Source organism: Haematospirillum sp. H4485 (assembly GCF_012102745.1).
GTDB lineage: Bacteria > Pseudomonadota > Alphaproteobacteria > Rhodospirillales > Rhodospirillaceae > Haematospirillum.
This window is the reverse complement of the sequence record NZ_JAAVSY010000009.1, coordinates 57672-104850: the sequence shown is the minus strand read 5'-3', so window position 1 is coordinate 104850 and position 47179 is coordinate 57672. Positions and strand designations below refer to the sequence as shown.

The 47179-nt window shown below is 57.0% G+C and carries 44 protein-coding genes; 26 read left to right on the top strand and 18 right to left on the bottom strand.

Going from position 1 to position 47179, the window contains the following annotated elements:
* From HEQ61_RS08085 to HEQ61_RS08075, 3 genes are all read right to left on the bottom strand, one after another.
* Nucleotides 1-297: D-Ala-D-Ala carboxypeptidase family metallohydrolase (locus HEQ61_RS08085; protein WP_168084779.1), on the bottom strand; the 297-nt coding region annotated here is incomplete at its 3' end.
* A 2-nt stretch (nucleotides 298-299) separates the two neighbouring features.
* Nucleotides 300-611 carry a hypothetical protein gene (locus tag HEQ61_RS08080; protein ID WP_168020212.1) on the bottom strand — a complete coding sequence of 104 codons (312 nt, stop codon included), beginning with the start codon at nucleotides 609-611 and terminating at the stop codon, nucleotides 300-302.
* A gap of 56 nt (nucleotides 612-667) precedes the next feature.
* Nucleotides 668-1066, bottom strand: a complete 399-nt coding sequence (locus HEQ61_RS08075) for a hypothetical protein (RefSeq protein ID WP_167812183.1) — start codon at nucleotides 1064-1066, stop codon at nucleotides 668-670.
* 39 nt (nucleotides 1067-1105) lie between these two features.
* Between HEQ61_RS08075 and HEQ61_RS08070 the strand changes: the two genes are divergently transcribed.
* Nucleotides 1106-1378: a recombinase family protein gene (locus tag HEQ61_RS08070; protein WP_167805021.1), complete on the top strand. Its 273-nt coding sequence runs from the start codon at nucleotides 1106-1108 to the stop codon at nucleotides 1376-1378.
* Nucleotides 1379-1680: 302 nt separating this feature from the next.
* Here the strand turns inward: HEQ61_RS08070 and HEQ61_RS08065 are convergent, their stop codons facing one another.
* The 7 genes from HEQ61_RS08065 to HEQ61_RS08035 form a co-directional block, all read right to left on the bottom strand.
* Complete coding sequence (locus HEQ61_RS08065) at nucleotides 1681-2589, bottom strand: DMT family transporter (RefSeq protein WP_168020504.1); 909 nt, start codon at nucleotides 2587-2589, stop codon at nucleotides 1681-1683.
* Between the two features lie 88 nt (nucleotides 2590-2677).
* Nucleotides 2678-3496 (bottom strand): heme ABC transporter ATP-binding protein, encoded by an 819-nt coding sequence (locus HEQ61_RS08060; RefSeq protein ID WP_168020502.1) that lies wholly within the window; start codon nucleotides 3494-3496, stop codon nucleotides 2678-2680.
* Nucleotides 3493-4524: a FecCD family ABC transporter permease gene (locus HEQ61_RS08055; RefSeq protein WP_209315670.1), complete on the bottom strand. Its 1032-nt coding sequence runs from the start codon at nucleotides 4522-4524 to the stop codon at nucleotides 3493-3495. Before HEQ61_RS08055 ends, HEQ61_RS08060 begins: the two co-directional genes overlap by 4 nt.
* Nucleotides 4525-4541: 17 nt before the next feature.
* On the bottom strand, nucleotides 4542-5426 hold the full coding sequence (locus tag HEQ61_RS08050) for a heme/hemin ABC transporter substrate-binding protein (protein WP_168020498.1): 885 nt from the start codon (nucleotides 5424-5426) through the stop codon (nucleotides 4542-4544).
* Nucleotides 5423-6490: a hemin-degrading factor gene (locus tag HEQ61_RS08045; RefSeq protein ID WP_168020496.1), complete on the bottom strand. Its 1068-nt coding sequence runs from the start codon at nucleotides 6488-6490 to the stop codon at nucleotides 5423-5425. The genes HEQ61_RS08050 and HEQ61_RS08045 overlap by 4 nt, the downstream gene beginning before the upstream one ends.
* Nucleotides 6491-6580: 90 nt before the next feature.
* On the bottom strand, nucleotides 6581-8590 hold the full coding sequence (locus HEQ61_RS08040; protein WP_168020494.1) for a TonB-dependent hemoglobin/transferrin/lactoferrin family receptor: 2010 nt from the start codon (nucleotides 8588-8590) through the stop codon (nucleotides 6581-6583).
* Between the two features lie 501 nt (nucleotides 8591-9091).
* The gene (locus tag HEQ61_RS08035) at nucleotides 9092-10162 is read right to left on the bottom strand and encodes a Glu/Leu/Phe/Val dehydrogenase (RefSeq protein WP_168020492.1); all 1071 of its coding nucleotides are present in this window, start codon (nucleotides 10160-10162) and stop codon (nucleotides 9092-9094) included.
* Nucleotides 10163-10454: 292 nt separating this feature from the next.
* Between HEQ61_RS08035 and HEQ61_RS08030 the strand changes: the two genes are divergently transcribed.
* The 8 genes from HEQ61_RS08030 (at nucleotide 10455) to lpdA (ending at nucleotide 22184) form a co-directional block, all read left to right on the top strand.
* Nucleotides 10455-11387 carry an exopolyphosphatase gene (locus HEQ61_RS08030; protein ID WP_168020490.1) on the top strand — a complete coding sequence of 311 codons (933 nt, stop codon included), beginning with the start codon at nucleotides 10455-10457 and terminating at the stop codon, nucleotides 11385-11387.
* Nucleotides 11388-11490: 103 nt separating this feature from the next.
* Nucleotides 11491-12615 (top strand): cell division protein ZapE, encoded by a 1125-nt coding sequence (gene zapE / locus HEQ61_RS08025; protein WP_168020488.1) that lies wholly within the window; start codon nucleotides 11491-11493, stop codon nucleotides 12613-12615.
* Between the two features lie 584 nt (nucleotides 12616-13199).
* On the top strand, nucleotides 13200-14159 hold the full coding sequence (mdh, locus tag HEQ61_RS08020) for a malate dehydrogenase (RefSeq protein WP_168020486.1): 960 nt from the start codon (nucleotides 13200-13202) through the stop codon (nucleotides 14157-14159).
* Nucleotides 14160-14207: 48 nt separating this feature from the next.
* Nucleotides 14208-15407, top strand: a complete 1200-nt coding sequence (gene sucC, locus HEQ61_RS08015) for an ADP-forming succinate--CoA ligase subunit beta (RefSeq protein WP_168020484.1) — start codon at nucleotides 14208-14210, stop codon at nucleotides 15405-15407.
* Between the two features lies 1 nt (nucleotide 15408).
* On the top strand, nucleotides 15409-16284 hold the full coding sequence (gene sucD, locus HEQ61_RS08010) for a succinate--CoA ligase subunit alpha (protein WP_168020482.1): 876 nt from the start codon (nucleotides 15409-15411) through the stop codon (nucleotides 16282-16284).
* Between the two features lie 161 nt (nucleotides 16285-16445).
* Nucleotides 16446-19367 (top strand): 2-oxoglutarate dehydrogenase E1 component, encoded by a 2922-nt coding sequence (locus HEQ61_RS08005; protein WP_168020481.1) that lies wholly within the window; start codon nucleotides 16446-16448, stop codon nucleotides 19365-19367.
* A gap of 46 nt (nucleotides 19368-19413) precedes the next feature.
* Nucleotides 19414-20685 (top strand): 2-oxoglutarate dehydrogenase complex dihydrolipoyllysine-residue succinyltransferase, encoded by a 1272-nt coding sequence (gene odhB / locus HEQ61_RS08000; RefSeq protein WP_168020479.1) that lies wholly within the window; start codon nucleotides 19414-19416, stop codon nucleotides 20683-20685.
* Nucleotides 20686-20783: 98 nt separating this feature from the next.
* The gene (gene lpdA, locus HEQ61_RS07995; protein ID WP_168020477.1) at nucleotides 20784-22184 is read left to right on the top strand and encodes a dihydrolipoyl dehydrogenase; all 1401 of its coding nucleotides are present in this window, start codon (nucleotides 20784-20786) and stop codon (nucleotides 22182-22184) included.
* A gap of 62 nt (nucleotides 22185-22246) precedes the next feature.
* Here lpdA and HEQ61_RS07990 read toward each other — a convergent pair whose 3' ends face one another.
* Nucleotides 22247-23557: an MFS transporter gene (locus HEQ61_RS07990; protein ID WP_209315669.1), complete on the bottom strand. Its 1311-nt coding sequence runs from the start codon at nucleotides 23555-23557 to the stop codon at nucleotides 22247-22249.
* Between the two features lie 284 nt (nucleotides 23558-23841).
* On the opposite strand from HEQ61_RS07990, the gene HEQ61_RS07985 reads away from it, so the two are divergent.
* Nucleotides 23842-24339, top strand: a complete 498-nt coding sequence (locus HEQ61_RS07985) for a Dps family protein (protein ID WP_168020475.1) — start codon at nucleotides 23842-23844, stop codon at nucleotides 24337-24339.
* Nucleotides 24340-24350: 11 nt separating this feature from the next.
* Here HEQ61_RS07985 and HEQ61_RS07980 read toward each other — a convergent pair whose 3' ends face one another.
* The 3 genes from HEQ61_RS07980 to fsa are packed head-to-tail and all read right to left on the bottom strand — an operon-like array spanning nucleotide 24351 to nucleotide 26632.
* On the bottom strand, nucleotides 24351-25283 hold the full coding sequence (locus HEQ61_RS07980; protein ID WP_168020473.1) for a tyrosine recombinase XerC: 933 nt from the start codon (nucleotides 25281-25283) through the stop codon (nucleotides 24351-24353).
* On the bottom strand, nucleotides 25276-25965 hold the full coding sequence (locus tag HEQ61_RS07975) for a DUF484 family protein (protein WP_168020471.1): 690 nt from the start codon (nucleotides 25963-25965) through the stop codon (nucleotides 25276-25278). Before HEQ61_RS07975 ends, HEQ61_RS07980 begins: the two co-directional genes overlap by 8 nt.
* A 4-nt stretch (nucleotides 25966-25969) precedes the next feature.
* Entirely contained in the window at nucleotides 25970-26632 is a 663-nt protein-coding gene (gene fsa / locus HEQ61_RS07970) for a fructose-6-phosphate aldolase (RefSeq protein WP_168020469.1), read from the bottom strand.
* Nucleotides 26633-26725: 93 nt separating this feature from the next.
* On the opposite strand from fsa, the gene HEQ61_RS07965 reads away from it, so the two are divergent.
* The 6 genes from HEQ61_RS07965 (at nucleotide 26726) to atpC (ending at nucleotide 34289) form a co-directional block, all read left to right on the top strand.
* Nucleotides 26726-29011 (top strand): primosomal protein N', encoded by a 2286-nt coding sequence (locus tag HEQ61_RS07965; protein WP_168020467.1) that lies wholly within the window; start codon nucleotides 26726-26728, stop codon nucleotides 29009-29011.
* 187 nt (nucleotides 29012-29198) lie between these two features.
* Nucleotides 29199-29759: a F0F1 ATP synthase subunit delta gene (locus HEQ61_RS07960; RefSeq protein WP_168020465.1), complete on the top strand. Its 561-nt coding sequence runs from the start codon at nucleotides 29199-29201 to the stop codon at nucleotides 29757-29759.
* Nucleotides 29759-31294: a F0F1 ATP synthase subunit alpha gene (atpA, locus tag HEQ61_RS07955; RefSeq protein WP_168020463.1), complete on the top strand. Its 1536-nt coding sequence runs from the start codon at nucleotides 29759-29761 to the stop codon at nucleotides 31292-31294. Before HEQ61_RS07960 ends, atpA begins: the two co-directional genes overlap by 1 nt.
* 114 nt (nucleotides 31295-31408) lie before the next feature.
* Nucleotides 31409-32302, top strand: a complete 894-nt coding sequence (locus HEQ61_RS07950) for a F0F1 ATP synthase subunit gamma (RefSeq protein ID WP_168020461.1) — start codon at nucleotides 31409-31411, stop codon at nucleotides 32300-32302.
* A gap of 97 nt (nucleotides 32303-32399) precedes the next feature.
* The gene (gene atpD / locus HEQ61_RS07945; RefSeq protein WP_168020459.1) at nucleotides 32400-33821 is read left to right on the top strand and encodes a F0F1 ATP synthase subunit beta; all 1422 of its coding nucleotides are present in this window, start codon (nucleotides 32400-32402) and stop codon (nucleotides 33819-33821) included.
* Between the two features lie 66 nt (nucleotides 33822-33887).
* A complete protein-coding gene (atpC, locus tag HEQ61_RS07940) occupies nucleotides 33888-34289 on the top strand; it encodes an ATP synthase F1 subunit epsilon (protein ID WP_168020457.1) in 402 nt (133 codons plus the stop codon).
* Nucleotides 34290-34456: 167 nt separating this feature from the next.
* Here atpC and HEQ61_RS07935 read toward each other — a convergent pair whose 3' ends face one another.
* The 4 genes from HEQ61_RS07935 to HEQ61_RS07920 all read right to left on the bottom strand — a co-directional run bounded on the left by HEQ61_RS07935 (nucleotide 34457) and on the right by HEQ61_RS07920 (nucleotide 37125).
* Complete coding sequence (locus HEQ61_RS07935; RefSeq protein WP_168020455.1) at nucleotides 34457-34948, bottom strand: phasin family protein; 492 nt, start codon at nucleotides 34946-34948, stop codon at nucleotides 34457-34459.
* Between the two features lie 157 nt (nucleotides 34949-35105).
* Nucleotides 35106-35975 (bottom strand): pyrroline-5-carboxylate reductase, encoded by an 870-nt coding sequence (gene proC / locus HEQ61_RS07930; protein WP_322099228.1) that lies wholly within the window; start codon nucleotides 35973-35975, stop codon nucleotides 35106-35108.
* Between the two features lie 82 nt (nucleotides 35976-36057).
* Nucleotides 36058-36567 carry a YbjN domain-containing protein gene (locus HEQ61_RS07925; RefSeq protein ID WP_168020453.1) on the bottom strand — a complete coding sequence of 170 codons (510 nt, stop codon included), beginning with the start codon at nucleotides 36565-36567 and terminating at the stop codon, nucleotides 36058-36060.
* A gap of 183 nt (nucleotides 36568-36750) precedes the next feature.
* On the bottom strand, nucleotides 36751-37125 hold the full coding sequence (locus HEQ61_RS07920) for an accessory factor UbiK family protein (RefSeq protein WP_245183198.1): 375 nt from the start codon (nucleotides 37123-37125) through the stop codon (nucleotides 36751-36753).
* A 212-nt stretch (nucleotides 37126-37337) separates the two neighbouring features.
* Here HEQ61_RS07920 and rfaD point away from each other — a divergent pair, with 212 nt between their 5' ends.
* The 10 genes from rfaD to ychF all read left to right on the top strand — a co-directional run bounded on the left by rfaD (nucleotide 37338) and on the right by ychF (nucleotide 47111).
* Nucleotides 37338-38324 carry an ADP-glyceromanno-heptose 6-epimerase gene (gene rfaD / locus HEQ61_RS07915; RefSeq protein WP_066134149.1) on the top strand — a complete coding sequence of 329 codons (987 nt, stop codon included), beginning with the start codon at nucleotides 37338-37340 and terminating at the stop codon, nucleotides 38322-38324.
* A gap of 46 nt (nucleotides 38325-38370) precedes the next feature.
* Nucleotides 38371-39192, top strand: a complete 822-nt coding sequence (gene lgt, locus HEQ61_RS07910) for a prolipoprotein diacylglyceryl transferase (RefSeq protein ID WP_168020451.1) — start codon at nucleotides 38371-38373, stop codon at nucleotides 39190-39192.
* Nucleotides 39189-40262 carry a class I SAM-dependent methyltransferase gene (locus HEQ61_RS07905; protein ID WP_322099227.1) on the top strand — a complete coding sequence of 358 codons (1074 nt, stop codon included), beginning with the start codon at nucleotides 39189-39191 and terminating at the stop codon, nucleotides 40260-40262. The genes lgt and HEQ61_RS07905 overlap by 4 nt, the downstream gene beginning before the upstream one ends.
* Nucleotides 40262-41035: a peptidoglycan editing factor PgeF gene (pgeF, locus tag HEQ61_RS07900; RefSeq protein WP_168020448.1), complete on the top strand. Its 774-nt coding sequence runs from the start codon at nucleotides 40262-40264 to the stop codon at nucleotides 41033-41035. Before HEQ61_RS07905 ends, pgeF begins: the two co-directional genes overlap by 1 nt.
* Before the next feature lie 2 nt (nucleotides 41036-41037).
* Nucleotides 41038-41931 carry a hypothetical protein gene (locus tag HEQ61_RS07895; protein ID WP_168020446.1) on the top strand — a complete coding sequence of 298 codons (894 nt, stop codon included), beginning with the start codon at nucleotides 41038-41040 and terminating at the stop codon, nucleotides 41929-41931.
* A 128-nt stretch (nucleotides 41932-42059) separates the two neighbouring features.
* Nucleotides 42060-42992 carry a ribose-phosphate pyrophosphokinase gene (locus HEQ61_RS07890; protein ID WP_168020444.1) on the top strand — a complete coding sequence of 311 codons (933 nt, stop codon included), beginning with the start codon at nucleotides 42060-42062 and terminating at the stop codon, nucleotides 42990-42992.
* Between the two features lie 250 nt (nucleotides 42993-43242).
* The gene (locus HEQ61_RS07885) at nucleotides 43243-44571 is read left to right on the top strand and encodes a sodium-dependent transporter (protein ID WP_168020442.1); all 1329 of its coding nucleotides are present in this window, start codon (nucleotides 43243-43245) and stop codon (nucleotides 44569-44571) included.
* A gap of 131 nt (nucleotides 44572-44702) precedes the next feature.
* The gene (locus HEQ61_RS07880) at nucleotides 44703-45314 is read left to right on the top strand and encodes a 50S ribosomal protein L25/general stress protein Ctc (protein WP_168020440.1); all 612 of its coding nucleotides are present in this window, start codon (nucleotides 44703-44705) and stop codon (nucleotides 45312-45314) included.
* 48 nt (nucleotides 45315-45362) lie between these two features.
* A complete protein-coding gene (pth, locus tag HEQ61_RS07875; protein WP_168020438.1) occupies nucleotides 45363-46007 on the top strand; it encodes an aminoacyl-tRNA hydrolase in 645 nt (214 codons plus the stop codon).
* Nucleotides 46008-47111 (top strand): redox-regulated ATPase YchF, encoded by a 1104-nt coding sequence (gene ychF / locus HEQ61_RS07870; protein ID WP_168020436.1) that lies wholly within the window; start codon nucleotides 46008-46010, stop codon nucleotides 47109-47111.
* Nucleotides 47112-47179: the final 68 nt, after the last annotated feature.

The following is a 47179-nucleotide window of genomic DNA, read 5'->3' as shown; positions in this document are numbered from 1 at the left end:
GTAAAGCCCCAGACCGAGCCGGAACGGGTACTGCTTGCACAGCCACACATAAACCGCGTGCAGTGGGCTGACGGTAATGATGTCGGCTGCACGCCCCAGAAGGTGCATGGATTGCGGGCGCCCGCCGTTTTCACGGTTCCAGCCCGCACATCTGCACCCCGATGTAATCGTTACCGGCGCCTTGAAATGATCCCGCACGCCCTGGAGAACTGTCAGCAGTTCAGCGTCCACGGTGTCAAAGCCGCACCCACAGCGGCAGGCGAATTCATGGCGGTGAAAGTGGGTCGAGATCTGCATGGTTAAAGCCTCACATGCTGCATCAACCATATGATATAGGCGACGGCTCCTGTCAGGCACGAGGAGCCGATACAGGCGGCAATGCGGGCTTCGGCCTGAATCCGGGTCAGCGATGATTCCGCTGCGGAAATCTTCTCCCACATCCGGACGGACTCCTGGCCGAGCCGGTCCAGCGCAACTTCCTGGACGGTCAGCGCGGTCAGGGTCCGAGATATCTCACGCTGGGTAAGGGCGACTTCGGCCAGGGTCCGGTCTGTACTATCAAGCCGCGCTTCAACCGCCGCCAGTCGCGGCACAATCTGATCCACCTGCATTCGCTCCACACCATGGCATCGGTCATCAACTGTCAGGCAGCGTGGCAGACAGGCCCCTATACGTCCTGTGGCGCTTTTTCCTGCCGCTTCAGAATGTCCCTGACCCGACGCGGCGTGAGAGCGAACCCCGCCGCGATATCTGTCGTCGGCACGCCGTTACGGGCCATGTCGCAGATGCGGCGATCCCGCAGGGGGCGGGAGAGACTGTTCCCATTCGCGGGCTGAAGGATCAGCCCGGCAAACGCGCGGGAGATGCGGGCGGCATCCTCATAGCCAAGGATTTCGACGATTTTCGAGGACATTTTCAGGTTACGGGGGTGGGGAACGTAGAGAATGCGCCTCCACCTGCGCTTTCCGGACGGCGCAAGGCTGCCGACAAGATAAAGCGCCCGGTCGCGGCCAATAACGCTGGCTATTTCCTGAATACTGTCAGGGAGTTCGGCAACCTGTTCCATGGTTGCATTTTATAACCGGGCACGCGGGAAGGCAAGCTTTTGCCGGAGCGGACGGCACCCGGCCACCGCCGTTATGCCCTGTCCCGGCTTCAGCCCGGTCACGACGGCGAGGCAGCGGCGCAGAAGCGTACCATTGCCTATGCGCGTGTTTCCAGTCATGATCAGAAAGCGGACCTTGAACGCCAGAAGAAGATACTGGAACTGTACTGTGCCCGGCAAGGCTGGACCCATGGGGTTATAGCCGACCTCGCGGCGACAGGCGACGACTGCCGGAAGAAACTTAACCAGATCAAGGCGCTATATGGACCCTAAGCACAAAAGCGGAATTTAGGGGATTGGCTGTTGCGTGCCCCCGCAACCAAAAATATAGACTCATCCAAAAAATATGCGCTTTTTATGGAGACGAAAAAGTTACATTGAGATTGCCATTCAATGGCTGTCCTGATTGATGGATCGTCTGGATATTTTTTCGTACGCAAAAGACAGATGAGCTATTCTTCAGTTAACCTTTTCATCTACGGTACCTTTACGTTTATTTCACAAAATTATAGCATGATTTTTCTTGGTGCGGTTGGGGGGCAGCATTGATCTGATTCTGGATCTATACAGCCATCTTACTTTTTTAGCCCAGAACCAAGATTGAACCTGAATTTATCCAGCTTTGGTATCATGGATAGAATGTGCGTTCCGGCAAAGTCTCTTGTTCTCGTTTCAGGGTGAGAAGAAGACTTGTCATTGTACATGAGCGCCCCAAGCCAGTCGGCCACACCAAGACTCTCCCCAAAGAACACAATGGCAAAAAGGGTCGCAAACAGGGGGGCACTGCTTTCAATAATCTGGACGCTGCTTGCATTGCCGTGTTGTATCGCTTTTGTGGTGAAGTAGAAGCCTCCAATCGTCGGGAATATGACAAGCCCGAGGATGGCAATGGCAACAGGTGGGCTTGGTATTGAAAATCCCTTCATGGCATAAGGTATTGTCAGATACAGGCTTCCAAATCCGAACAGCCATACGAGATGGGCAAGTCCAGATCCGATTTTTAGCAACTTTGAGGCAAAGATAAATAGCGCGCATCCCAGCCCACCAAGAAGGGCCAGTATAATGCCAGTCATGCTTCCCGATATGCCGACTTCATGGGCAATAATAAAATAGACGCTTGGTAGAATGGCGGCAAAGGCCAGCATTTTCATCAGGCCGATTTTCTCTTTTAGAAAAACAGATGACAGGATACCACCTGCAGCATAGGTCAGGAATGAGACAAGTGGGATATGAGCTTCTTTAGAAGCCCATGTTTCAAAGAAGTAGAGACAAAATATTCCCAAGAAAGACGAGATCATGAATTTCGGGGCTAATGTCTGCAAGGATACGAGTTCTGACTGGATTTTTTGTGATGAGCAGAAGTTCAGAAGAGTCAGAGCTGCAGAAAAAAAATTGAGAAATGAGATCGGGTGATGCGATTTTCTCTCTATAAAGCCAACGTGATTGAATGAGCCTCTCATTCCATTGAGAGCCGCCGCGACCAACGCATGGAACTCTGGTCTTGATCTACAGATCCTTTTGTTCGTGCGTGTCGTATACTCTTTTATGTACTGGATCACACCCCCCTAAGCCTTATAGACAGTCACTCTTCTTGCTGTCGTTTTCAGCACATGAAGGCAGGTACGGAATGATAATCCGTGCCCCATTATCGTCGAGGATGCGTGTTCGGATAGTAAAGACCTGCTCTATGATATCCGGCACGAGAACATCATCCGGGTGACCCGTGGCTGTAATCTTCCCGTCAGCCAGAAGGATGATGTGGTCTGCCCACGCAGCAGCTAGATTAAGATCATGCAAGACAGCAACAACCCCGTTTCCCTGGCGAGCGAGCGCCTTGGCCTGCGCCAGGATTTGGTGCTGGTGGGCTGGGTCCAGGCTCGACGTTGGCTCATCCAGAAGCAGGTATCCCGGTTTTTCGTTTTTGCCATCGGCCAGTTGTGCCAGAACTCTGGCAAAGTGCGTACGCTGTTGTTCTCCACCCGACAGGTTCAGGTAATTACGTGCCCCCAGGTGATGAATGTCGGCTTTCTGAAGAGCCTGATCTACAAGGCAGGCATCATGACGGGATGTGCTTGCCTGATGCGGGCTTAGTCCGAGTTGCACAACCTCGGTGACTGAGAACCCGAACTGAAGAGATGGGTTTTGCGGCAGAACAGCCCGACGTCGTGCCAATGCCTTGAGCGGCCATGCCTCCAGAGGGGTGTTGTCCAATTGTATCTGACCGGAATCGGGCTTGCGTTCGCCAGCCATGACAGACAGCAAGGTCGATTTTCCCGATCCATTGGGACCGAGAATAATGGTCATGGTCCCCGGATGTACAGACAGGCTGATGTCAGACAGGATAACGTGGTTACCGAGCTGAACATGAATGCGGGATAAATCCAGGCTCATGATGCTGTGCTTCTCCGGGTGTGACCAAACAGTAACCAGACCAGGCACGGCGCACCAATCAGGCTGCATAAAAGACCGATAGGCATTTCTGCCGGCTCAGCAAGGGTTCGTGCGGCTGTGTCGGATAGTGTCATCAGGATTGCCCCGGCCAGTGCTGCTCCGGGAAGGAGGAGACGGTGATCGGCTCCGATCGCCAAGCGAACCAGATGAGGCACAATCAAGCCAACAAAGCCGATAATGCCGGAGACCGAAACGGCTGCGCCCACGCCCAGGCTGACCAGAACGGTACTCCACCGTATGAAGCGTGGAACATCCATGCCCAAGTGCCCTGCTTCCCTCTCCCCCAGGACGAGGATGTTCAGCTGGTTCGATTGCCGGACGAGAAGAAACACGGTTAAAAACATGATCAGTGATGCGGGTACAATCTGGCTCCAGTCACTGTTGCTCAGGCTTCCCATGGTCCAGAACAGGAACTGGCGCATCTGAAGATCATCGCCCAGATAGACAAGCAGGCCAATACCGGTTGCGCATAGCGCATTGACCGCAATACCGGCCAGAAGCATGGTGGCCGGGTTGACCCGCCCGTTGATGGCAGCCAGAAGGTGAACGACAGAAACGGCTGCCATGCCACCGACAAAGGCGGCTATTGGCAGAAACCATGGCTCCCCGGCCAGTGTTGTTCCAAAGACAACGGCCCCGGCCGCTGCCAGCGCGCAGCCACTGGAAATGCCAACAAGTCCGGGATCAGCCAGCGGATTGCGGAAAATGGCCTGCAAGCTGGCCCCGGAGACAGCCAAGGTTGCGCCAACCAGCGTGCCGAGAAAGATCCGGGGCAGGCGGATGCTGCCCAGAACAGCCTCATGCTGCCAGGGGATTCCTGCATCAGTCAGTCCGGTATGGGATGCCATGTATTGCAAAACATGGACTGCGGGAATGGAAACACTGCCGGTACAGGCTGCTGTCACAACCGTGATAACCAGAAGGATGACCAGCCCGGGCACAACAATGTGCCTGCCTTCTCTTGTCATGGACGTGTTTCCTTGGTTCAGTGGGCAGGCCATGGTCCATCCCCTGCTGTGCCAAAGGATCGGGCGAGATCCATGATAGCCTGCGGTGTGCGTGGCCCCAGCCCCATCAGCAGCGTGCTGTCGATGACCACAACCCGTTTATTCTGTGCCGCAGGTGTTGGCGCAATCTGGGGCATCCGGATAAGCGCATCGGTGTTCTTGTCAGGGCCAAGGGTGTGATCACCGACCAGAAGGATATCCGGGGCCATCATCATGGCACCTTCACCGGACAGCGGTTTGAAGCCTTCCGTCTGACTGGAGACATTGCGCCCCCCGGCCTGCCGGATCAAGTAGTCCACCACCGTCTTGCGGCCGGCAGCAATCGGCGGGCCGGCCCCGGCTGACAACAAGCACAGGACACCGGGTGCACTGGATTCTGCAGGGCGTTGTATGGCGCTCAGGGTTGCCATCAGATCCTTGGCCAGATCATCGGCTTCCTGTGGTCTGTGAACCCAGTTCCCGATGTGGTGAATGTTGCTGCGTAGTGTGTCCAGGGTCATTGCGGCAGGCAGGGTCTCCACTCGCACACCGGCCTGCCGTATCTGCGACAGGACATGGGGTGGTCCGGCATCTGCCGGCACCAGAAGCAGGTCAGGCTCCAGCGACAGGATGCCTTCTGCGGCCAGGGTCCGCATATAGCCAACCTTGGGGCGCTGTGCTGCGGCTTCGGGATACTGGCTGGTAGTATCCACGGCGACAACACGATCCCCGGCACCCAGGGCAAACACAATCTCTGTGATCGGGGCGCTGACGGAAACAATCCGCTGTGGTGTCTGACCGCTGTAAACTGGACATACAGGCAGGATTGCCAGTGTCAGGGCCGCAAGTATGGCGACCCTGACAAAACAACGCTGTGGTTTCATGCGACAGCGGCGTGGCGATCATGACCGGGCAGGGATTTGACAATTGCCCGCCAGTCTTCGCGCTCGGGCTCCTGCCCGTGCCTTTTCCCGCACAGGATGGCGACGTTCCGCCCCTGTGTGTCATACAGTTCCAGGGTCGTGATAATGCCGTTTATGCTGGGCTTGCGAACCACCCAGGTGCCGGCAATCTCTTCGCTGCGGACGTGAAGATTGAAATCCGGATCCATGATGTTCAGCCATCCATCCTTTTCCATAACCCGCTGTATGGTCCCGGTGTGGATCTGGATGCAGCCGGCACTGCCGACAAAGACCATCAGCGGGGCTTTCTGGTTGACAGCCATGTCCAGGGTGCGACGCAGGGCATCGGTACTGGTTTGGAGGGCAAGATCCGGGCCGACCAGACGCATGGCCTGCAGGCGGTCAACCCCGAATTCCCTCAGCATGTCGTGGAAGTGATGGACATCGCGCAGGGCAGACCAGTGCGCCCGCAACCCTTCCACGTCAATCTGGTCGTCGGGGCGCTCGACAGGGGTGCGGGCTGGAACAACATTCAGCTCGGTTGACTGGTTATCAGAACGATATTGCTCTGTCAGGCGGGCCCAAGCATCAACGTTACCATCAGCGGTCAGGAAGACCTTGTGTACCGCCGTTCCGTCAAGATCAAAGAATTGTAGTGAACGCCGAATTCCGCGCTGATTCTCGGTCTTGACAGAGAACCCGTGGTGCCAGCGCCCCAGGAACAGGCGCAGGTCAATGCCGCCGTTGTACACAACGCCGCTGCCGCCGCTGATGTTGATGTTGCCAAAGGCGCCGGTTTTCTCGTGAACAACGGCATTGTTACGGGTGATGACCTTGACCGGACCCAGGGCGGGAAGCGCCTGTATCAGTTCAGCCCAGTCGGCGTCCAGGCGCACAACATCGTGCCCGCAGCCGGCCGCGACCAGCTGGGCTTCGGTTGAGCCAAGGTCGGCAGCCAGATCGCGGGCATAGCGGCGGGCTGTTCCCGATGCAAGAGATGCCCAGGCGTGTTGCAGGTCGGTGGTGGCGGGTGATTGAGAAGTCATGACAGGTGTCTCCTTCGGGAAAAAGGCCGGCGGGGCGGGGTGCGACCGCTGTTCCGCCGGCAGATGCACAAAGCCGGTTGAAACGGTTGCCTAGAACTGGATCACAGCACTCAGGCGGATATCACGACCGGCGGCGTAGATTGCTGACTCGTGGGGTTTGTAATACCGGTCAAACAGGTTGTCGGCTGTCAGGTTTACGCGCAGGGCATCGTTGAACTGTTCCGGTGCCCAGCTGACAAAGACATCGTGGATCGCGTAACCACCACTTTTCTTGTCGGCTTTGGCGCGGTTCTGGGCCGCCACCATGTGGGTGCGCCAGCCGGCTTCTAGATCCGTGCCGGGAATGCGGGTGCCGATGGTGGTCACAGCCTTGGCGGCGGGGATGCTTTCCAGCGGGGTATGGCTGCTGCGGTTGTCTCCGCGCAGTTTTGAAGCCCCCAGGCTGGCAAACACGATCCCGGCGTCATAGGCGGCTTCCAGCTCCACCCCACGGATCCGCGCGTTGGGAACGTTGCTGGTGGTGGTTGTGGTTGCCCCCACTGTTTGTTCTATGTAGTCCTTGATCCGGTTTTCAAACCCCGACACCTTCAGGCGCAGGCTGTCCCGTTCCAGAGCCAGGTTCTGGAACCGGAAGCTGGCACCAAGTTCGGCGTTGCGGGCTTTTTCCGGGCGCAGGTTCGGGTTGGGAACGAAGGTGTTATTTGCAAACGGCCCCATCGGGAAATGTACGCCTTGATTGTACAAGCCTTTCAGGCTCGGGGCCCGGAAGGCTTCGGCATAGGACACATAGGGCATGAACCACGGGGTTACCCGCCACGACAGCGCCGCCTTGGGCGAGGTGGCGCTGCCGTCGCGCCCGGCCCGGTCGGTGGGCGACAGGTCAAAGCGGTCGTGGCGGACACCGGCGGTCAGGGTCCAGTCGGTGAACAGGGTGATTTCATCCTGTATAAACACACCCGTCGTTTTCATGGTGGCATCGGGGTAGAAGCCCGCGGTGGGGATGCCATCACGCCGGCCTTCCTGTTTCTCCTCCATATACTCGACGCCATAGGTCAGGCGGTTATGGGCAGAATCGCCGAACGAAAAGCGGCTGGTATTGGCCACGTCCACACCGTTGACGGTTTGCTTGCGGGTATCGTGGCGCACGCTTGCCCGGGTTTTCTCGTTGATATCGGCCTGGTTCCGGTACACGGTAGCCTGAACGTCAAATAGTTTGTCTGCCGGGTTCTTGTAGTTCCACGACAGGGTGTAGGTGTCCTGCTTGGTTTCACGGTCAACGGCGAGATTTCGCGAACCTACCAAGTCTTCAGCGCTTGCACCCGCCTTCTCGTCGCCGTCATAGCGCAGGGCCGACAAGGTGATGCGGTGGAAGGTATCGGGATTGATGCCAACCTTGAACAGGGCGGAACGATTCCGCTCTGCCGAATAGGGCAGGTGGGTGTCGTTGCCGTGGCGCAGGTCGGCCTGGGTATGGGCACTGCCGCCAACCAGGAAATCCAGTGTTTCCATCGGGCGGGCATAGGCCATCAGGCTGCCGCGCTTTTTGTCGCTGGCGCTGGCATAGCCCGCCGAAACCCGCCCCCCCATCATCTGTCCCGGTTTCAGGAAGTCGGTGGCGTCAACGGTGGTCATGTTCATGACCCCGCCCAGGGCACCGGATCCGAACAGGGTTGATCCCGGCCCGCGCAGCACGTCTACCTGGCGCAGGAATTCGGGTTCGACGAAAATACGTCCCTTGTGTTCGGCGTTGAAGTTCTGGCGCGCATTGTCCAGCCGTACCACCACGCGTTCCCCGCCCAGACCGCGAATGGTCGGGCGTACAGCGGTGCCGCGCGGCCCGCCGGAGAAGCTTGCCCCTGGAATGTCGCGCAGCAGTTCCACCACGGACCCGGGTTGGCGTTTCTCGATGTCTTCACGCCGGACGACGCTGACAGCTTCCGGGGTATCGATGGCGGTTTGTTCCGTCCGTGTGGCCGAAACGGTGACGGCATCCAGCCGCGTGGTTGTTGGCGCAGGCTGTGTCTGGGCCTGGGCCACGCCGGCTATCAAGGGAAGGAGGATACCGGCCCCGAACAGTGGGGCCCCGAAATGTTTGGGCATGTCTTGCTCACCTCGTTTGATTGTTTTTTTGTGCGGGACCGGCAAGCCGGCAGATTTCCGGGCGGGAATTCATGAAAAAAGGACAGGACAGGAGAAGGCGCGTTGTTCTTGCGTGCAGGCGACAGCCGGGTTGAACGCCGTACCGTTATGGTTTTGTATCCGCTTGTGAAGCAGGAGTGTCGCTGTATCGGATATGTGCAAAGCGGTGCGCACATGGGGCAGGATGGCGATCTGTTTCCCGTGCCGGGCAGATGTCAGGATACATGGCTCCCTCTGCATGTAATAATCATTATCACACGCACTATGCACGGAGATTCCCAAAGGTCAAGCGCAGATCGTTTCAGACGATCATCTTTGGGTTGTTTTTCTTTTCTTCGCAGAATCTTCCGCGCGGAAACGCCCATGACCTATCGATAGGTCACGAAGGAACAAGTGCGGTGCATCAGCGTTTGCCGCACGAAGCACCACACCCGTTTTTTCTGTTTATTTTTTCCTGGTTTCTCAGGCGGCGACGGACCGTTGACGATCAGACTTTATTGCATACAAACGTTCGCGAGCGATGGTATCGGCAATGTCTGCAGTTGTCTGACCACTCAAGCGGGCTCTCTGGTAGATTCCGGTCAGGGTTTCCGCAATGGCGGCCGCTTTCTTCCGCAGCCCTTCGGTCGTGAAGGTCCCGTCTATATCCGACGCGATGGCTATGACCCCGCCAGCGTTGATCACATAGTCCGGGGCATAAAGAATGCTGCGCTTTTGCAGCTCCATTGCCATGTCCGGTGTTGCAAGCTGGTTGTTGGCAGCCCCGGCGACAGCCTTGGCCTTGATATCAGGAATGGTGACCGGGTTCAGCGAAGCGCCAAGGGCGCAGGGAGCAAAAATATCGCACTCCACAGCATGGATATGATCTGGATCAACGGCGACGACGCCATATTCACGAACGATATAATCAACTCTGGCAGGATCAATATCCGATACGATCAGCCTGGCTCCGGCTGTGGCAAGATGGCTGCATACATAGTGCCCGACATGTCCCAGACCCTGTACGGCGATGGTCCGGCCTTGAAGGTCCGGGGTTCCGAACAGTTCGGTTGCGGTTGCCCGGATGCCATGGAAAACGCCCCATGCCGTGAAGGGGGATGGATCACCCAGCCCGTTGTTGCGTCCGGTTCCGGCAACGTGCTGCGTTTCAGTGGCAATGATGTCCATGTCTGCCGGTGAGGTACCAACATCTTCGGCAGCGATATAGCGACCACCCAAGGCTTCGACCTTGCGGCCAAAGGCCCGGAGCAGGGCTTCGGACTTGTGCCGCGTCGGATCCCCGATGATGACCGACTTTCCGCCACCAAGGGGTAGCCCGGCCATGATGTTCTTGTAGGTCATTCCGCGCGAGAGTCGCAGGACATCGATGACGGCTTCCTGGTGTGAGGCATAGGGCCACATGCGGGTCCCACCGCACGCCGGGCCGGGAATTGTTGAATGAACGGCAATAACAGCTTTCAGTCCGGAGTCGACGTCTGTAGCCAGTACAACGAGCTCGTGGTCATCGAAATCACGCAGTTCCACGATATTCATGGTGTTTTGTCTCCCTTGCTCTCCGGACATTCCTTGGTGTTCCGGCAGAGTTCTTATTATTCGTTATAATGTGAACGTAAGATTATATTTATGCAATTCTCTTTCTCGCAAATGTTCTGAAAACAGGGCGATCCGGTGCTTGTCGGTGTGTCAGTTATTTTTCCGGCTTGCGTATCTGGACATGGTTATGCAGGCACGTGTTGCCTGATGGCGGGGGGGAAGGTATCGTGTTGCCTGTTGTATCGTGGCCGGGGTTGACCGGCTGTCCGGCGATGATCAGGGGAGTGTGCGGATGTCGGAAACCAAGTTCCGTCTTGTGACCCGCAGTGACTTTGATGGTCTGGTCTGTGCCATGATCCTCAAAGAGCTTGATATGATTGATGATATCAAGTTCGTCCATCCCAAGGACATGCAGGATGGCAAGGTCGAGGTGTCAAAGCGTGATATCACAACCAACCTGCCGTATGTACCGGGTGTTCATCTGGCTTTTGACCACCACCTGTCAGAAACCATAAGGATCGGTGGCAAGCCCGAGAATCATATCATTGACCCGGATGCGCCCTCGGCGGCGCGCGTGGTCTATAAGTACTATGGTGCTGAAAAGGTCATCAAGAAAGTAACGGCAGATATGATGCTGGCCGTTGACAAGGGTGACTCCGCCAATTTCACCCGCGAAGAGGTTCTGAAGCCGGAAGGCTGGAACCTGATGAACTTCCTTATGGATGCCCGGACCGGGCTTGGGCGGTTCAAGGAATTCCGGGTTTCAAATTACCAGCTGATGATGAACCTGATCGATTACTGTCTGGATCATACCATTCAGGATGTTCTTACCCTGCCCGATGTCCGCGAACGAATCGACCTTTACTTCGAGCAGCAGGAAAAGTTCACGGTCCAGATGCGCCGTTGCACAACGGTCAAGGGCAAGGTGGCCATTATTGATCTCAGGGAAGAGGACCCGATTTATGTCGGCAACCGTTTCCTTGTGTATGCGCTGTATCCGGATGCAAATGTCTCCATCCATGTCATGCGCGGCTTTCAGAATGAAAAGACGGTTTTTGCTGTTGGCAAGTCGATCTTCGACAAATCCTCGAAAGCCAATATCGGCGAGCTGATGCTGAAGTATGGCGGTGGTGGGCATGCCAATGCCGGAACCTGTCAGGTTTGGCATCAGGATGCCTCTCAGGTGATGGAGGTTCTGGTGGCGCGTCTGAACATGGCGTCCTGACGCGCACGGGGCAGGGTACAGTTTCCTGCCCTTGGTATTTTTCTGTTTTTGGTCTAACGCTTTGCGGCCTTGTGCTGACATATAACGTGGACCCGGAACCGCCATGAATGATGATCCCCTGTCTCTTTACCGCGCCCGCCTTGCCCAAGGGTGTCTGCGTGCCGATCCTGTGCAGGAGCTGGCAGCGGAAAAGTTGAATTCCCTGCATCACGCACTGAAAGGATATCAGCCCTCTTTGGGCCGCAGCGGGTGGCGTGTCCGCTTTGGTTTTGCGCGGATGTCTCCGGACATGGATCCGCCCCAGGGTTTGTATCTGTATGGCCCGGTTGGACGCGGAAAGTCGATGCTGATGGATGTCTTTGTCCATACAGCCCCGGTCAAGGCTTGCCGGAGAGTCCACTTTCATGAATTCCTGCGTGATTTCCACAAGGCGGTGCACGCTTGGCGCAAAAGCCCAGACCGTGACGGGACTGATCCGGTGCCGCCCCTTGCACGGCGTATAGCACAGGAAAGCTGGTTGTTGTGTCTGGATGAGCTGGAGGTTCGCGATATTGCCGATGCCATGATCATCGGTCGTATTTTCGAGGAATTGTTTCGTGCTGGTGCGGTGATCGTTGTGACCTCGAACCGTGCTCCGGATGAACTTTACAAGGATGGTCTGCAGCGTGAGAAATTTTTGCCCTTCATCAGCATGATCAAAGCGCGGCTTGATTTGCTGGAATTGACGTCGCCAACGGATTACCGGTTGGGTCGTATGAAGGGAGCGCAGATCTACCATACCCCGCTGGGATCGCACGCGGATCGGGCGCTTGACGATGCATTTACCCGCCTGGCCGGGGGATTGTCAGCCGTGCCGGTACAGCTGGATATCAACGGGCGTGCCCTTCCTGTGCCCCTTGCTGCCGGGGATGTGGCCCGTTTTTCATTCCGTGACTTGTGTGAGCGTCCTTTGGCAGCGACCGATTATCTGCATCTTGCTTCTGCGTATGATGCTGTTGTTCTGGACAGTGTGCCCGTTCTGGGGCCTCATAACCGTGATCATGCTCGCCGCTTTGTCATGCTGATTGATGCTCTCTATGACCATAAAACCTTGCTTGTCCTGTCGGCCGAGGCGGACCCGGAGCATTTGTATCCCGACGGGGATGGAGCTTTTGAATTCCATAGAACGGTGTCAAGGCTGATGGAAATGCAATCGGAGAGCTATATTGGCGCACGTCATGTGGCATGATCACTTTTCCCCTTGTTGTGTCTGATGTCGTGGGCAGATTCGCGTGTTTGTGTCCTTGGCACGGGGTCTTGTTTTCCATCATGCATCCAGAGCGAAAAACAGCCGTCAAAACCTTTGGCATGGCGTATGGTACGGGATACGGTGCTGTTTGGACGGCTGCATGCGATGCAGCATGGTCAAGAGGGGTCGATCGCGACAATGGTCCCCACAGGCACAAGACAGGTGTTGCCGGGACCGGCCTTGGACGGTTCGGGCTTTTGCCTTGAGAGACATGGTCTGCGGCACAGTCTGCGGATGCCTCTGCCTGTGTGTCCGGAGAAAGAAACTGTTTGTCTGCAGGTGCTTTTCTTCCGGTATGTTTTTATGCCTGCGGTGTTGGCGTGCCGACTTGTTTTCAGGTGGGTATGTCGTTGTGTGATACCGGAAAGTGTGTGTCCTGGCGGCTTGCTTTCCGTGCAAAATCAGGCTATCGAAGGCCGCCTGTCGGGGTTGTCGACTCCCGCGCGGTACCCGTCCGGGAAACGCGATGAGCGGACTTGGCCTTTGGCATTCGCGCAGTTCGTAATCATACGAGGGGATTTTCCATGGCACGCAAGAAGATTGCTCTGGTCGGTGCTGGCAACATCGGCGGCACGCTGGCGCATCTGATCGGTCTGAAAGAACTGGGCGATGTCGTCCTGTTCGACATCACAGACGGTATCCCGCAAGGGAAAGGGCTTGATATCGCCGAATCCACGCCGGTGGAAGGTGTTGATGCCGCCTATTCCGGGGCCACGGACTATTCTGCCATTGCCGGTGCCGATGTCGTGATTGTTACTGCCGGCGTTCCCCGCAAGCCCGGTATGTCGCGCGATGACCTGATCGAAACCAATGCCAAGGTCATGGTTTCTGTCGGGAAGGGGATCCGTCAGTATTGCCCCAAGGCTTTTGTGATCTGCATCACCAATCCACTTGATGCCATGGTGTGGGTGCTGCGCGAAGCGGCTGGCCTGCCCCATCACAAGGTCGTTGGTATGGCCGGTGTTCTTGATTCCGCCCGCTTCCGGTATTTCCTGGCCGAGGAATTCAAGGTCTCGGTCAAGGATATTACCGCGTTTGTGCTGGGTGGTCATGGTGACACCATGGTGCCACTGGTTCGTTATTCGACGGTTGCCGGCATTCCGTTGCCGGATCTTGTCAAGATGAAGTGGATCTCCCAGAAAAAGCTGGACCAGATTGTTCAGCGGACCCGTGATGGAGGGGCCGAAATCGTTGGCCTGCTGAAGACGGGGTCGGCATTCTACGCGCCGGCTGCCTCTGCGGTCCAGATGGCGGAGTCCTATCTTAAAGACCAGCGCCGTCTGTTGCCCTGCGCCGCCTGGGTTGACGGACCGTATGGGCTGGACGGCATTTATGTTGGTGTGCCTGTTATTATCGGCGACAAGGGCGTTGAGAAGATCGTCGAGATCAAGCTCAACAAGGACGAAAAGGAAATGTTCGATCATTCCGTTGATTCCGTCCGTGGCCTGATTGCCAAGTCCCGGGAATTGATGCCCAAGGGGTAGGTCACAACAGTCCTCCCCCCGGGGGGCAAACCAGGAGAAGGCTGAAACATGAATATTCACGAGTATCAGGCCAAGGAACTGCTGAAGAAGTTTGGCGTTCCTGTTTTGGCGGGCGGTGTTGCCTATACCGCTGATGAGGCTGCCAAGGTGGCCTCTGGCCTGTCGTCACCGGTCTTTGTCGTAAAGTCCCAGATTCATGCCGGTGGGCGTGGAAAAGGCAAGTTCAAGGAATCTGCCGCCGGAGACAAGGGTGGCGTTCGTGTCGTCAAGTCCGTTGATGACGTCAAGGTGAATGCCGGACAGATGCTGGGCAAGACACTGGTGACCCATCAGACCGGCGCGGACGGCAAGGAAGTCAAGCGGGTTTACATTGAATCCGGTTGTGACATCCGCCGTGAACTATACCTGTCGATGCTCGTTGACCGTGCTACGTCGCGTGTTGCGGTCATGGTATCCACCGAAGGCGGTATGGACATCGAGGAAGTAGCTGCCCGCACCCCGGAAAAGATCATTGTTCAGGATATTGATCCCGCCTCGGGGATTTCCGGCTTCCATTGCCGCAAGCTTGCCTTTGCCTTGGGTCTGGAAGGAGGGCAGGTCGAGGTTTTCGGCAAGCTGCTGACAAGCCTGTACACGTGTTTCCTGGGCCTGGACATTGCCCTGCTGGAGATCAACCCGCTGGTTGTGACCGGTGATGGCACGGTCATCCCTCTGGACTGCAAGATGTCCTTTGATGACAACGCCCTGTACCGTCACAAGGAACTTGCCGACCTGCGTGACGAGGATGAGGAAGACCCTTCGGAAATCGAGGCGGCTCTCCACGCCCTGAACTATATCAAGCTGGATGGCTCGATCGGTTGTATGGTCAACGGTGCCGGTCTTGCCATGGCGACAATGGATATCATCAAGCTTTATGGTGGTTCACCGGCCAATTTCCTGGATGTTGGCGGTGGTGCGACCAAGGAGCGTGTGACCACAGCTTTCAAGATCATTCTCCGTGATCCCAACGTTAAAGGGATCCTGGTCAATATCTTTGGCGGGATCATGCGGTGTGATGTTATTGCCGAGGGCGTGGTGGCTGCTGCGCGTGAGGTATCGTTGAATGTTCCTCTGGTGGTCCGTCTGGAAGGCACGAACGTTGATCTTGGCAAGAAGATCATGCGTGAGTCCGGTCTGCCCATTATTGCCGCCGACAACCTGGCGGACGCGGCCGAGAAGGTCGTCAAAGCCGTGAAGGAGGCAAAATAAAATGGCCGTTCTTATTGGCAAGGATACCAAAGTTATCTGCCAGGGCTTTACCGGCAAGCAAGGTACGTTCCATTCCGAGCAGGCCATTGCCTATGGTACCCGGATGGTGGGTGGCACCAGCCCGGGGAAGGGTGGGTCGCGTCATCTGGATCTTCCGGTCTTCGACACAGTTCTTGATGCCCGGGCAAAAACCGGTGCCAATGCATCGGTGATTTATGTTCCTCCCCCGGGTGCGGCTGACGCTATTCTCGAGGCTATAGATGCCGAGATGGAGCTGATTGTTTGCATCACCGAAGGGATACCGGTTCTGGATATGGTGCGCGTCAAGCGGGCCTTGTCCGGATCGCGCAGCCGTCTGGTTGGCCCCAACTGCCCGGGTGTTATCACCCCGGGTGAGTGCAAGATCGGCATTATGCCCGGCCATATTCACCAGCGCGGCAAGATCGGCGTGGTCTCACGCTCCGGTACGCTGACGTATGAAGCGGTGGCCCAGACGACGGCTGCTGGATTGGGGCAATCTACCTGCATTGGCATTGGTGGTGACCCGGTTAATGGAACCAACTTCATTGATTGCCTGGAAATGTTCCTGGCCGACAAGGAAACCCAGGGCATCATCATGATTGGTGAAATTGGTGGATCTGCCGAAGAAGAAGCAGCCGAGTTCATCAAGAAGAGCAAGGTGAAAAAGCCGATGGTCGGTTTCATTGCCGGGGTGACAGCACCGCCGGGCAAGAGAATGGGCCATGCCGGTGCCATTATCTCCGGCGGCAAGGGCACGGCTGATGCCAAGATGGAAGCCATGCGCTCTGCCGGCATTGTGGTTGCGGACAGCCCTTCCGCTCTTGGCAGCACCATGCTGTCGTTGATGAAGGGTTGAGGTGATGGTGGGGAAACCGGTTGTCACGCGTTGTGGGTTCCGGTTTCCCGCGCATCCGTTTTGTCGGGATGCGTTTGTGTGATGTGGCCCGCACCGCGCCGGAACATCCCGGTCCGATCGCGGTTTGTTCAACAACGGGTATGACGTAAAGGACAGGAAGCGTGGAAGCTTCGTTCTTGACCGGCGCCAATGCCGCCTTTATCGCCGAGTTGTACCAGCGGTACCTCGACGATCCGTCGTCGGTTGATCCCAGCTGGATCGGCATGTTCAAGGAACTGATGGATGACCCCGCTGCTTTGGCGCGGGAAGTATCCGGTCCGGTTTGGGGACGTTCGAAGACCAAGGTTATTGGCGCCGCAGATGCCGATGCCCCTGCTGGTGGCAACAAGAAAAAGCCCGGCAGTGGGGGTGGTGTATCAGAAGCCGAGGTTCGTGCACGGGCCCTTGATTCCATACGCGCGCTCATGATCATCCGGACGTATCGGGTCCGTGGCCATCTGATGGCGACCCTTGATCCCTTGGGGATCAACGAACCGACACCACATCCCGAGCTGGATTATCGTACCTACGGCTTCACGGAAGCCGATCTGGACCGCGAAATTTTCATTGATGACGCTTTTGGACTGGAAAAGGCTACGCTGCGCCAGATCCTGACCCTGCTCCGGAAAACGTATTGCGATACCATCGGTGTGGAATTCATGCACATCCAGTATCCGGACCAGAAGGCCTGGATACAGGAGCGAATTGAAGCGCCCCGTGCGCCGGGTGATGGTCCTGCCCTTGGGCGTCGGGCTGTTTACGAGCGTCTGTGCGAAGCCGAGGGGTTCGAGAAATTCCTTCAGGTCAAGTACACCGGGACCAAGCGGTTCGGCCTTGAGGGAGGGGAAGCAACGATCCCGGCGATCGAACAGATCCTGCACCGGGGTAGCCAGCTGGGTATCGAGGAAGTTGTGATTGGCATGGCCCACCGGGGTCGGCTGAATGTGCTGACCAACATCATGCGCAAGCCATTCCGGGCCATGTTCTCTGAATTCCAGGGCAATTCCTCGAATCCTGACGAAGTTCAGGGATCCGGCGATGTGAAGTATCACCTTGGAACATCGGTTGACCGCGAGTTTGGCGGCAAGATGGTTCACCTGTCACTGCAGGCCAACCCATCGCATCTGGAAACCGTTGATCCCATCGTTCTGGGCAAGGTGCGTGCCCGTCAGACCCAGCTGGGTGATACAGCCCGGACCCGTGTTCTGGGGCTTCTTCTGCATGGCGACGCCGCATTCTCTGGCCAAGGGGTGGTGGCCGAGTGTTTTGTGATGAGCCAGTTGAAAGGGTATCGTACTGGCGGGACCATTCATGTTGTGGTCAACAACCAGATCGGCTTTACAACGGCGCCCCAGTACAGCCGTTCAGGAACGTATTGCACTGAAATTGCCAAAATGGTGCAGGCCCCGATCCTGCACGTCAACGGGGATGATCCGGACGCTGTTGTCCACGCGGCTCGCATTGCTGTCGAGTATCGTCAGGCCTTCGGTTCCGATGTGGTTCTGGATATTGTCTGCTACCGTCGCCACGGCCATAATGAATCCGATGAACCGGCGTTCACGCAGCCAAACATGTACCGCCGGATCGGTGCGCATGAAACGACATGCAAGCGTTACGCCGGGCGTCTGGTTGCGGACGGTGTTCTGAAATCGGACGAGGCTGACGGTATCTATGATGCCTTCCAGCAGCATCTGGAGCAGGAGTTCCAGGCGGCTGCCTCCTACAAGCCCAACAAGGCGGACTGGCTTGAAAGTCGCTGGAAGGGGCTGACCCGTCTTTCGGATGAAGAGGAAAGCCAAGAGTATGATACCCAGGTTCCGCTTGATGTCCTGAAAGATGTTGGTCGCGCCCTTTACACGCCACCGAAGGATTTCGACGTCAACCGGAAGATCCTGCGCCAGCTCAAGGCAAAGGAAGACATGTTCAAGACAGGCAAGGACATTGACTGGGCAACCGGTGAAGCCCTTGCCTTCGGGACCCTGCTTCTGGAAGGTCACCCGGTTCGCTTGTCCGGTCAGGACTGCGGGCGCGGTACATTCTCGCAGCGCCATTCGGTTCTGGTCGATCAGACAAGCGAAAAAACCTATGTTTCCCTCAATCACATCCGTACAGGCCAGGCCCAGTACGAGGTTCTGGACAGTCCACTGTCGGAATACGGGGTGCTTGGTTACGAGTACGGGTATTCCATGGCAGAACCCAATGGGCTGACCCTCTGGGAGGCCCAGTTCGGGGACTTTGCCAACGGGGCCCAGATTATCTTTGACCAATACATCGCGTCTTCGGAGTCAAAGTGGCTGCGCCTGTCGGGCCTGACTGTCCTGTTGCCGCACGGTTTCGAAGGGCAGGGGCCGGAGCATTCCTCCGCCCGTCCGGAGCGTTATCTCCAGCTGTGCGCCGAGGACAACATGCAGGTCTGCAACCTGACGACGCCTGCCAATTATTACCATGCCTTGCGACGTCAGTTGCGCCGGAATTTCCGCAAGCCGCTGATTATCATGACTCCGAAATCCCTGCTCCGGCACAAGCTGGCAGTCAGCACGTTGTCAGAATTTGGTCCGGGGTCTGCATTCCGGCGTGTGATTGGCGAGAAGCTAGGCGACCTGAAGAAAAATGTGAAGGTGCGTCGGGTCGTTCTGTGCAGTGGCAAGGTCTATTATGATTTGTTGCAGGCCCGTATGGATCAGGATATCGGCGATGTTGCAATCATAAGGGTCGAGCAGCTGTATCCATGGCCAAAGGCTGCCATTGTCCGCGAGTTGTCCCGTTATCCGGGTGCAGAGATTGTCTGGTGTCAGGAAGAGCCGGCCAATGGTGGATACTGGACCTTTGTGAAGATGCGTCTGGATGTTCTTCTGGAAGAAATGGGCCACAAGACCGGCAAAGCTCATTATGTCGGTCGTACGGCTTCGGCTTCCCCCGCGACAGGCAGTTACAAAAAGCACAATGCCGAACAGGCTCTGCTGGTTGAACAGGCACTGTCCTGGGCTTTCAAGGATTTGCCACAGCCCTTCCGACGGGCACCCACCCCGGGCAAGCCGGCTTGATTGCCGGGCTGCTCCGCCGTAATACGACGACACAATCGAGGACGTCATGGCTACCGAACTCAAAGTCCCCGCCCTGGGTGAATCTGTTTCCGAAGCAACCGTTGCCAAGTGGTTCAAGAAGCCGGGCGACGCGGTCAAGGCCGATGAGCCATTGGTCGAGCTTGAAACCGACAAGGTGACGGTCGAGGTCAATGCCCCGGTTTCCGGTGCGTTGGCAGAGATTGTTGCCGATGTTGGTGCCGAGGTGGCTGTGGGTGCCATTCTGGGGCGGATCAACGAAGGGGCTGCCGGCTCTGCCGGGTCTTCTGCTGCTCCGGCCAAGGCGGCTCCGGCTCCTGCGGCTTCGGCCCCGCCCAAGGCAGCACAGGCACCTGCTGCGCCCGCTCCTGCGGCTCGTTCCGGTGCCAATGCTGATCATCCATTGTCGCCGGCTGTGCGCAAGCTGGTGGAGGAGCACAGCCTGGATCCGTCCAGGATACCGGCATCCGGCAAGGATGGCCGCCTGACCAAGGAAGATGTACAGGCGTTTCTTGCGTCCGGCAAATCGGCTCCTGGTCCGGCTGCCCAGGCTGCGGCGGCGATGCAGCCGGGTGCAGCAGCAACCATGGCCCGTGGCCCGCGTGAAGAACGGGTGAAGATGACCCGCCTGCGTCGTTCCGTTGCCAAACGTTTGAAGGATGCCCAGAACACGGCTGCCATGCTGACCACGTTCAACGAAGTGGACATGACCAGTGTCATGGAGCTGCGCAACCGTTACAAGGACGCCTTCGAGAAACGCCACGGTGTGCGGCTTGGCTTCATGTCCTTCTTTGTGAAGGCTTGTGTCCAGGCTTTGCAGGAAATTCCGGCAGTGAATGCCGAAATTGACGGCGATGACATTGTCTACAAGAACTACTACGACATTTCGGTGGCGGTTGGTGGGCCTCAGGGGTTGGTTGTGCCGGTTGTCCGGGATTGCGACCGCCTCAGTTTCTCCGAGATCGAGAAGACAATTGGTGACTTTGGCAAGAAGGCCCGTGACGGCAAGCTGACCATGGAAGACATGCAGGGCGGTACGTTTACGGTCTCCAATGGTGGGGTTTATGGATCCCTCATGTCGACGCCTATCCTCAATCCGCCGCAGTCGGGCATTCTGGGAATGCACAAGACCCAGATGCGTCCGATGGTCATGCCTGATGGGTCGATTGCGGCCCGCCCGATGATGTATCTGGCCTTGTCCTATGATCACCGGATCATTGATGGCAAGGAAGCGGTCACGTTCCTGGTGCGGGTGAAGGAATGTCTTGAGGATCCGGGACGGATCCTGATGGATATCTAGTTGTGTGTTGACGGAGGGCGGGGAATCCAGCCCTCCGTTATCTGTTTCCGCCCCCGGGGCGCGGGGTTTGTCACATCCTTTCCGGAAGGGTATATCGCATGTCGGAAGTCTACGATCTGGTTGTCATTGGCGGGGGGCCGGGCGGATATGTTTGCGCCATCCGGGCGGCTCAGCTTGGCATGAAGGTCGCATGTGTCGAGAAGCGCGGCGCACTGGGCGGGACCTGCCTCAATGTCGGCTGTATTCCATCCAAGGCCCTGTTGCATGCCACACACATGTATGAGCATGCGGCCCACCATATGGGTGATCTTGGTGTTGCCGTCTCTGGTGTCCGGCTGGATCTGCCCAAGATGATGGCGCACAAGGACAAGGTGGTTTCGGACAATACCGGCGGTATCGAGTTTCTGTTCAAGAAAAACAAGATTACCTATATTAAGGGCGCCGGCAAGATTACCGCGCCGGGCACTGTCCAGGTCAGTGGCGCCCAGGCCCAGACGGTGCAGGCAAAGAATATTGTGATTGCCACCGGGTCGGACGTTATGCCGCTTCCGGGTGTTACCATTGACGAGAAGCGTATTGTTTCGTCCACCGGTGGGCTGTCGCTGTCGTCTGTTCCGGGGAAGATGGTGGTGATCGGGGCCGGGGTGATCGGTCTGGAGCTGGGGTCGGTCTGGCGTCGCTTGGGGGCGGAGGTGACAGTCGTCGAATATCTGGACTTTATCCTGCCGCCAATGGATGGCGAGATCCGCAAGCAGGCCCAGAGAATTCTCGAAAAGCAGGGAATGAACTTCCGTCTGGGATACAAGGTCACGGGCGCTTCTACGGGCAAGAAGGGTGTATCCCTGAAGCTGGAGCCATCAAAGGGTGGTGCCGGTGAGACCTTGGATGCTGATGTGGTGCTGGTTGCCATCGGCCGTCGCCCCTATACCGAGGGACTTGGTCTTGAGAGCATTGGTGTTGTTCCGGACTCCCGTGGTTTTATTGCCGTTGATCACGATTATCAGACCAAGGCCCAAGGCGTGTTCGCCATTGGTGATGTGATCGGCGGGCAAATGTTGGCCCACAAGGCCGAGGAAGAAGGAGTGGCCGTAGCTGAACTTCTGGCCGGCCAGTCCGGGCACGTCAACTATGGGGCTATTCCGTCTGTGGTTTACACTGATCCTGAAATAGCTATGGTCGGGAAAACAGAGGAACAGCTGAAAGCAGACGGCGTGGCCTACAAGGTTGGCAAGTTCCCCTTTACGGCCAACGGGCGGGCGCGTGCAAACAATACGACCGACGGGTTGGTCAAGGTGCTGGCGGACGCAAAGACAGACCGCGTTCTGGGGTGCCATATTGTGGGAGCCATGGCCGGTGATCTGATTCAGGAAGTGGTTGTAGGTATGGAGTTCGGGGCTTCTGCCGAAGATATAGCCCGTTCCAGCCATGCGCATCCCCAGCTTGGAGAAGCGATCAAGGAAGCCATGCTGGCTGTGGACAAACGTCCCCTGCATATCTGAACAGGTACTTTGTCTGAAGAAAACCCGGCCATATGGCCGGGTTTTTTGTGGCGTCCTGATACTTATGCCGCTGTTCCCTGAATGGATACCATCCGGACGGAACGATGACGGCACAGGGATGCGGTGATCAGGCCAACAACCCCCATGCCCAAGGCAAACCACACGCAGATCCAAGTGTTTTCCGGCATCAGGGCAATCAGCAGGGGTGGGGTAAAGCTGGCCCACAGGGAGTAGGCAATATTGTAAGTCAACGAAATGCCTGATACCCGCATTTCTGTGGGGAAGAGGCCAACCATCACCGATGGAACCGTACCGACAATGCCACAGCACAGGCCGGACACCACGCAGGCCGCAACGAGCCAGGCGCCTCCCCCCAGAATACCGGCATACAGAACCGCAACGCCAATCGGTAGAAGCAGGCTGTACAGCATAACGCCCTTCCAGGCTCCGATCCTGTCCACCACCATGCCGGCGATAACACAGCCAATGTTCAGGCACATGATGGCAACGCAGCTGAGAGAGAAGGTGGACTCGGCCGACATGCCAAACAGCTTTTGCAGCATGGTTGGTGTTACAACCACCAGAACAATGACGGCAGATGCAAGCACACATGTCAGGATGACAGCCGGAATCAATGATGCAGACTGTGTACGTACCACATCGCCCAAGGGGAATTTTCCGGAACGGTCACGCATGGCGGCCATGCGGATGAACAGCGGGGTTTCGTTCAGCCATTGACGCAGCCAAACCCCGGTGATGCCAAAAAAGCCGCCAATCAGGAAAGGCAGGCGCCAGCCGTAGTCCAGCATCTCTTCCGGGGTGAAGGTTTTGGCCAGCAGGGTCGCGACGATTGCGGCAAGCAGATAGCCCAAGGTCAGGCCCGCCTGTAATAGACCAAGGGAATAGCCACGGCGGTGAGCCGGCGCGTGTTCTGCCACAAAAACCCAGGCACTGGGTACTTCTCCCCCGACGGCTGCGCCTTGAATAATGCGCAACAGCAGAAGAATACCCGGAGCCAGATACCCGATTTCAGCATAGGTCGGCATCGCACCGATAACAAAGCAGGGCAGGGCCATCATCAGGATGCTGAGGCTGAATGCCTTTTTGCGCCCGTGTCTGTCGGCAAAGTGAGCCATCAGAATGCCACCAAGCGGTCGAGCCAAGTAGCCCGCTGCAAAAACACACACTGTCTGTAAAAGGCGGAACCATTCCGGTCCTTCGGGTGGAAAGAACAGCTGGCTGATTGTCAGGGCAAAAAACACGAAGATAATGAAGTCATAAATCTCCAGTGCCCCCCCCAGGGCGGCCAGGCACAGGGTTTTATGATCAACGGCGGACATGCCGTCATGCTTGACAGACGATTTGCTGAACACGGCGATCCTTTCATGAAGACCCGTTGTGTCCTGTTGACAGGGATACCCCGGGCTTGTCGGCACATTCACCCAGGCAAAAGACGAGTTATGGGCCCGACAGTCCGACCTGCGAATGTAAAATACATAAGGTTGATCAAACTTCAAGAAATCTATATCAGCGTGTTTATGGTCTGGTCCTGCAGAGTCTGTGTAGCGGCAGGAATATGTCTGTACGTCTCTGTTGCGCTGTCATACCATCTGGGTTGTTCCCATCGTCTTTTCCTGCATGGCGAAAGGAAAACCGTATGTCCCGCAAGACGGCTTCTGCACCGGCAACAAAAATTGATATCGGTATTCCCGAAAAACAGAGACTGAAGATTGCTGATGGTCTTTCCCGTCTTCTGGCCGATACCTACACACTTTACATCAAGACCCATAATTTCCATTGGAATGTTACCGGTCCGATGTTCAATACCCTGCATATGATGTTTGAAACCCAGTACAATGAACTGGCCTTGGCTGTTGATCTGGTGGCAGAACGTATCCGCGCCCTTGGAGCTTATGCGCCCGGTTCGTACAAGCAGTTTTCGGCACTGACGTCCCTGAAGGAAGAGACCGGCGTGCCAGCAGCCGAGGACATGATTGCCCAGCTTGTGAAAGGGCACGAGGCTGTTGCCCGTACGGCGCGGGATGTTTTTCCCCTGGCGGAAGATGCCCGCGACGAGTCAACAACAGACTTGCTCACCCAGCGGCTTCAGGTGCACGAAAAGACGGCTTGGATGCTGCGTTCCATGCTGGCCTAGGTCTTCTGTTCTCAGGCACGGGGGTGCGCTGAGCGATGCACCTCCAGAAGGCGGCTGTCATCCACGGCTGTGTAGCGCTGTGTTGTGCTGAGCGAGGCGTGACCCAGAAGTTCTTGGATGGTGCGCAGGTCTCCTCCGCCGGCCAGGAGGTGTGTGGCAAAGCTGTGGCGCAGGGCGTGTGGTGTTGCGTTTTCATCAAGGTTGAGCAGCACCCGTAACCGCCGCACCTGACGCTGTACAACGCCCGGGTTCAGGGCCTTGCCCCGTGTTCCCAGGAACAGCGGGCGGTTCGGGTATTCCGGCCATGGGCATGCGTTGCGATACTTCAGAATGGCTTCCCGGACCATCGGCAACACGGGGACGACCCTTTGCCGTTTGCCTTTGCCGGTGACCACCATACTGTCTGAAGCCGGGCTTTGGCTGACTGTCAGGCCAAGGGCTTCCCCCAGGCGCAGGCCGCATCCGTACAACAGCAGAAGTAAAGCGGTGTCCCGGGCTGCCAGCCATGGTTCATCGTGCAGGGCTGATGCACTTGCAATGGCTTCCAGCGCGGCATCTTCGCTCAAGGGGCGGGGGAGGTGTTGTGGCTGGCGGGGGGTTCGGACGGTTTTCAAAGCCGGGTTGCTGCAAAAACCCGCCCGGTCCAGGAAGCGGAAAAAGTTGCGCAACGTTGACAGCCCGCGTGCCAGCGAGGGGCGTGACAGCCCTTCCTGCGTTCGTGCGGCCAGGAAGGCCCGGAAGTCAGACCCTTTCAGCTCTGTCAGGGTAGGCAGGTCAGGAACGGTGCCGTGGAAATGAACAAGAAAATTCAGAAAAGTTGCTAGGTCGCGGGTGTAGGCATCCAGCGTATGTGTGCTGCAGCGTCGTTCTGCCGAGAGCCAGCTGCGCCATTCATCAATGGCGTGGTGCAGGTCGGCGGCGGTACAGGTGTGGAGATCAGTCACGGGTCAGCCAGCGTATCAGGCAGAAGTCAAGGACGGTGGCAAGGAAAACCAGAAGTTCGGTTCCCTGCCCGGGTTCAAAGGTTCCCGTGTCCCGGCTGGCCAGGGCCAGAACCGCAGGGGGGTGGCCGGAATGTCGCAAGCGCACCAGCGCATCGGAGCGGATCAAGGCCGATGCTTCACCATACAGAGCTGCTCCGGTTCCGCAGAAAGGACGCAGACGCACGTCACTGTCCCCCAGCAGCCGGTCAATTTCACCATGCGGAACCTGGATGACCTGACCGGCAAGGGGAAGGGGCAGGCCTGGTTCACAGATCAGGGCCGCCAGATCCACGTGCACCATCATGGGTACATCCTGGGTCAGGGCAATCATCAGGTCTTGCAGGCTTTCGGCCCCCAAAAGCGCGACAACGGCATGGTGGGTTGCGTTCTGCAGGCTCATATTTTCGCGGGCGGTGTGTATGACCTCCCGGGCTCCTGCCCGCAGCTCGTCAGCTTCTGTGCGCAGGGCTTTGAGGGCACGTGCCTGGAAATCAACCACCCCGGCCCCAAGATCACGGTCCGGCAGCAGGGATGCCATCAGCTCCGGTCGCTCCATCAGGAAATCCGGGTTGGACTTCAGGAAGAGTTCCACGTCCGAAGGTGACAGGGGCTGTGGAACCGGATCTCGGGTGCCGGGGTTCATCACCCTAGCCCTCCAGGATGGACTGGCCGGTCCTGGCCCAGTCGGACAGGAAGGTTTCCAGGCCGCTGCGTGTCAGTGGGTGGCTGATCATCTGCTCCATGACCTTGGCAGGCATGGTGGCCACGTGGGCACCCATGCGGGCTGCGTCGACCACATGCAGGGGCGAGCGAATCGATGCGGCCAGAATTTCGGTCTGGATGGCAGGATAGTTGGCGAAGATCGTGGCAATGTCATCGATCAGGGCCATTCCGTCGTGGGACAGGTCATCCAGCCGTCCGACAAACGGGGATACAAACGTTGCCCCGGCCTTTGCAGCCAGAATGGCCTGTGCAGCGGAGAACACCAGCGTGACATTGACCATGCCCCCGTCGCCGGTAATGGCACGGCATGCCTTCAGCCCATCGGCTGTCAGGGGAACCTTGACGGCTACATTCGGGGATATGCGGCGCAGAACTTCTGCCTCGCGCATCATGGTGTCAAAGTCGGTCGCGGTCACTTCGGCGCTGACCGGACCACGGACAAGGTCGCAGATCTCACGAACCACTTCGACAAACTTGCGGCCCGAGCGGGCAACCAGGGTCGGGTTGGTGGTCACGCCATCGACAAGGCCAATGTCGGCCATGGCGCGAATTTCGGAAACATCGGCGGTATCAAGAAAGAATTTCATGGCAGGAGAATCTCTGTGGCTGAATACGCAGGATCGGAATTCAGGCTTACGAAGGCATGGTATCCTTGGGCCCGTCCGGTTAGAGTGTAGCCCATGCCGGAGTCCAATCCCACCCCAGACATTGCCCTTTCATCCCTGTCCCCGCGTTTGCCTGCGGATGACTGCGGGGCTGATGATGCTTGTTTTGTCGAAGGAAGCATTGTGGCAGTTCTTTTGCCGCTGCCTGTGGAGGGGCCCTATGACTATAGTGTACCATCCGGCATGACCCTGAGGCCCGGCACTGCGGTGCGGGTTCCGTTGGGGCGGAAGATGGTTTGCGGCATTGTCTGGGGGCCGGGGGCGGGCATGCTTGATCGCGCTCGCATTCGGCCGGTGGATGCGGTGCTTGAGAATGCCCCCCACATCCCTGCCGTCTCGCGGCGTTTTGTGGAGTGGGTTGCGGCCTGGACAATGGCGTCCCCCGGCGCTGTCCTGAAGATGGTTTTACCTGTTGCCGATGCGCTGGAGGAGGAGCCTGCCCGTTCCCTGTGGCGCTGGGCTGGTGATGGTCCAGATCGTGCGGAAATGCCTCGCATGACGCCGGCACGGCTGCGGGTGCGTGATGTCATGGCCGGGCAGGCTGTTCCGTTATCCCTGTCGGATATGGCCCGGCTGGCTGGTGTCAGCGTATCGGTTGTGCGTGGTCTTGCGGAGGCCGGCCTTTTGCAGGCTGTTGCCGATAGTGTGCCCGCTGATGCCATGCCGGACGGGACCCTTGCCGGCCCCGTTCTGTCGTCGGATCAGGAGCGGGCCGCAGCCCGGCTGGTAGATGCTGTAGGGCATGGATACCGCTGTACGATCCTTGAAGGCGTGACCGGATCCGGCAAGACGGAGGTTTACTTTGAAGCCGTTGCCTCTGCGCTGCGGGCTGGTTTGCAGGTGCTGGTCCTGTTGCCGGAAATTACTCTGACCGCGCAATGGCTGGAGCGTTTCCGGGTGCGTTTTGGCGCCTTGCCGTCGCAGTGGCATTCCGATCTTTCGTCGGCTGTTCGGCGGCGGACCTGGCGCGCGGTTGCCAACGGGACAGCCTCTGTCATCGTGGGGGCCAGGTCTGCGCTGTTCCTGCCGTATGCCAAGCTGGGCCTGATTGTTGTGGATGAAGAGCACGAGGCGGCCTTCAAGCAGGAAGACGGTGTGGTCTATCACGGCCGTGACATGGCTGTGGCCCGTGCGCATCTGGCGGGCATTCCGGTTATTCTGGCATCAGCGACGCCATCCCTGGAGACCGTTATCAACGGGCGGGAACGGCGCTACGATCGTGTGCATCTGGGCAGCCGTCATGGTGCAGCGGTTCTGCCGGACGTCGATATTCTGGATGTGCGTCGTGATCGTCCCGAGCCGGGGGCGTGGGGCCCGTCATGGTTGGCACCAACCTTGGTGAATGCCCTGGAGCAGACTCTTGCTGCGGGAGAGCAGGCACTGCTGTTCCTGAACCGTCGCGGCTATGCCCCCCTGACATTGTGCCGGACGTGCGGGCATCGTTTGCAGTGTCCGCATTGTACGGCGTGGCTGGTGGAGCATCGCCGCCATGCGCGTCTGCAGTGTCATCATTGCGGATATTATGTTGCCCGTCCTGACTTTTGCCCGTCCTGTGAAGCGCCGGATGATTTTGCAGCCTGCGGCCCGGGCGTTGAACGGATTGCTGAGGAAGTGGCAGGCCGCTTCCCTCATGCCCGCATGGCGCTGGTTGCATCTGACACCCTGTCAGGGCCGCGCGCCGTTGCGTCTTTGGTCCAGCAGGTGCAGAACCGTGATGTAGATATTCTGGTTGGCACGCAGGTGCTGGCAAAGGGGCTCCATTTTCCGTTCCTGACACTGGTCGGGGTTGTTGATGCGGATCTTGGTTTGTCTGGTGGTGATCTGCGCGCGGCGGAGCGAACCTATCAGATGTTGTCGCAGGTTGCCGGCCGGGCCGGACGCAGTGATCGACCGGGAAAGGTTCTCCTCCAGACTTTCCAGCCTTCCCACCCTGTTTTGCAGGCGCTGGCCGGAGGGGATCCCGCTGTGTTTCTGGAAGCGGAGGCCGAGGGGCGTCGTTTGATGGGAATGCCGCCTTTCGGACGTTTGGCCGCCTTGATCGTTTCTGGCCCGGATGCGTCCCGTGTCGAACAGACAGCACGTGCCCTGGCCCGGGTGGCACCGTCCATGCCGGAGGTTGAGGTTCTGGGGCCTGCCCCGGCTCCCATGGCTTTACTGAGAGGTTTGTACCGCTGGCGTTTGTTGTTGAAGGCGCCGCGCAGTGTGCGCATTCAACCGATCGTGCGGTCGTGGCTTTCCCGTGTTCCTCTGTCCGGGCGGGTGCGGGTCCAGATTGATGTCGATCCGTACAGTTTTCTGTGACCGGATTGTACCGGGTATGACAGCATGTGTGGGCGTCAGGTGCTTGCAACGCAGGACGCGTTATGTTACCAACCAACCGCGCCGGAGGGGGCCTTGATCCTTTCTCCGGTTTCCAGACGTTTGAAAAACAGCTTTCAGAAGATTTCTATCCACCTGTATTCTTTTGTTTTCCCGGGGCAAGCAGAACGTGTCATCCGAAATTGCAGGAACAAAAGGTTTGGCAGACCGATATGCCTTGGCGCTGTATGAGCTTGCCGAGGAACGCGGTGTGCTTGACCAGGTGGCCGGAGACTTGCGGCGGTTCCAGTCCATGCTTGATGAGAGCGCTGACCTGATGCGCCTGATCGCCTCTCCCGTTGTTACCCGGAAGGAACACCGGAAGGGTATTGTCGCGCTGGCCGAGAAAGCTGGTCTTTCCGAATTGTCGCGTCATTTTCTTGGTCTCTTGTCCACAAACCGTCGCTTGCCAGCTTTGTCCGGCATTATAGCGGCGTATCTGGCGCGCCTGTCCGCCGCGCGCGGCGAGGTAACGGCCGAGGTCGTTTCTGCCAGAAAGCTTTCCGACAGCCAGTCCCAAGCCCTGTCTGCCGCCTTGCGTCAGGCTGTGGGCAAGGACGTCGCTGTCCGCTCCACAATTGATCCGTCCATCCTTGGCGGTCTGATCGTAAGAATTGGGTCAAGGATGGTTGACAACAGCGTTCGCACAAAGCTGCAACGTCTTCAGCTTGCCATGAAAGGGGTCGGGTGATGGAAATCCGCGCCGCGGAAATTTCCGCTATCCTCAAGGAACAGATTGCCAGCTTTGGTACCGAAGCTGAATCCGCCGAAGTTGGTCGTGTGCTCTCCGTCGGTGACGGTATTGCCCGCATTCATGGCCTGGACAAGGTCCAGGCCGGTGAAATGGTCGAGTTTCCCGGCGGCATCAAGGGAATGGCTCTTAACCTGGAAACAGACAACGTCGGTGTTGTTGTTTTTGGTGATGACCGTTCGATCCGTGAAGGGGACACCGTTCGCCGTACCAGCTCCATTGTGGATGTTCCGGTTGGCAAGGGGCTTCTGGGCCGTGTGGTCGACGGTTTGGGCAATCCGATTGACGGCAAGGGCACTCTGCCTGATGTGTCGCGGAGCATGGCTGACGTCAAGGCTCCTGGGATTATTCCCCGCAAGTCTGTTCATGAGCCGATGCAAACCGGCCTGAAGGCCATTGACTCCCTGATCCCGATCGGGCGCGGCCAGCGTGAGCTGATCATCGGGGACCGCCAGACAGGCAAGACTGCGGTTATCATCGACACCATTCTCAACCAGAAGAAAGTCAATGATGCGGCTCGCAACGACAGCGAAAAGCTGTTCTGCATCTATGTGGCAGTTGGTCAGAAGCGTTCCACTGTTGCCCAGGTTGTGAAGACCTTGGCAGATCACGGTGCGCTGGACTACACCATTGTGGTGGCTGCTACCGCATCCGAGCCGGCTCCCATGCAGTTCTTGGCGCCCTATACAGGCTGCACCATGGGTGAGTATTTCCGCGACAACGGCATGCATGCGGTTATCTTCTATGATGATCTGTCCAAGCAGGCGGTTGCCTATCGTCAGATGTCGCTGCTGCTGCGCCGTCCTCCCGGACGTGAAGCTTATCCGGGCGACGTGTTCTATCTGCACAGCCGCCTTCTGGAGCGTGCGGCAAAACTTGGTGATGCTGCGGGCAAGGGGTCGCTGACAGCTCTGCCGGTTATTGAAACCCAGGCAAACGATGTTTCGGCCTATATTCCGACCAACGTGATTTCTATCACCGACGGCCAGATTTTCCTGGAAACAGACCTTTTCTTCAAGGGTATCCGTCCGGCTGTGAACGTTGGTCTGTCTGTGTCCCGCGTTGGTTCTGCGGCGCAGATCAAGGCAATGAAGCAGGTTGCCGGTACCATCAAGATGGATCTGGCCCAGTATCGGGAAATGGCGGCTTTTGCCCAGTTTGCCTCGGATCTGGATCCGGCAACACAGAAGCTGCTGGCCCGCGGTGCCCGCCTGACCGAGCTTCTGAAGCAGCCCCAGTTCAGCCCCATGCCGGTTGAAGAGCAGGTTGTTTCAATCTTTGCCGGTACGCGCGGCTATCTGGATTCATTGCCTGTGTCTGCTGTTAACCGCTATGAGCGTGAGATGTTGGCAGAGATGCGGAACAAGGGCGCGGATATGATTGCGGCCATTCGTTCTGAGAAGGCTATTTCCAAGGAAACGGAAGCGAAACTGATTGCGTTCTTGGATGGCTTTGCCAAAGCTTTTGCTGCTTGAGACAAGGGTGTCGCGTACTGTTCCCGGCTATGTCGGGAACAGGTAGTTTGAACCAGACGGAGTGCCCCGGTTATCGCCGGGGAGTATTTCGAGTGAAAGAAGGCCTGACAGCCGATGGCTAGCCTCAAGGATCTCCGCGTTCGGATCAACTCGGTGAAGAATACCCGGAAGATCACGAGCGCCATGAAAATGGTTGCGGCATCCAAATTGCGTCGTGCCCAGGATGCTGCAGAAGCCGGGCGCCCCTATGCAGAGCGTATGGGGCGTATGCTGGCGGGGTTGGCCGTTTCGGTTGCCGGCTCTTCCGGTGCCCCGAAGCTTCTGGCAGGAACCGGCCGTGATGATGTTCACCTTGTTGTCCTTATGACAGCGGATCGCGGGCTTTGTGGTGGCTTCAATGCCAACGTCGTGCGGTCAGCCAGAAACATGATCCGGGATTTGATCGCTGCGGGAAAAACCGTCAAGGTTCTGTGCATCGGACGCAAGGGTCGTGATGCCTTGCGCCGCGAGTATGCTGGTCTGATTATCGGTACCCGTGAGGGAATGACCCGTCGTGGGGCCGAATTTGGTTCGGCAAATGATGTGGCGCAGACCATCCTTTCTATGTTTGACGCGGGTCAGTTTGATGTCTGCACGGTGATCTACAACAAGTTCCGTTCTGCGATTTCGCAGGAAGTTACCCGGCAGCAGCTTGTTCCGTTTTCTCCGCCTGAGGTTCCATCGCCTGAATCTTCTACTTCCGGCGTTGCTCGCCCGGTTTACGAGTATGAACCTGGTGAAGAAGAAATTTTGGCTGATCTGTTGCCGCGCAATGTAGCCATGCAGGTTTTCTCGGCTCTTCTGGAGAGCGATGCTTCCGAGCAGGGCGCACGGATGAGTGCAATGGACAATGCCACACGGAATGCCGGTGACATGATCAACAAGCTGACGCTGGTTTACAACCGGACCCGTCAGGCGATGATCACCAAGGAACTGATCGAAATTATTTCCGGTGCTGAGGCTATCTAGCATTCCGGAACAGCCGGTACTGTTATGCGGTTCCGGGTGCAGTGATAAACAGAGACTTTCCGGTTTTGAACAACCGGCCTAACAGGAGCGTCAAGCCATGGCGAACAAAAACGTCGGTACTATCAGCCAGGTTACTGGCGCCGTTGTGGACGTGAAGTTCGACGGTGATCTTCCCGCTATTCTTTCGGCACTGGAGACGGATAATCGTGGAAACCGTCTGGTCTTGGAAGTAGCTCAGCATCTTGGTGAAGGCATCGTCCGCACCATTGCAATGGACTCGACCGAGGGATTGGTACGTGGCCAGGAAGTCCGTGATACAGGCAGTGCTATCTCGGTCCCGGTAGGGAAAGAAGTGCTGGGCCGCATCATGAATGTGATTGGTGAGCCTGTGGATGAACGTGGTCCGATCCCGACCAGTCGCCGTTCCCCGATCCATCGTCCGGCCCCGCCTTTTGTCGAGCAGTCAACCGATACGGAAATCCTGGTGACCGGAATCAAGGTTATTGATCTGCTGGCTCCGTATACCAAGGGCGGAAAGATTGGTTTGTTCGGTGGTGCGGGTGTTGGCAAGACCGTGACGATCATGGAATTGATCAACAACGTTGCCAAAGGCCATGGTGGTTATTCTGTTTTTGCCGGTGTTGGTGAACGCACCCGTGAAGGGAACGACCTTTACCATGAAATGATTGAATCCGGGGTTATTGATCTGGAAGGTGCCAATTCCAAGGTGGCTCTGGTTTATGGCCAGATGAACGAGCCTCCGGGTGCCCGTGCCCGTGTTGCCCTGTCGGGTTTGACCCAGGCGGAATACTTCCGTGACGAGGAAGGGCAGGACGTGCTGTTCTTCGTGGACAATATCTTCCGCTTTACGCAGGCTGGTTCCGAAGTGTCGGCCCTGCTCGGGCGTATTCCGTCGGCCGTTGGATATCAGCCAACCTTGGCAACGGATATGGGTGCCCTTCAGGAGCGTATCACCTCCACCAAAAAGGGATCGATCACGTCGGTTCAGGCAATCTATGTTCCGGCCGATGACCTGACAGACCCTGCGCCAGCCACATCGTTTGCTCACCTTGATGCAACAACAGTGCTGTCGCGTGCCATTGCCGAGCAGGCTATTTTCCCGGCCGTTGATCCTCTTGATTCCACGTCTCGTGCCCTTGATCCGCGTGTGGTGGGTGAAGAGCATTACGCTGTTGCCCGTCGCGTTCAGGAAATTCTACAGACCTACAAGGCGCTGCAAGATATCATTGCCATTTTGGGCATGGACGAGCTGTCTGAAGATGACAAGTTGACGGTTGCCCGGGCGCGCAAGATCCAGCGCTTCCTGTCCCAGCCGTTCCACGTTGCGGAAGTCTTTACGGGAACTCCCGGTGTGTTCGTTGCACTGGAAGAGACCATCAAGGGGTTCCGTGGTATCGTCAACGGTGACTATGATCACCTGCCGGAGCAGGCTTTCTATATGGTTGGAACCATTGAGGAAGCGGTGGAGAAAGGCAAGAAGCTGGCTGCTGCAGCCTGATCCGTACCGGGGTGGTGCCAGGCGTCTTGCCCTGGTTTGTTCTGATTGCTTTGGAGCCGCGTGCTTATGGCTGAAACGCTTGAATTTGAACTTGTTTCTCCGGCCCGTCTTTTGGTTTCCGAGCCAGCGGAGATGGTTGTCGTGCTTGGGGTTGAGGGGAATTTTGGTGCGATGCCGCAGCATGCCCCTTTCCTGTCAACGGTTCGCCCCGGTGTTGTTGAAGTTCATCGTGGGACAGGCCCGGTTCGCAAGATCTTTGTCGCCGGTGGTTTTGCGGAGGTGACGGCGGAGCGCTGCACGCTTCTGGCGGAAGAGGCGGTTCCTCTTGATGAGATAGACCGTGAAGCTGCGGTGGCGCGGCTTCAGTCCGCGCTTGCTGTTCTGCAGGAGGCGGAAACGCCCTCTGAAGCTGCGGCTGCTCGTAAAAGTGTGACAGTTGCCCAGGCGCTCGTTGATGCCTTGCCTTGATTTTTAGCTATCGCAGCGTGTAACGTTATAGACCCCGCCGCTATCTTGGCGGGGTTTTCTAATCCCAATAGCCGTTGGTATCGTGCGCGGCTGTTGTCGTGGCCTGCCCATAACAAAACCACTGCCGCGTGCTGCGACAGTGGTTTATGTGTAGGGCGCTTGGTCGATCAGCGTTCGGCTGTTTTTGCGGCTGTTTTTGATGAAGACTTGCCGCCGCCTGCCGGTCCGTTTTTCACGGATTTCTCAATCATGCTTTTCATTTCGTCCATGGATTGTGACATCCGGGCGCTCAGCAAATTGAGAACTTCATTCTGCGACTTTGTCATCATGTCGACCAGCTCGCGGGCGTTGGCGAGATTGGTCTCCAGGGCAGACTTGGCCAGTTCTGTCTGGCGCACAAACTGATCCCCCGGGTTATCCACGCTTGTCAGACGTGAAGAAAGAGCGGAGGTATCCTCTACAGTTTGCCTCAGGATTTCGGCCTGGCGCTTCATGATGGTCTGGAAACCGTCAAAAACCATTTTATTGGCAGCGTTCAGCGCCTCGATGTTTTTTTTCTGTGATGAAACAATGGAATCCACGTCAATTCCCGGCACCTTCATGTCGGCGATCAGGCGGCTTACGTCGAAATCGAACGGCATTTCAGTCTTGTACGCCATGTTTGAGATCTTTCCTATGTACAAGGAGACCGATGCCACGGAGACAATAGGAACAGGCAATGCCAGCAACCCACCCCGAAGCGCTGCAATACTTGATGGTACGGTACGCCAGAATAGGGGTCAAGTGTATATTGCAGCGCAAAAATCGCTATGAGCGTTATTGTTCCGCGCCCTGGCTATTCTTGATGGTATTAGCGTGGGATTCCCTTGTCCCAAGATATCTGCTTCGTTCGGCTGCGGCTTGAAGGGTTCTTGTCATCAGGGGTGTTAGTTCCGGCATAAGGACGGCCAATCCCGCTTCTGTCGTACCGCCCGGGCTTGTCACGTATTGGCGCAGTTGTTCCGCTGTGTCCGCTGATTGGTACATCAATTCCCCGGAGCCACATACGGTATGCCGGGCCAAGGCAGTGGCCAACCCGGGCGGCAGCCCAAGGGCCTCCCCGGCTTTTGCCAGTGCCTCTGTCATGTGAAAGATATAGGCAGGGCCTGATCCGGACAGGGCTGTGACGGCGTCCATCAGGCGTTCGTCATCAAGCCAGACAGCCAGTCCGGTCGATTCGCCAAGAGTATGGCACAGCTTCTTTTGTTCCTCACCCACGCCCGGACCAGCGCATAAGGCGGTCACCCCGCGCCCGACAGCCGTAGGTGTATTGGGCATGGCTCGCACGCTGCGTGCCTGCAATCCAAGGCCGTCCTGCAGGGTTTTCAAGGCGATGCCGGCTGCTACGGAAAGAAAGACGGTTTCTGGGTTGACCAAGAAACGACATGAACCCATGACGCCAGCCATTGCCCCTGGCTTGACAGCAAAGACAACCGCCGAGGCTTTCTGGGTGCGGGGAAGATCACCGATATCCCGCAGGACCCGTAAATCAGGATGCTGAGCGCCTTCAGGAAGATCCGCATGTCCCCTGCGGGCGATCACAAGAATATTACCGGGGTCAAAGCCACTGTGCAGCCATCCGGAGAGCATGGCCTGTCCCATGTTTCCGCAACCAACAAGAATAACGGGCATTAATGGGGAAAGCACAAATATATCTCCGGACCCTGTACGCTGTGTTACGCGCTTTGCCTATGAGCATGATGCCCGGCAGGGCAGGCATGCTTTTCTATCAGGCTGCCCCCGCAACATCAAACAGGCAGGCATCGACGGCGCGCCGGGCATCCATACCCTCTTCCAGAACGAAACGAAAGGCTGGAAAGACCCGTTCACATTCAGCAACAGCAATATCGATCATATCTTCTACTGTGTTGTCTGTAACAGTCAGTTCCGGCGCCAGCAAGGTATGGCGAAACATGGGGATGCCTTCATCCAGCCAGATGGTGAAGTGACCGATCCAGCAGCGCTCGTTCAGCAGAACAAGAAGCTCGAGAACCCGTTCCTTGGCATCATCGGGTATTTTCATGTCAAATGTACACGAAAGGTGCAGCACATCCAGTTCGCGCGCCAGAACAAGGTAAAGGCACCACGAACCCCATTGTCCCGGAATTTGGACGGCGGCCTCGGCCTCGCTTCTGCGTTCGAAGATCCAGGCATTGCGGGTTGCCAGACGTTCTATGCGGTTGATGGGATGGTCAATACTGTCTTCTGTAAACGGTTCGTCTGCAGCAATAGCGGGCATCCAGGTATCTCCCCTGATCGTGGATGCAGTGGACCTGATCTCTCAAGACAGGATGCACAGATCCACCCGGCGACAACCGAACCGTGCCAGAGCATACTGTGTCACGCAAGCAATAAGCCCATCATGCACTCAATATTCTGTGGATAATATATGCCTGACACCCCACCTGTTGGGGATATCTCTTCAGGGCTTGGGTTTGTCTGCCGCTTTTCGCCCCGGATTGGTGCCTTTGCCACCGTGTGGTGTGGCTTCTCCATGTTTTGGGTCAGAGACCCCCTGCAATGCCCGCTCCATCTCGGCCAGCTTCTTTTTCATGGCATCTGCATCGTTCCGGGCCTGGACGGCCATGGCCTTTACGGCCTCGAATTCCTCGCGGTTGACCAGGTCCATGTCTGCGAGGATGCGATTGACCCGGCTGCGGACCAGGATTTCCAGTTCCTCCCGCAGACCGGACAAGGCGCCAAGTGCCCCCCCGGCAACGCGGGCAACATCATCAAACAAGCGATTGCGGGTTTGCATTGAACAGTCCTCCGGAACTTGGGCGCATGGCTTTTCCATGTCGCCACATTTCCATTATGGAGTGGCCTTTCATTTGTCGCAATATGTTGCAGGCATTGCCGAGAAGGCACTGTGACCGCATGGTTCTTGCCGGTTGTCGATGCGCCGCCTATAACGGTTCATACGGAACTTCACGCCGTGTGTCGTATGTATGGGATGGGTATCGTCCGACATAGGTGTTCACGAAGGCTCCGACGGGAGGAGACAGAGCAATGTACGTAGTGACAGGTGGTGCCGGTTTTATCGGATCCAACGTCCTGGCAGCCCTTGAAGACCGGGGTTGTGAAGATCTGGTTGTCGTTGACAGGTTGCGCGACGGCAACAAGTGGCGGAACATTGCTCACCGGGAGCTGGCTGACATTGTCGAGCCAGTGCGTATCTTCGATTTTCTTGAGCAACACCGCACGAAAATAAAGGCCATCCTGCATATGGGGGCTGTGTCGTCGACGACCGAAAAAGATGTCGACAAGATCCTGACCAACAATTTTGATTATTCCATCGCCTTGCTGCGGTGGTGTGCGATGCATGGGATCCGCCTGATTTATGCGTCGTCCGGTGCAACATACGGGGATGGCAGCAATGGCTTTGACGATGATGCCAGCATTGCGCACCTGGCAAAAATGCGTCCCCTGAATGCTTATGGTTGGTCCAAGCATCTTTTTGACCGCCGGGTAGCCCGCCGCCTGGCCCAGAAGAAGAAGATGCCGCCGCAATGGGTCGGGCTGAAGTTTTTCAATGTGTATGGGCCTAATGAATACCACAAGGGGCAGCAGTCCAGCGTTGTGTCCCAAGTATACCCCCATGCAGCCCAGAACACCCATTTCAACCTGTTCCGCTCCCATAATCCGGCTTACAAGGATGGGGGTCAGCTCAGGGATTTCGTCTGGGTTGGCGATGTCGTGGATGTGATCATGTGGCTTCTGGATAATCCCCAGATTTCCGGGCTGTATAACCTGGGGACAGGCAAGGCCCGCTCTTTCTTTGATTTGGCGGCTGCCGCCTATCGTGCCCTGGGGCTGGAACCGAACATACGTTATATTGATACGCCGGTTCCAATCCGTGACAAGTACCAGTACTTTACAGAGGCGAAAATGGACCGGCTGCGGGCTGCGGGTTACACCAAGCCCTTTACCGGGGTTGAGGAGGGGGTGACGCGGTACGTCAAAGACTTTCTGTCCCAGTCGGATCCCTATCGTTGATAGGATAGAGCTGTTTTCCCCCTGATACGTTGCCGGGTATGTGTGAATGAGTGAACCCTTGATGTTTCCGGCTTTTGATCCGGTGGCCCTGCAGATTGGTCCCCTGGCTATCCGGTGGTATGCGTTGGCCTATATGACCGGCTTGCTCGGTGGTTGGCAGTTGATGAAGTATCTGGCAGGTCGTATAGCGGGCAGCGGGATGATTCTTCTCAGCGATCCCGAAATCGATGACTACCTGGTCTGGGTTACATTGGGTGTGGTTCTGGGGGGGCGCCTGGGGTACGTGCTGTTCTACAAACCGGATTATTATCTTCACAATCCGCTGGAAGTCGCCGCGCTTTGGCATGGCGGCATGTCGTTTCACGGCGGTTTTCTGGGTGTTCTGGTTGCAACCATCCTGTTTTGCCGGTTCCGGGGCATCCCGTTGCTCTTCTTGCTTGATCTTGCGGCCATGGTTGCACCCCTCGGGCTTATGCTCGGGCGCTTGGCCAACTTCATCAATGGTGAGCTGTGGGGCCGTGTTGCCGATCCATCCGTTGTGCCGTGGGCCATGGTCTTTCCCGGCGCTGGTCCCGATCCGCGTCATCCCAGCCAGCTGTATGAGGCCGGCCTGGAAGGGCTGGCGCTGCTGGTTGTCATGCATGTGCTCTTTTTTCGTTTCCCGGCTGTTCGTCTTCGCTTTGGCGTGCTGACGGGTGTTGGCATGGCCGGTTACGGATGTGCCCGGTTTTTTGTCGAATTCTTTCGCGAACCGGATGCCTTTCTTGGTGTATTCTGGGGAGGGATATCAATGGGGCAGATCCTGTCCCTGCCTATGGTCGTGTTTGGAATCTGGTTGATGTCATGGGCATGGAAACGTCCGGCGTGAGTTCTGCGGGTGACCGTTTGCGTGCTGAAATTGCTGCAACGGGACCGGTTCCGCTTGTGTCTTTCATGCAGCAGGCTGCGGATGCCTATTACGCCAGCGGTCGTGCCTTCGGACAGGATGGTGATTTTACGACAGCCCCCGAGATCTGCCAGGTTTTCGGCGAAATTGTCGGGTTGTGGGCTGCCGTGGTGTGGCAGTCCATGGGGTCTCCCGCGTCGTTTTCCCTGGTCGAACTTGGGCCAGGGCGTGGCGTTCTGATGGCCGATGTTCTGCGGGTTGTCCGGTGTGTGCCGGGTTTCCTGGAGGCTGCATCCGTCCATCTGGTCGAGCGTAGTCCCGTGCTCAGGCAGCTCCAGCACCAGGCTCTGGAGGCTGTGAGTCCGCACATACCGGTATCTTGGCATGATGGGGTTTCTTCTCTTCCTGATGGTCCGCTGCTGGTTCTGGCCAATGAATTTTTTGACGCCTTGCCGATCGAGCAGTTTGAATATACCCGGTCTGGATGGTTGCGCCGTCATGTGACAGTGGATGATGCGGGCAATTTTGTTCTGACAACAGCCGGTGATCCTGTGGATGTCTGGTTTGATGAGCCTGATGTCGGCATGGTGGCAGAGATTTGCCCGGCGGCCTGCGCTATTGTTGATACCTTGTCCGGCCGTTTTCTGCGCGAGGCAGGTGCTATGCTGCTGGTGGATTATGGTTATGCACGCAGTGCGCCCGGTGATACCCTGCAAGCGGTTCGGAACCATGCGTTTGTTCCGCCGCTGGAGGATCCGGGGAATACCGATCTGACGTCCCATGTTGATTTCGAACGATTGACCCAGGTTGCGCGGGCTGCCGGGGCCAGTGTGTGTGGGCCTGTTGGCCAGGGCCGTTTCCTGTCGTCGCTGGGGGCAGAGCAGAGGGGGCGCGTCCTGACGCGTGCGGCCGGTGTTGATTCAGCGCGTGCAATGAATCTTTCATCAGGATTGCGCCGTTTGATACATCCATCGGAGATGGGCTCCCTGTTCAAGGTTCTGTGTGTTCACAGCCCCGATCTTTCTATTCCTCCCGGGTTTGAGTTCTGTTGATGATTACTGTCTCTGCCCTTAACAGCCTGAGCAAGGTTCGCCACGGATTCTTCACGCGTCATGACGGTGTTTCGGAGGGGCCTTTTGCCTCCCTGAATGTCAGTTTGTCTGTTGGTGATGATCCTGTGCGGGTTCTGGCCAACCGCGCCCGTGTTGCCGGTGCTTTTGATCTTTCTCCGGACCGTCTTGTTCTTGCCAGCCAGAACCACACGGCTCACGCTGTGGTTGTTGAGGCCCCGTTTCTGGATGGCGCGATTCCTGTGGCGGATGCCTTGGTTACAGCATCACCGGGTATGGCAGTGGCTGTTCTGACCGCTGACTGCGCCCCTGTCCTTTTGGCGGATGGGGTGGCTGGTGTTGTGGCTGCGGCCCATGCGGGTTGGCGCGGTGCCGTTGGCGGTATTCTTGACAGCACGGTCCGCAAGATGGTTGCGCTGGGGGCAAAGCCGGGCCGCATCGCGGCGGCCATTGGCCCCTGCATAGCCCAGCGTTCCTACGAGGTTGGACCTGATTTTCCGGAGCATATCCTGTCACGGGATCCTGATGATGACCGTTTCTTGGCCCCATCCCGCCGGGCGGGTCATTTCCTGTTTGATCTTCCGGGGTATGTGGCCCGGCAGCTTGCCCGTCTGGATGTTGGTACGATTATGCCAACGCCATGTGACACGTTCCGTGAGGAGGACCGTTTCTTCAGCCACCGACGGGCAACCTTGCGGGAAGAGGGGCCGGTAGGGCGTCAGATTTCCGTTATTATGCTTGAACCGCAGGAGTAGCCATGAGGGGGCGGGGTTTCCTTGTATCAGCCTTGATGTTGGCAGGGACGATCCTGTCAGCGTGTGGTGATGTGCCGCGTCCTTTCTCCCATGTGTCCGGCGGTGCGTCTGCTCCCCTTGCCATGTTGCCCGGGGCTTTCGGTGTCGCGGTTCCTCCTGTAAAGGGCCTGCCTGCTCCGCAGGACAGGCAAGCTGCCGAAGATATGGTGCATGCTCTCAGGATTGCCGGGATTCCGGCTTTCTTCGCCCCCCATGGCATTGGCTATACCTTTCGTGGTGAGGCCGAGGAGTATGATGTCGGCGCTCTACGCTGGTCCCTGTCGGGGCCTGATGGGGCGGATATCGAACGGATTACCCAGAATCCCGACCAGGATCGCGCAAGCGTGGTTGCTGCTGTGGTTCCGCTTCTGGAGCGGGAGGTTGGTAGCCATTCTCCTCATGGCAACGGTCCTTCCGGTGGATCAGGGGATGTTGTGCTGCGGGTCGTTATCCGCGGTTTGCCGGATACGCAAGGGCGTCTGCTGCAGCGCGCCATGGAGGTTGCCCTGCGTCAGGATGGTATCCCGGTTCAGCAACCAGGTGATGTGGCTTCGCCTGGTTCTGACGTGTTGACGGTAACGGGAACCCTGTCGCATCACCCTGTGTCTGACAAAGGCAAGGGGAAATCCCTGGTGCGGATGGTGTGGTATGTGGAGGACTCTTCGGGCCAAAGTCCCGGTACCGTGACGCAGGAGAACGTGGTGCCGGATGCTGCATTGAAGGCACGCTTTCCAGCCTTGGCGGTCCTGATTGCCCAAGGTGGCAGTGCCGGTGTTCTTGATGTGCTGGATTCGCGCAAAGCCTCTGTCGAGGCGGTACGACGCAGTGATCATAAAACGGGGAGCCATGGTCCCTGATCCCTGTTTACAGGAGATGTCAGGGTTGTTATGGTCCGCCCGCCCCTGGACCGGAATCTCGGGATAGCCGCTGTGCGGGGATGTATGTTGACACTGTGTCTGTTGCCCTGCAGCGGGAGACTGCTTTCATGAAAGTTCTGGGTTGCAACGCCAACCGCCCGCTGGCTGAGTCGATTGCGGCCTGCCTGCGTCTTGATGTGACCAATGCAAGTATCCGTCGCTTTGCGGATATGGAAATCTTTGTTGAGGTCCATGAGAATGTGCGCGGGGAGGACGTGTTCGTTATTCAGCCGACCTCTTATCCCGCCAATGACAACCTGATGGAGCTGCTTGTTACCCTTGATGCCCTGCGCCGGGGTTCGGCACGCCGCATCACTGCGGTCATTCCCTATTTCGGGTATGCGCGTCAAGACCGCAAGACAGGCCCCCGTACGCCGATTACAGCCAAGCTGGTTGCCAACCTCATTACCCAGGCCGGTGCCAACCGCGTTGTGACCCTTGACCTGCATTCCGGCCAGATTCAGGGTTTTTTCGACATTCCGGTGGACAATCTGTTTGCAGCCCCTGTTTTTGCCAATGATATTCGTCAGCAATACGATGGCGAGCGTTTGATGGTTGTGTCCCCGGACGTTGGTGGTGTTGTCCGTGCGCGCCTTTTGGCCAAGCGTATCGATGCTGATCTCGCCATTATCGACAAAAGGCGGGAACGGGCCGGTGTTTCCGAGGTCATGAACATCATTGGCGATGTTCGTGGCCGTACCTGCATTATGGTTGATGATATTGTTGATTCGGCCGGAACGCTTTGCAATGCTGCTGTTGCTCTTACAGAGTCCGGTGCAACGGCCGTCTCGGCGTATGTGACCCATGGCGTTCTGTCCGGTGGTGCTGTTGCAAGGGTTGCCGCCTCGCCGCTGAAGGAAATGGTTGTCACGGATTCGATCCAGGCTACGGAATCGGTTCGTATGGCATCCAATATCCGTCCCATTTCGATCAGTTCTCTTTTGGCAGAAGCGATTGCCCGTATTTCTGACGAACGGTCTGTGTCCAGCTTGTTTGACTGACTTCTGCCTCATAGTGTTTGTGTAGCGGCTCATTCTGGTAGAAGGGTCGCTTTTTTTATGAAGAAAAAAGATTGACCGAAAACAATTAATCGAAAACTATTTTCATCGGGTTGCATTGTTGTGCATACCGTGTTGTCCCGGCAATTTTGCAAGGGGTTATAAAAAGAAACAAACCGGTTATCCGGGTGCGCAGCCGGGTCCGACTTCTCTACGGGGTGTTGGTCGGTTACAGAAAATAAAGGATTTTATAATGACGCGCGAGCATTGGGGCTCAAAGCTTGGGTTTATACTGGCCGCTGCAGGGTCAGCGGTTGGTTTGGGTAATGTCTGGAAATTTCCTTATCTTGTGGGACAGAATGGTGGTGCTGTATTTGTCATTACCTACCTTGTCCTGGCTTTGACGATTGGCGCCGCGCTTATTCTGGCAGAGCTTGCCTTGGGACGCGCCGCGCAGAAGGATCCTGTTGGTACATTTGCAAACCTGAGAGGGGGCGCATGGTCACTGGCGGGTTACCTCGGTGTTCTTTCCGGCTTTCTTGTGCTGACCTTCTACAGTGTTATCGGTGGCTGGACCCTGGCTTACATTGTCAAGATGATTGATGGCTCCCTTATGGAGGCAGGGCTTGACTTGACAGGTGTGTTTAACGGGTTTGTCAGTAACTCGATTGAGCCATTGGTTTATCATGCCTTATTCATGCTGATGACCGTTCTGATTGTTCTTCGTGGTATTGGCTCCGGAATCGAGCGTTGCAACAAGTTCCTGATGCCGGCCTTGTTCCTTATTCTGGTGTTCCTTGCTGTCCGCGCTGTGACCCTGGATGGGGCTGCTGCCGGCGTTGAGTTTTACCTCAGGCCCGATTTCTCGAAGTTCAGTGGCAATACGCTGGTTGCGGCCTTGTCCCAAGCCTTCTTTTCGTTGTCGATCGGGCTTGGTATCCTGATTACATATGGCTCGTATCTGGATCGTTCACAGAATATCCAGCGTTCAACGCTGTGGATCATTGTTCTGGATACAGGCGTCGGGATTTTTGCTGGTCTTATTATCATGCCTGCTGTGTTTGCTTTCGGTATCGAGCCGGGGGCTGGTCCGGGTCTGACCTTTATTACCTTGCCCGGTATCTTTCAGCAAATAACCGGTGGTGTTCTGTTTGGAACAGCCTTCTTTGCTCTGCTGCTCTTTGCTGCCCTGACATCGTCGGTCTCCTTGCTGGAGGTTCCAGTTGCCTATCTGATGGATGAACTGCGGGTTTCGCGCAAGACTGCAGTCCTTGTTCTGGGCGGGGTGGCGTTCTTGATCGGTATTCCCAGCTCCCTGTCATTTGGTGTCATGTCCGACATGACCCTGTTCGGCATGGGCTTTATGGATTTGCTGGATTATCTGACAACCAAGGTCATGATTCCTGCCGGCGGTTTGGCTGTTTGTATCTTTGCGGGCTGGATTGTATGGCCCCGGATCAGTGCAGAGGTGTCAAATGACGGTACGTTGGCCTTTCCGCTGTCAACTATCTGGGGTTGGGTGTTAAAGGTTGTTGCACCTGCTTCCATTGCGATGATCATGGTTTATGGCTTCCTGCATTGATGGAAGGTCTGGGTCGGGTCGGTTGCAATGCCGGCCCGACTGGTGTATGACGCCCCATTCCCGTCTTTGCGACGGGCCCGGGTCAGCACCCCTGGAGGCTGGCCGTGGTATGTTATTGTGGAGATCCAACCATGGTTGATGTTGTTACCTTCAAGGTTGAAGCGCGCGAAAAGGCAGGTAAGGGGGCAGCCCGCGCCGTCCGTCGTCAGGGGCTTGTTCCTGGCGTCATCTACGGCGACAGGCAGGCTCCGGTGCTGGTACAGATGGACCCGCGTCAGCTTGTTGCGGCCCTTCATAAGTCCGGTTTTTACAGCCGCCAGTATGATCTGGAAATGCCGGATGGAACAAAGCACCGTGCTCTGGCCCATGACGTGCAATTTCACGTTGTGACCGACGCGCCGCAGCATATTGACTTTCTGCGTATCAATCGCGATACCCCGGTTCATGCCGATGTAACGGTCGAGTTTGTGAACCAGGACAAGTGCCCGGGTCTGAAGCAGGGCGGTGTGCTGAATATTGTGCGTCACAGCATTCCTGTTATTGCCAAGGCAGATGACCTGCCCGAATCGTTCCGCGTTGATCTGTCAAATGTGGCGCTGAATGCCAGCGTGCATATTTCTGACATTGCGATGCCGACAGGGGTCCGTCCCTCTGTGACAGAGCGTGACTTTACCATTGCTTCCATTACAGCACCTTCAGGCTTGAAGTCTGATGTTGCTGCAGAGGCTGCCAGCGAAGAATAAAAGGTATTTCCCGGATTCTTCCGGGGTACCTGTAGAGGAAGAAAAGCAATGTGGCTTGTGGTTGGTCTGGGTAATCCGGGTGCGGAGTATGCTGGAAACCGCCACAATGTCGGCTTTATGGCGGCGGACGCTTTGGTTCGTCGCCATTCCTTTTCGTCTTGGCGCAGCAAACACCATGGCGAGTTGGCCGATGGCAGTATTGCCGGGCAGCGTGTGATGGTGCTCAAGCCCATGACCTTCATGAACCGGTCTGGCCTGTGTGTTGGAGAAGTTGCCCGGTTTTACAAGATTCCCCTGTCTAATATTCTTGTGCTGCATGACGAGCTGGAGCTGTCTCCCGGGCGCTTGCGTATAAAGCAGGGCGGGGGGCATGCAGGGCATAATGGGTTGCGCGATATTGACGCGCACCTTGGGCATGCGTACTGGCGCGTTCGTCTCGGGATTGGTCGACCGCACGACAAGGCTTTGGTCAACAAGTGGGTTCTGGGTGACTTTGCCAAGTCGGATTCTGTATGGCTGGCCCCTTTCCTTGATGCGGTGTCCCTTCATTTTCATTTGATCCTTGACGGGGACCATGCGGGGTTCATGAACCGGGTCACAACAGCGACCCAACCGCCTCGTCCGAAGAAAGAAAAGCCTGCCGCAGTATCGGGCGGCGAGGCAACACAAGATACAGATAAAGGGAGCGCCTGAATGGGCTTCAATTGTGGTATAGTCGGACTGCCCAACGTGGGAAAGTCCACCCTTTTCAATGCGCTGACATCAACGGCAGCAGCCCAGGCGGCGAATTTTCCGTTTTGTACCATTGAGCCCAATACGGGGCGTGTGTCTGTTCCGGATGAGCGCCTTGATATTCTGGCCGGGATTGCCGGTAGCAAAGAGACTATTCCGACCCGTCTGGAGTTTGTGGATATTGCGGGTTTGGTGCGGGGAGCCTCCAGAGGTGAGGGACTCGGAAACCAATTTCTGGCCAATATCCGTGAGACAGACGCGATTGTTCATGTGCTGCGCTGCTTCGAAGATGACAATATCACGCACGTCGAAGGCAGTGTGGATCCGCTTCGTGATGCAGAGACGATCGAGACCGAGCTGATGCTCTCGGATCTGGAAAGTCTGGAAAAACGCATTGTTCCGATCGTGAAGAAAGCACGTTCAGGAGAGAAAGAGGCCAAGGACCATCTGGCTGTCATGGAGCCTGTCCTTGATCTGTTGCGTGCCGGAAAGCCTGCACGTCTTTTTGTGCCCGCTTCAGCGGATGAAGGCAAAATTTTTCGTTTGCTCCAGCTGCTGACAGCCAAGCCTGTCCTGTACGTCTGCAACGTTGAGGAGAGCGCAGCCGCAACAGGCAATGCGTTTTCGGCCAAAGTTGCCGGGAAAGCCGAGGTGGAAGGCGCGGCAATGGTGGTGATTTCTGCGGCTATTGAGTCCGAGGTTGCCCAGTTGCCCGATGAGGATGAGAAGGCCGCTTTCCTTGAAGATCTGGGCCTTCAGGAGGCCGGATTATCCCAGATTATCCGGGCCGGGCATGCTCTGCTTGGTTTATTGACCTTTTTCACGGTTGGTCCCAAGGAAGCGCGCGCCTGGACAGTTCGCTGTGGTGCAAAGGCCCCCGAGGCAGCCGGCGTTATTCACTCGGACTTTGAGCGCGGTTTTATCCGTGCCGAGACGATATCTTGCGCGGATTATGTCGCCTGCAAGGGAGAGGTCGGCGCGCGTGAGGCTGGGCGTCTGCGTCTGGAAGGCAAGGAATATGTTGTTCAGGACGGTGATGTCTTTCACTTCCTGTTCAATGTTTGATTTCTGAACGATCTTCAAGCCAAGAAAGGCACGACTCTTCCTTATTGTCGTGCCTTTCTTGATTCTTG

Excerpts from the sequence above, each read along its gene's own strand:
- HEQ61_RS08080 (WP_168020212.1), bottom strand. The coding sequence starts at position 611 with ATGCAGGTGGATCAGATTGTGCCGCGACTGGCGGCGGTTGAAGCGCGG.
- HEQ61_RS08075 (WP_167812183.1), bottom strand. The coding sequence starts at position 1,066 with ATGGAACAGGTTGCCGAACTCCCTGACAGTATTCAGGAAATAGCCAGC.
- HEQ61_RS08060 (WP_168020502.1), bottom strand. The coding sequence starts at position 3,496 with ATGAGCCTGGATTTATCCCGCATTCATGTTCAGCTCGGTAACCACGTT.
- HEQ61_RS08055 (WP_209315670.1), bottom strand. The coding sequence starts at position 4,524 with ATGACAAGAGAAGGCAGGCACATTGTTGTGCCCGGGCTGGTCATCCTT.
- HEQ61_RS08050 (WP_168020498.1), bottom strand. The coding sequence starts at position 5,426 with ATGAAACCACAGCGTTGTTTTGTCAGGGTCGCCATACTTGCGGCCCTG.
- HEQ61_RS08045 (WP_168020496.1), bottom strand. The coding sequence starts at position 6,490 with ATGACTTCTCAATCACCCGCCACCACCGACCTGCAACACGCCTGGGCA.
- HEQ61_RS08040 (WP_168020494.1), bottom strand. The coding sequence starts at position 8,590 with ATGCCCAAACATTTCGGGGCCCCACTGTTCGGGGCCGGTATCCTCCTT.
- HEQ61_RS08035 (WP_168020492.1), bottom strand. The coding sequence starts at position 10,162 with ATGAATATCGTGGAACTGCGTGATTTCGATGACCACGAGCTCGTTGTA.
- HEQ61_RS08030 (WP_168020490.1), top strand. The coding sequence starts at position 10,455 with ATGTCGGAAACCAAGTTCCGTCTTGTGACCCGCAGTGACTTTGATGGT.
- zapE (WP_168020488.1), top strand. The coding sequence starts at position 11,491 with ATGAATGATGATCCCCTGTCTCTTTACCGCGCCCGCCTTGCCCAAGGG.
- mdh (WP_168020486.1), top strand. The coding sequence starts at position 13,200 with ATGGCACGCAAGAAGATTGCTCTGGTCGGTGCTGGCAACATCGGCGGC.
- sucC (WP_168020484.1), top strand. The coding sequence starts at position 14,208 with ATGAATATTCACGAGTATCAGGCCAAGGAACTGCTGAAGAAGTTTGGC.
- sucD (WP_168020482.1), top strand. The coding sequence starts at position 15,409 with ATGGCCGTTCTTATTGGCAAGGATACCAAAGTTATCTGCCAGGGCTTT.
- odhB (WP_168020479.1), top strand. The coding sequence starts at position 19,414 with ATGGCTACCGAACTCAAAGTCCCCGCCCTGGGTGAATCTGTTTCCGAA.
- lpdA (WP_168020477.1), top strand. The coding sequence starts at position 20,784 with ATGTCGGAAGTCTACGATCTGGTTGTCATTGGCGGGGGGCCGGGCGGA.
- HEQ61_RS07985 (WP_168020475.1), top strand. The coding sequence starts at position 23,842 with ATGTCCCGCAAGACGGCTTCTGCACCGGCAACAAAAATTGATATCGGT.
- HEQ61_RS07975 (WP_168020471.1), bottom strand. The coding sequence starts at position 25,965 with ATGAACCCCGGCACCCGAGATCCGGTTCCACAGCCCCTGTCACCTTCG.
- fsa (WP_168020469.1), bottom strand. The coding sequence starts at position 26,632 with ATGAAATTCTTTCTTGATACCGCCGATGTTTCCGAAATTCGCGCCATG.
- HEQ61_RS07965 (WP_168020467.1), top strand. The coding sequence starts at position 26,726 with ATGCCGGAGTCCAATCCCACCCCAGACATTGCCCTTTCATCCCTGTCC.
- atpA (WP_168020463.1), top strand. The coding sequence starts at position 29,759 with ATGGAAATCCGCGCCGCGGAAATTTCCGCTATCCTCAAGGAACAGATT.
- HEQ61_RS07950 (WP_168020461.1), top strand. The coding sequence starts at position 31,409 with ATGGCTAGCCTCAAGGATCTCCGCGTTCGGATCAACTCGGTGAAGAAT.
- atpD (WP_168020459.1), top strand. The coding sequence starts at position 32,400 with ATGGCGAACAAAAACGTCGGTACTATCAGCCAGGTTACTGGCGCCGTT.
- atpC (WP_168020457.1), top strand. The coding sequence starts at position 33,888 with ATGGCTGAAACGCTTGAATTTGAACTTGTTTCTCCGGCCCGTCTTTTG.
- HEQ61_RS07935 (WP_168020455.1), bottom strand. The coding sequence starts at position 34,948 with ATGGCGTACAAGACTGAAATGCCGTTCGATTTCGACGTAAGCCGCCTG.
- HEQ61_RS07925 (WP_168020453.1), bottom strand. The coding sequence starts at position 36,567 with ATGCCCGCTATTGCTGCAGACGAACCGTTTACAGAAGACAGTATTGAC.
- HEQ61_RS07920 (WP_245183198.1), bottom strand. The coding sequence starts at position 37,125 with ATGGAAAAGCCATGCGCCCAAGTTCCGGAGGACTGTTCAATGCAAACC.
- rfaD (WP_066134149.1), top strand. The coding sequence starts at position 37,338 with ATGTACGTAGTGACAGGTGGTGCCGGTTTTATCGGATCCAACGTCCTG.
- lgt (WP_168020451.1), top strand. The coding sequence starts at position 38,371 with ATGAGTGAACCCTTGATGTTTCCGGCTTTTGATCCGGTGGCCCTGCAG.
- pgeF (WP_168020448.1), top strand. The coding sequence starts at position 40,262 with ATGATTACTGTCTCTGCCCTTAACAGCCTGAGCAAGGTTCGCCACGGA.
- HEQ61_RS07895 (WP_168020446.1), top strand. The coding sequence starts at position 41,038 with ATGAGGGGGCGGGGTTTCCTTGTATCAGCCTTGATGTTGGCAGGGACG.
- HEQ61_RS07890 (WP_168020444.1), top strand. The coding sequence starts at position 42,060 with ATGAAAGTTCTGGGTTGCAACGCCAACCGCCCGCTGGCTGAGTCGATT.
- HEQ61_RS07885 (WP_168020442.1), top strand. The coding sequence starts at position 43,243 with ATGACGCGCGAGCATTGGGGCTCAAAGCTTGGGTTTATACTGGCCGCT.
- HEQ61_RS07880 (WP_168020440.1), top strand. The coding sequence starts at position 44,703 with ATGGTTGATGTTGTTACCTTCAAGGTTGAAGCGCGCGAAAAGGCAGGT.
- pth (WP_168020438.1), top strand. The coding sequence starts at position 45,363 with ATGTGGCTTGTGGTTGGTCTGGGTAATCCGGGTGCGGAGTATGCTGGA.
- ychF (WP_168020436.1), top strand. The coding sequence starts at position 46,008 with ATGGGCTTCAATTGTGGTATAGTCGGACTGCCCAACGTGGGAAAGTCC.